The sequence below is a fragment of the Pseudomonas sp. MF6751 genome (genome assembly GCF_016613265.1).
In the GTDB taxonomy this organism is placed as follows: domain Bacteria; phylum Pseudomonadota; class Gammaproteobacteria; order Pseudomonadales; family Pseudomonadaceae; genus Aquipseudomonas; species Aquipseudomonas fluorescens_BV.
Genome location: NZ_JAENSV010000029.1, coordinates 1 through 57,671, shown reverse-complemented (window position 1 = coordinate 57,671; position 57,671 = coordinate 1). Strand labels below are relative to the sequence as shown.

Sequence of the window (57,671 nt, the reverse complement as noted above, 5' to 3'; positions counted from 1 at the left end):
CAGGAAGCGATTCTCCACCAGGTAATGGCCGTCGAGCACCTTGGCCACTTCGATTTCCAGCTCATCGGGGCGGATGTCGGTGAGGAACCCCAGGCTGCCGCGGTTGATCCCCAGCACCGGCACGTTATGCCGCGCCAGCGCCCGGGCGGCGCCGAGCAGGCTGCCATCGCCACCGACCACGATGACCATGTCGCACACCTCGCCGAGCATCTTGCGCGACGAGGTTTGCAGGCCGTGGCCAGGGAGGATTTCAGCGATGGTGTCTTCGAGGATCACATGCAGGTGGCGCTCGAGCAGAAACTTCTTCAGCCGGCGGACGGTGTCCAACACCTGGGTACTGCCCAGGCGACCGATAATGCCGATATTGCGAAATTGCTCCATGGGGCTCCTGCGGGATCTGGGGTGAGGCAAAAAGAGCGATTATGGGCGAAAGGCCGCCTCAGGCAAAATCCTTTGTCGCCGCCACGCCTTGATGACAATGGTTCTCAGGCACCTTCTGCACGCTGAAAAGGCTATGCTCGGACCATGACCCCATTCCCCGACTTGCACACCCTGCCCCGCCAACTGCGCCACCCCGAGGTGCGCGACCTGGCGTGGGTGATGCTCGCGCCGCCGATGCTGGCGCAGACGCCTTGGCCGCAGCGCCATCCGCTGGCGGGCAGTGACTGGGTGCAGGCTCCTCACCAGCTCGAAGCCTGGCTGCGTCAGCTGGACCAGCACAGCAGCGCGCTGCAGCAGTGGCTGAGCCTGTCACGTACCCGGCGCCTGGGCCTGTACTACGAGCGCTTGTGGCAATTTGCGGTGCAACATGCTCCAGGCGTGGAGTTGCTGGCCGCCAACCTGCCGATCCGCCGTGCCGGGCACACCCTGGGCGAGCTGGACATGCTGCTGCGCGACCGCGATGGGGTGCACCACCTGGAACTGGCGATCAAACTCTACCTGGGCCCGCAGGACGGCAACGGCCAGGACACCGCCCAATGGCTGGGGCCTGGCTGCCATGACCGGCTTGACCGCAAACTCGCGCATCTGGCCCAGCATCAACTGCCGATCTCCGCGCGGGCAGAAAGCCGCGAGGCCTTGGGGGCGTTGGATATCCAAGCGTTCGATGCGCATTTGTGGCTCGGCGGCTATCTGCTCTACCCCTGGCCCGGCGCGGCGCAATCCCCCCTCGGCGCTCACCCGCAGCATCTGCGTGGGCGCTGGTTGCATCAGCGCGACTGGACAGACTTTGTCAGCACCCGCCCGGCGGGCCGCTGGCAACCCCTGCCCCGCCCTGCCTGGCTGGCGCCCGCGCATTACCCGGCCGATGAAGTGTGGAGTGAGGTGCAGATGCAAGACTGGCTGGCAGAGCTGGACCCCATGGCCCCGGCGCAGTTGCTGGTGCGCATGGTGCCGAACGGTGAGGAGTGGGAGGAAGCCGAGCGGTTGTTTCTGGTGGCTGATCTTTGGCCGAATGTGCCGGGGACAGGCTGATAGCTGTGGGGTGTTTGAGGGCCTCATCGCAGGCAAGCCAGCTCCCACAGTTTGACCGCGCAGCCGATTCCATGTGGGAGCTGGCTTGCCTGCGATGGCGATAGCCCATGCGCTACAGCTTATCGATGTGCTGATACTCCAACTGCAACCCCACCGCCAATGCCTCAGCCCGCCCCAACCTGATCGGCCCACGCTCGATGTCAATCAACATGCCTGGGCACTCCAATCGCGGCAGCGCGCCAATCGCCTTGAGCCGCCCATCGGTCACCACCAGCAACTTCTGTTGCTCGGCGGGATAGCGCTTGCGCCGTGCCGCCAACCAATGCCCCGACTCGGTCAGCGCAGCCAGCAGCGGCGTGCCCCCGCCTGCCCCTAACTGCCCCAACCAGTCGACCAAGCCTTTCGCCGCCTTCAAGCCTTGTACCTGCCACTTCGGCGATTGCCCGCTGGCCGTCAACAACGCCATGCGCGCCCGTTGCCGATAAGCGTCGTCAAACAGCTGGGCCAACAACCCCTTGGCATCGGTCAACGCCCGATGGCGCCGCGTGGATGCCGAGGCATCGACTATCACCAACCACAGTTCGGGAGCCGACCGGCTACGCAGGTGGAACAGCAGGTCCTCACGGCATTGCGGTCGCCCACCCAGCAACGTGCCCGGCCAATTGATCGCCCCGCGCTGTGCGCTGCGGGCCTTGCCCTGCCGGCCGGTGTTCAATCGCCCCGCCTGGGGCCGGGCATCCGCCCCCGCGTCACGTCGGGGGCGGATGCCTAGGGCTTTTTTGGCCAGGTGGGTACATCGCGGCGTGCGCCCGAGGGCAAGCCAGGAGCGGGCATATCGCCCCACTGGCCTTGGCCGGACGAGGTGTCAGAGGGTGACGATGACGGCCCGTCATCCGGCTGGGGCGGCGCGCCTATCGGCGCTTGCTGCTGACGTCGATGGCGCAAGGCGAACTCCGCCACCGCGTCGATATCTTCCTGCTCGATAGCGACGGCGCCACGCCACGCCGCATGGGCACGGGCGCCACGCAACCAGACCAGGTCGGCACGCAGGCCGTCGACCCCAGCGGCAAAGCAGCGCTCGGTGATGCGGGCCAACGCCTGGTCATCCAGGGCGATACTGTCTAGCCGTGCCCGCGCCAGGGTGCAGCGTTCGCGCAAGGCAGCTTGCGCTGGCGCCCACTGCGCGCAGAACGCAGCCGGGTCAGTGTCGAAATCCAGGCGACGCCGGATGATCTGCCCGCGCTCAGCGGGCAGAGTCTGCCCGCTTAAGGCCACGTTGAAGCCGAAGCGGTCGAGCAACTGCGGGCGCAGCTCGCCCTCCTCCGGGTTCATGGTGCCGATCAGTACAAAGCGCGCCGCATGGCGATGGGAAATCCCGTCGCGTTCGATCAAGTTGGTGCCGCTGGCGGCTACGTCCAGCAGCAGGTCCACCAAGTGGTCGGCCAGCAGGTTGACTTCATCCACGTACAACACTCCGCCGTCGGCCTTGGCCAACACGCCGGGGGAGAATTGCGCACGGCCTTCGCCCAGTGCTGCGTCCAGGTCCAGGGTGCCGACCAGGCGCTCTTCGGTCGCGCCCAGGGGCAAGGTTACAAACTGCCCGCTGGCCAACAGGTCTGCCAGCCCACGGGCCAGAGTCGACTTGGCCATGCCACGTGGCCCTTCTATCAGCACGCCGCCGATCTTCGGGTCGATGGCGGCCAGGCACAGCGCGAGCTTCAAGTCATCAGCGCCGACCACCGCGGACAGTGGGAAATGCGGGGTATCAGTCATCAGCTGTCTTCTTCTATGTCCAGCAACAGGTTTTCCAAGGCTTCGCGGTACGCCCCCGGTGCCTGCCACAAGCCGCGTTGCTGGGCTTCGAGCATGCGCTCGGTCATGTCGCGCAGAGCATCGGGGTTGTGCTGTTGCACAAAGGCACGGGTGTCAGGGTCCAGCAGGTAGGCATCGGCGAGCAAGGCGTATTGGTGATCGTCAATCAGCGCGGTGGTAGCGTCGAAGGCGAACAGGTTGTCCACGGTCGCGGCCATTTCAAACGCGCCTTTATAGCCATGGCGCTTCACGCCCTCGATCCACTTGGGGTTGGCCGCGCGGGAACGGATCACCCGGTTGAGCTCTTCCTTCAAGGTGCGGATTTTCGGCACGTCCGGCTGGCTGTGGTCGCCATGGTAGCTGGCGGCCTTTTCGCCGCTCAGGGTTTCCACGGCGGCCAGCATGCCGCCCTGGAATTGGTAGTAGTCGTTGGAGTCGAGCAAGTCGTGCTCGCGATTGTCCTGGTTCTGCAACACCGCCTGCACCTGGCTCAAACGCTGGGCAAATTGCTCGCGGGCCGCAGTGCCTTCGTCAGCGCCACCATAGGCGTAACCACCCCAGTTCAGGTAGACCTCGGCCAAGTCCTCGCGGCTCTGCCACAAGCGACCGTCAATCGCGCCCTGCACGCCCGCGCCATAGGCACCCGGTTTGGCGCCGAAAATGCGCCAGCCGGCCTGCTTGGCCGCGGCACCTTCATCCAGGCCCGCCTCAAGCAATGCTTGGCGTTCACTGCGTACTTTGGCGGCCAGCGGGTTCATGTCGTCGGGTTCATCAAGGGCGGCCACCGCCTGCACCGCCGCATCGAACAGGCGGATCAGGTTGGCAAACGCATCGCGGAAGAACCCGGATACGCGCAGGGTCACGTCCACACGCGGACGGTCCAATAAGCTGATCGGCAGGATCTCGAAATCGTCCACCCGCTGGCTGCCAGTGGCCCATACCGGGCGCACGCCCATTAATGCCATGGCCTGGGCGATATCGTCACCGCCGGTGCGCATGGTCGCGGTGCCCCATACCGACAGGCCGAGCTGGCGTAGGTGATCGCCATGGTCTTGCAGGTGCCGTTCAAGAATCAGGTTGGCCGACTGGAAACCGAGACGCCACGCCGTGGTGGTTGGCAGGTTGCGTACGTCCACGGTAAAGAAGTTACGCCCCGTAGGCAGCACATCCAGCCGACCGCGACTCGGCGCACCGCTGGGCCCTGCCGGGACAAAGCGCCCACTCAAGGCATCGAGCAAGCCGCGCATCTCCGCCGGCCCACAGGCATCCAGGCGTGGCGCGACGACAATGCGCAGGCTTTCGATCACCGACTTCACCTCCTGCCAGCCGGGCTCTTCCAACTGTTCGATGGGGCCTTCCAACGCCTGCTCGATCAAGCGCGCCGCGTACAACTCCAGACGTTCACGGGTATCCCCGGCCGTACGCCACAGCTGATCGTCAATCTTCTGCAACACCAACGGGCGCCGCCCCGTCCAGGGCTCGGCCAGTGCACAATCGAGCGGATCAAACCCCAGGTCGAATGCCTTGGCCAACACACGCAGCAGACTCGACTGCGGGCCCCGGCCATCGCCACGGGGAATGCGCAACAGCGCCAGCAAGGTGTCGATACGCAAACGGCCCTCGGGCGACTCGCCAAAGATATGCAGGCCATCGCGGATCTGCGATTCCTTCAAGTCGCACAGGTAGGTATCCAGGCGCGGCAGCCACACCGCCGCGTCCGCCTCACTGCCCAGTTCAAGCTCCTGGTCGATACGGGTTTCGCGCACCAGTTTGAGGATGTCTTTTTGCAGCTCCAGCGCACGGCGCGGGTCGAGCAATTGCGCCTCGTAATATTCGTCGGCCAATAACTCAAGGTCACGCAGCGGGCCGTAGGTTTCGGCGCGGGTCAGCGGTGGCATCAGGTGGTCGATGATCACCGCCTGGGTGCGCCGCTTGGCCTGGGCGCCCTCACCCGGGTCGTTGACGATAAACGGGTAGACATTCGGCAGCGGCCCCAGCAATGCATCCGGCCAGCAGTGCTCCGACAGGCCCACGCCTTTGCCGGGCAGCCACTCCAGGTTGCCGTGCTTGCCCACATGGATCACGCCGTGGGCGCCGTAGGTATGGCGTAGCCAGAAATAGAACGCCAGGTAGCCATGGGGCGGCACCAGGTCCGGGTCGTGGTACACCGCGCTGGCATCTACCTGGTAACCCCGGGCCGGCTGGATGCCGACGAAGGTCAGGCCCAGGCGCAGGCCGGCGATCATCATGCGGCCATCGCGGCACATCGGATCGTTTTGCGGGGCACCCCAACGCGCCAGCACGGCCTGGCGATTGGAGGCCGGCAAACGCTCAAACATCGCCTGGTATTCCACAAGGCTCAGGCTTTGATGGCAGGGGCGCAGGTCGAGGCTGTCGAGATCGTTGGTGACGCCGCCGAGCAGTTCCTGGATCAGCGCGGTGCCGCTGTCGGGCAGCCGCTCCGCTACCGGGTAGCCCTCGGTTTGCAAGGCGCGCAGGATATTCAGCGCTGCCGCCGGGGTGTCCAGGCCTACGCCGTTACCGATGCGACCGTCGCGGGTCGGGTAGTTGGCGAGGATCAACGCAATCCTTTTCTGGGCATTGGGCACCCGCGCCAACTCGACCCAACGGCGTGCCAGCTCAGCGACAAAATCCATGCGTTCGGGCGCTGCGCGGTAGCACACCACGTCCGACTGGCTGCGCTCGCTGCGCCAGGCCAGGTCCTTGAAACTGATCGGCCGGCTGATGATGCGCCCGTCCATCTCCGGCAAGGCGATATGCATCGCCAGGTCGCGGGGCCCCAGGCCTTGTTCGCTCGCCTGCCAGCCGGGTTGGTTGTCCTGGGCGCAGATCGCCTGGATCACCGGGATATTACGGCGAAACGGGCGCAAATGCGGCGCTTCCGGGCTCGATTGGGCAAAGCCGGTGGTGTTCAGAATTACCGCGGCTTGCACGTCATCCAGCAGGTCCTCGACCACCGAGAGGCAGCCGGGTTCTTTCAAGCTGGCCACCGCGATAGGCAACGGGTTGAGACCCGCCGCCTGTAAGCGCTGGCAGAACACATCAATAAAACCGGTATTGGCCGCCTGTAAATGGGAGCGATAGAACAGCACCGCAGCCACGGGCCAATCGGCGTGCCAATCGGCCTGCCAGTCATTGAGGCGGGCATTGGCGGAGTGCGGGTGATAGATCGCCGTGCGCGGCAGCGCTTGCGGCTCGGCCCAGGCATAGTCGCAGCCCAGATGGGCACTGGCCAGGCAATGGTAAAAATCCAGGGCATTGCCCAGGCCACCTTGGCGCAGGAAGTGCCACAGGCGCTCGCGGTGTTCGGCAGCAACGGTGCTCAGGCCACTGAGTTCCGGGTCTGGGCGGTCGTCACCCGGCACCAGGATCAGGGTGACACCGCGTTCGGCCAACTCCACCAGGCGCTCGATGCCGTAGCGCCAATACCCGATACCGCCGTGCAATGACAGCAGGATGACCTTGGCGTGGCGCAATACCTCGTCCACGTACAGGTCGACCGAGGCATGGTTCTGCACCTGCATCGGGTTGGCCAGGCGCAGGCTGGGGTAATCCTCGGGCAATTGCTGGGCGGCTTCGGCGAGCAGCGCCAGGCTGGAATCGCCGCTGCACAGGATCACCAGTTCAGCGGGGGTCTGGCCAAGGTCGGCAATATTGTCGTCCGCGACGAAACCACCGGGTTGGGTCCTGAGCAGGTGCATGGTTAAACGCTGAGGGCAGCGCGCAATTGCGCTTCGAGGCCGGCGGCGTCCAGTTCCTGGCCGATCAGCACCAGGCGCGTGGTGCGTGCTTCGTCAGCGCCCCAGGCACGGTCGAAGTGTTTGTCAAAGCGCGTGCCCACGCCCTGAATCAGCAGGCGCATCGGTTTGTTGGGGATCGCGGCGAACCCTTTCACCCGCAGGATGCCGTGCTGCACCACCAATTGGGTCAGGGCGTCGAGCAGCAGCGCCTCATCGGCTTGGGGCAAGTCGATGGAGATAGAGTCGAAGGCATCGTGATCGTGGTCGTCTTCACCCTCGTGGTGATGGTCGTGATGGCTGTGACGCCCGTCGATATGCTCCTCGGAACCGGCGCCCAGGCCGATCAGCACGTCCAGGGGCAGGCGACCGCTGCTGGCTTCGATGATCTTCACCGCGGGCGGCAGTTCTTCGGCGACTTCCAGGCGCACGCGGGCCAGGTCTTCGGCGCTGATCAGGTCGGATTTGTTGAGGATCACCAGGTCAGCGCTGGCCAGTTGGTCGGCGAACAGTTCGTGCAAGGGTGATTCGTGGTCCAGGTTAGGGTCGAGTTTGCGCTGGGCGTCGACCTGATCCGGGAAGGCGGCAAAGGTACCGGCGGCCACGGCTGGGCTGTCGACTACGGTGATCACCGCGTCAACGGTGCAGGCGCTGCGGATTTCCGGCCACTGGAAGGCTTGCACCAACGGCTTGGGCAGGGCCAGGCCCGAGGTTTCGATGAGGATATGGTCCAGGTCACCGCGACGGGCGACCAGTTCGCGCATCACCGGGAAGAACTCTTCCTGCACGGTGCAGCACAGGCAACCGTTGGCCAGCTCGTAGACGCGGCCATTGGCTTCTTCTTCGGTGCAACCGATAGAACACTGCTTGAGGATTTCACCGTCGATGCCCAGCTCGCCGAACTCGTTGACGATCACCGCAATGCGACGGCCTTGGGCGTTGTCGAGCATATGGCGCAACAGCGTGGTTTTGCCCGAGCCAAGGAAGCCGGTAACGATGGTGACGGGAAGTTTGGCCAGTGTTTTCATCGGATGCCCTTTGGGGCGGGCATACGGGACGACAGGCCCTGCGGCGGCGCGCAGCAGCGGATTTCGTCACCGGATCACCCCGCCCGGTTGAATTGGAAAATCGGTTGCGAGGCAGGTCTCCTGGCTTGGGGTGTGCAGGTCTTGCGACCAACGCTGGCTGCGCCTTCCCGCCCTATCGGCAGTGGCGTGGCAGTCAACTGAACCCTTCACAGTTGCGGGGGCAGCCGCGGCTTGAACCGCGTTCCCTTCTTAGCTTCGGCCTGGGCCGAAGAACCTCGAAGGTGCAAGGCTACAGTGGCTTGCAGCATTTGACTACCGTCCCGGCCCATGCTCTCCTACACGCCTTGTTTCGGGTGCCCTTCACAGGGTGAAACGGGAAACCGGTGCGTCATAGACCTATGACCAGTCCGGTGCTGCCCCCGCAACGGTAAGCGAGCGAAGCGTCACGGCCACTGTGCTTTTGCATGGGAAGGCGATGCTTTCAGGAGGACTCTTTCAAGAGCCGCCCCTCGCAAGCCCGGAGACCGGCCCGAAAAATTCAGATAACAAACCCGCGGTGGGCGGGCGCTGTTCAGAACCCTGCGTGCCTGGCGCGTGGGGTTTTCATGCGCTCGTTTCACCCTGACACCTGAAAGGGACGCGCCATGTCGATCATCAGCAGCACTTCGCACACCGCTACTAGCACCGCCACCCTCAGCCAACGCCTGACCGCCGCCATCGGTGCGTCGATCCTCGGCGCGTGTTTGGTGTATTTCGCCGGGTTCTCGCACATCGAGGCGGTGCACAACGCCGCCCACGATACCCGCCACAGCGCCGCGTTCCCGTGCCATTGAGAGCTGCCGACATGATCAAGCGTATTGCGCAAACCGCAGGGTTCACTGGGCTTTTGGCTGCCTTGCTGCTGACCCTGCTGCAAAGTTTCTGGGTGGCACCGCTGATTCTGCAGGCGGAAAGCTTTGAAAAAGCCCCGCCAGCCGCTGAAGTGGTGCACGAGCACGCCGCTGGCGCTGCTGCCCATAGCCACGATGCCCAAGCCTGGGAGCCGGAAGATGGCTGGCAGCGTGTGTTGTCCACCACTGGAGGCAACCTGGTGGTGGCCGTAGGCTTTGCACTGATGCTCGCCGGCCTCTACACGCTACGTGCGCCGACCCGTACCGCGCAAGGCCTGCTCTGGGGCCTGGCCGGCTACGCGACCTTTGTACTGGCACCCACCCTGGGCCTGCCGCCGGAACTGCCGGGCACTGCGGCGGCTGACCTGACACTACGCCAGACCTGGTGGATCGGCACCGCAGCCTCCACCGCTGCAGGCCTGGCGCTGATCGTATTCGGCCGCAACTGGCTGTTGAAAGGCCTTGGGCTGGCGATCCTTGCCGTACCCCACGTCATCGGCGCGCCGCAACCTGAGGTACATTCGATGCTGGCCCCTGAGGCGCTCGAAGCGCAGTTCAAGATCGCCTCGCAATTGACCAACGTCGCCTTCTGGCTGGCCCTGGGCCTGATCAGCGCCTGGTTGTTCCGCCGCAACCGCGACGACCAATACTCGGCATGATCCTGGTTATCGGGCTTGGCTGCCAGCGTGGCTGTGAGGTTCACAGCCTGCTGGCGTTGCTGGACAGCGCCCTGGCCGCGGCAGGCATTGATCGCTCACGCGTGACCGCGTTGGCAAGCATTGACCGCAAACACGATGAACCTGGGCTACTGGCGCTGGCCCAGCGGTTGAACCTGCCCTTGGAGTGCTTCAGCGCCGAGCAACTGGCAGGCTATGAACATCGGCTGAGCCATCGCTCAGCGCTGGCTTTTGCCCACACCGGCTGTTACGGCGTGGCCGAAAGCGCCGCGCTGGCCCTGGCCGAGCACCTGTCCAATGGCCCTGCGCGCCTGCTGATCACCCGCCAGAAAAGCGCACAGGCCACCCTTGCATTGGCCTGCGCGGGCTAAAATCCCGATAATTGCCGCTCTTGAGCATGAGCTGTGTTCATGCTCGCCCGTTTTTGAACAGGACTTCTCCATGACCGTCTACTTTATCGGCGCCGGCCCCGGCGACCCGGAATTGATCACCGTCAAAGGCCAGCGGCTGATCCGCAGTTGCCCGGTGATCATCTACGCCGGCTCGCTGGTGCCCGCCGCCGTACTGGAAGGTCATCAGGCGCTCCAGGTGGTCAACAGTGCCGAGCTGCACCTGGAACAGATCATCGAGTTGATCAAGACGGCCCATACCAAAGGCCAGGATGTGGCGCGGGTGCACTCCGGTGATCCCAGCCTGTATGGGGCGATTGGTGAACAAATACGCCATTTGCGTGAGCTGGGCATCCCTTTCCAGATCATTCCAGGGGTCACGGCGGTCGCGGCGTGCGCGGCCTTGCTAGAGACCGAACTGACCCTACCGGACATCGCCCAGAGCGTGATACTGACCCGCTATGCGGATAAAACCAGCATGCCGACTGGTGAAGACTTCGACAGCCTGGCTCGTCACGGTACGACCATGGCGATTCACCTCGGGGTCAATCACTTGGAGAAGATCGTCACCGAACTGCTGCCGCATTATGGCGCCGACTGCCCGATTGCCGTGGTACACCGTGCGACTTGGCCGGATCAGGATTGGGTGGCTGGCACCCTGTCAGACATTGCCGCCAAAGTGGCGACCAAGGGGTTCCGGCGTACGGCGCTGATTGTGGTAGGCCGAGTGCTGGCCAGCGACAGTTTCAGCGAGTCGTCGCTGTATCGGGCCGGGCATGCCCACCTTTACAGACCCTGATTATGTGGGGTGGCTTGCCCTAATCCCCGTAGGAGCGAGCTTGCTCGCGAAAACCCCATAGGCGCCGCGTTTATTCAGCAAGCACGCATTATCATTGATGCTTTTCGCGAGCAAGCTCGCTCCTACAAAGAGCGCATAAAAAAACGGCGCTCACGGGGCGCCGTTTTTTATGTTAGCAGTGAACACCTTACTCAGTAGTAGGCGTTTTCTTTCTGCGTGTGGTCGGTCACATCACGTACACCCTTGAGCTCCGGGATGCGTTCGAGCAGGGTGCGCTCGATACCTTCGCGCAAGGTCACGTCCGCCTGGCCGCAGCCCTGGCAACCACCGCCGAACTTCAACACGGCGATACCGTCATCCACCACGTCGATCAGGCTTACCTGGCCGCCATGACTGGCCAGCCCCGGGTTGATCTCGGTTTGCAGGTAGTAGTTGATGCGCTCATTGACCGGGCTGTCGGCGTTGACGTTCGGCACCTTGGCGTTGGGGGCCTTGATGGTCAACTGGCCGCCCATACGGTCGGTGGCGTAGTCGACCACTGCGTCGTCAAGGAAGGCTTCGCTGAAGGCGTCGATATACGCGGTGAAGCTTTTGAGCCCCAGGGCGGTGTCTTCAGGCTTTTCTTCGCCGGGCTTGCAATACGCGATGCAGGTCTCTGCGTACTGGGTGCCGGGCTGGGTGATAAAGACGCGGATGCCGATACCCGGGGTGTTCTGCTTGGACAGCAGGTCAGCCAGGTAATCGTGGGCGGCGTCGGTAATGGTTATGGCAGTCATGGAAACTCCTCACAGGCTTGCCCGCAGTTTACGCCAAATTATTACGCAGGTACAAAGTCCTAGTATTTTTGTCGGGAAAGACTTGTCTCTGTTGACCTGACGCATCGTGACACCTGGCCATTTCTGCAAAAACCTGTGCCTACCTATATAGCCCCCCCGGCAAAACCCGGCTCAATAGAGTGAATCCTCTTCGACTACGGATTGTGAGGATTGAATGAATAACGCGTTGCAGAGTTTCTATTTCAAGGGTTTGCCGGAACAGCAAGCGCATCTGGACCATCTGATTGATTTCGTGACGGCACAAAGCTCGCTGACGGCATCCGCCGCCGAGGTGTACTACTCCCCGCCGCACAACAGCGAACTGCATCGCGAATGCAAGGAAGCCTTTCGTGTCTTGGCAAAGCTGGAAGCCGATGAAGACTTTCAGCAGTTCCTGCGGGAAAAGCCCGAACCAGATGCTTCCATTCTCGGCCGGGACTTTCTTTACGACCTGCTCTCCACCATGCTCAGCAGCGTGCGCGCACCGATACCCGACCCTGCCGAGACGTTCAGCATCGCCGACCATTCGGTGATCCTGCGCCATATACCCACCTATTGGTACATCGACGCCGACGTGTTGCTGGATATCAACCGGCGTGTGGGTAACGGCCTTAAAAGTGATGGCTCGGTGCGGTTCGACCTGGTGCTCAAGTATTACTCGATCATCCCGGCACAGCCCAAAACCCGCGAACAGTGGAAAGCGGTTCTCGCTGGCTTGCAGGAACACCACACTCTGAGAAAACTCGGACACGAAGGCGACCTCAGCGATTTGCAGCACTTGCTGGATGCACCTGCCGACCAGAAAATCAAAGAGGTTATCCGCCAGATCGAAACACAAACACGTCGATCGCTGTTCCGTCATGTATTGCCCGAAACATTTACCGCCTCACAGCAGGACATGCTCACCACCACCCCCACCGTGCTGCTTGAGCAATTGCTCAATAGCCCCGATAACCTGGCGCTGGGCGAACGGATCGCCAAGGCCTTGGACTGGTATGGCAGCCAAAAGGACGAAATCTGCCCAGACCCGGTACGGGTGAAATTACTGTGGCGCGCGCTGTGGCTGACGATCATCCCCAACCCCGATTCGCCGGTGGATAACGAATTGAAGTTATTCATCTCGCCTGGGGCATCTTATAAGGCGATCCGCCAAAACCTGATCAGCCGCTATCACCACGACTTGTCGATCAGCACTGACGCAGCGCTATTGGCCGTGTGCGTGATCAAGGCCAATGTCGCCAGTGAAGTGTGGGTGGCCGATATTCCCGATGACCTGCCCTACGCTGCCACCAGTACCTGGGTCAATTTCAGAAGCGGCTTTCTGCTGGCCGAAACGATTGCACCTGGCTCATCGCGCCACATGAGTTTCGAACAATTGCTCAACCTGGCGGCGGAACACTTTCGCGCCAGTGGCGATGACATCAAACAACAGGCACTGGTCGCAGCGGCCAAATTGGGCCCCACCGTGCAATGGGCGCAGGCCAACGGCCTGATCGCCAACCGATCGTCGGGCCCCTCCCGCGACGAGCTCACCCAGGCCGTCACTGCACTGGAGCAGCATGAATCCGAGATGTTCAACGCGGTTCAGAACCTCAAACTCAAACTGCCCAGCCGTTGGCGCTTTGCCTCGGACACGGAGTACGACAAAGCCTTTCACGAAGCCCTCCAGGTGCCGAGAAACGCCTATAAGACCTTAATCCAATCATTGCTTGCCCACCTGGGCAGCGCGACTCTGAATGTGGATCAGGACGAGATCACCGTGTATTCATTAAGAGAAGCCCTGAACAAGGTGCCCATCGAATATGAAACCAAAGCCAAGACCGATGCCATTCGTTACCGGACAGGTTTTATCCTACGCATCGTCAAGCCCCGCTCGCCCTTCCATGCCATTTACATCGAGGTATTCCCCTTCGCCGGTCTGCTGCGTCGACGTAAAGACCTGCAAAGCCTACCGCTGAACGGCAAAGTGGTAGAGCTACGCGACGCCATGAGCTGGTGCAAATACCGATTGGCCACCGACGTGCCATTTGATCGCGAGGCCTACCGCGAGAACAAAGCGCCCAGACCAGGCAAAAAAGCCGAGTTGATCGTTGAACAAGTCGGCGAGACACTGCCTGCCATCGACGCAGGGCCGCGTATCCAATCGTTCGCGCCCAACACGCTGTATGCGCCGCGCAGTGAAACCCTGGCGAGCATGATTGCCCGCGAGCTGTTCTTCTGCGACGAACAGGCCCTGCTGGAAAAAACCCGTAAAGACACGCGGGAAGTGGACATCCCCGCTGAGGTACTCGAAGACTTGGCGTTCTGGGGCAAGATATTTGTGCCGTTCTGGGGCGGCATCGACGACATCGCTTCCGGCGATCCCCAGCGCATCAAATCCGGTGTCGCCAGCCTGTTCATCGACATCGTGGCTTTCGCGCTGCCGGTGGGCCGGTATGTGGCTAGCTCGACTCGCTTGCTCATCCAGGCAGGTAAAACCGGGCTGCGCCTGGCATTGCCCAAACTGGCGAAACTGACCGGAAAACTGGTGATCGCTACACTCCAGGAACTCAACCCCCTGGCCGCCCTCCCAAGCCTGCTCAGGCTCGCGCGCTTTGGTTTGCTCAAGCTGAGCCACAAACTGATGCGCCAGGCAAAACGGGGTATCGCCCAGCTGCGCGATGGGACGATCGCCGCAAGGCATATGCGCTCGGTCGACCCTGACAGCTGGAAGCCGCTGCAGGCGGGCGATCAACTGTTTACCGTGGACGGCTTCGCCAATGTCCCGATGCGTAACGTCGGCAGCCTCGACGCGCCGGATTATCGCTTGATCGATACCGCCTCCAACCAAGCCTTCGGACCGCGCTTTAGAGAACCGATCACGGTCATCAGCAACGGCAGCCCGTTGATCCGTCAGTACGCCGTTGACCCGGAGTTGATCAGAGGCCTCAAGCCCGACGCGCGCGGTATCTTCTCCCGGGCGGACTACAACCAGAAGTTCATCTGTAATGTCGATGACAAGGGCAAAATCGCGGTGTACCAGATCCGCGACAACTCCTATGGGTTCATTCAGGAGGCCGCGACAGGCGCCGACAACAGCTTTTCTATCGTGCTGGTCAATCCGAGGACCAACCGGGATTTGTCGATCACGCTGTCGTCGGTGGAACCCGGTCATTGGTATTCAGGCCCGATCAAGCTCACGGGCGGCGCGCCGGATGCGCCAAGCGTTGTAACGCCCTCAGTGCTGTTGAAATGGACCGAAGCCAGTGAAGACGCCCTGAAAAAAACCATGGACAACTTCGTCAGCACTTACAACCTGGACCCCAGCGCCTTTCGGCAGTTCGTCAACAGCCGCAACACCCTGACACCTCGGGGGCTAAAGATGCTAGACCGCGCGGGAACCGCCCGCACCAGCGTCACTTACGAGCATATGGAGCACTGGAGCAAGGCGTCCCAGCGCGAGCGCAACAGCCTCACCCTTGAGGGCTTCGCCGCCGACCATAACCTGGACCCGGTGGCCCTTGCCGAGCATGTAAACCTTGATGGCACCTATAGAGCGGCAGGCAAGGTACTGGCCAAATACGCCAGGGGTGAACAATTCGACGACCTGAAGCCCGAACACCTGCAAGAGTGGAACAAGCACTACAACGCCCCCAATTCAAGGGTGTCCATGCACGCATTTGTCGAGCAGAACAACCTCAATCCGGTTATCTGGAGCAACTACGTCAATGACAATGGCAGCATGACCCGCGCCGGTAGAGAAAGGTGGCTGTTCGGACAAAGAAGCCCGCTGGACGAGCCTGTGGCCAGGAAGCGGCCTGCGCCGCCCACCGCAAGCAGCTCAAAACGTCCGCGCCTGGAGGACGACACCGCAACCACGCGGCGCCGATCCACTTCAATCACCGCGTCTTTTGATCATAAAATCAACAATAATGCGCCAATTCTGCAAGACCCCAACGACGTCAGGCGCAGCTTGACCCTTGAACTTGAAGGTCCGTTGCAAAACATAGAGATCACCGACGCCAACCAGTTTTTCGACGAGTTCACCGGCCTGCAACACGTAGAAGTCAAAGAGGCTGCAACCAAGAGTATCCGCGACTGGATCTCTAAAGAAGGCAACCATCATCGCAGACTCGATCGACTGCTGGAGGTCAGGAAACTGGCCGAGGGCCCGGAGCGTGGCCTGTCGGTGGTGGCCCGAACCGATATAAAACGTTTTGATGTCATTGGGCCGTACACCGGCAAGGTGCACTTGAATCAAGCCTCGCTCAATACCGAGATACTGGAAAAAGGTGAAGCGGCCGTCGGCACGTACTTATTCCAAACCCACACTCATGGCGCGACTATCAGCGGCCACGGTAACAGCAATACGCTGAGCCTGATCAATGCGGTCAAGGTGCCCAACCTGCCCGACGTCGGCATCGAAAATGTCGGTGCCTTGTATGTAGGCAAATACATGGTGTTTATAGTCGCTTGGCGGGACATCCCTGCCGGGACCGAGTTGCTGATGGACTATGGGAAAGCCTACTGGAAATACATGACGCCTTGAGCCGCCAAACGGCAGTCCTAATGCTTTTGCCTTGTGGGTAACGCATCATCAATGCCAAACCAATGTTTGAGCCTGCGATGCGTAGCCTTCTCCAAAACTTGGTAACTGGCCAAGGCGCCCAGCGCAATGACGGCGATGCACACCGGTATCATTGCATAGGGGTCTATTGCCCTGTGCTCGATGGCCCAGCGCCCAGCACACAGCACCAGTACGTGTAGCAGATAGACCGAGTAGGAGCAGTCCCCCAGCAGTTTTATCAAGCGCGAACCATGGAAGTAAGGCTCCAGCGCCACGCAACTGATCACTAACACGGCGCTGGGCACTCCCCATTCCAATACTCGGGGTACATCCGCGCCGTGGTAAATCGCTGCCAATGCCGCGACGACACCCAGCAACGCCAGCCAAGGCCTGGCTCGGCACAGACCGCGGCGGTAAAGTATGCCGATTGCCATGCCCATGAGAAATTCCAGAGCAATGTCATTACGGTAAAACCCATCGGCCAAGTCAAAGGCGGGGCCAATGACGTAGCACAGCAGATACAGCAGTACCGCCACCACCCACAGCCTATAGGCTTCACGCACCAGCAGCGCAACAGCAAACAGGCAGTAGAACAGCATCTCGAAATTCAGCGTCCAGCCCACATCCAGCAGTGGATACATGCCGTAGCCCGCCGGGTTTTGCGCGGGAATAAAGAGCATCGACAGGAGCGCATGACCCAGTTCTAGCTGAACGTCTGGGAACATCCAGGGCATGACCGTGACCAGCACAGCCAAAAGCACGGTATAGAACCAGTACGCCGGAGCAATCCTGGCCACGCGCATCAGCATGAAGCGCCAGGGCGTGAGCGCTTTATCGGCGCTCGCGAGGAAAATCACCAAGCCACTGATGACGAAGAATACGTCCACCCCGGCGCCGCCCTTTTCGACCAACAGGTCCTCGAAGGCGTTGTGGGCCTCGAAGTTGAAAAACAGCTGCATGACATGGTGACCCACCACCACCCATGCAGCCAACGCGCGCAACAACTGCACTGAAATCAGCATCGGCCTACCCCTTTCCAATCTGTAGGTAAATATCCGACTGCTTCAGCCCCGCATGCAGAAATGACCGGATCAATGCACTTCGTTATAGGTTCTCATAGCGGTTCATGTCCAATACGCCCTCTTCCACCGGCGTGGCTTCGTGGATGTACCGCGACAAGTCATGGAAATACTGCCAGAACAGCGGGTGACTGCGGCGAACACCCCAGCGGTCGACGATTTTCTCGAAGCTCTTGGCGTCCCTGGCCTGTTCCATCTGCGCGACAAACTCAGGCACTTGCCGGGCCGGGATATTGAACATGAAGTTCGGGTAGCTGCTGAGCACGCCAGGGTAAATAGTCACAGTGTCCAGGCCCGGCTGATAGCGATATGCCTCACCCAGCAGGAACGCCACGTTACTGTGGGCACGGTTGCGCAGCAGGCTGTAGACCTCGCGTTGGCCGCTGGCAGTTTCGATGCGCAGCATCGTGGCTTCGGGCAATTGCTCGATCACCTTGAGCCCTGCCGCCGGCCGCGAGGTCAGACGGCTCAGCGCTTGTTCGGCATCCTGCAAGGCCGGGTCAATGCCGTCGCGGGAGCAGAACGCGCCGCTGCAGCGGTTGATCGGGTCGGGGCTGGCGTTCAAATGGCCGTAGCGGGTCAACAACTGGTTGGCGAAGTCACGCTTGGGGTCTTTCTCGCTCAGGTGCAAACCACTGGCCTTGTCATCGTCAATCGCTTCGTAGTCCAGCCACAGCTTGAGCTTGCCGCTGTTCTGGTACCAGTCGTCCATGAAGTCTTCGCGGGTGTCGGCGGGCATCAGGCGCAGGAAGTTCTGCTCGGCGCCGTTGCGGATCAGGTCGAAATACAGGCGAGTCTGGGCCTGGTGCGAGACGTTACCAAACACATCGAAATTCACCGCCAACTGGTAATAGGTGCGTTCGAGCAGTGGGTAGTCGAACAGCCACATCGTCTGCGGAACCTCGCCAATCAGGCCCTTGGTCACCGAGGCGCTGTCGAAATGGCGGAAAATGCTCAACAAGGCATTGTCATTGCCCGCCCACAATGTCGACCAGCTCGGCGCCGGCAGGTCTGCATAGTTGTCACGGCGCAAGGCTTCGTACTGGTTGCGCTTGTCGCGATAGGCCAGCCACAGGCTCAGCACACTGCCCACGTCGTCATTCTGCCCAGGCATGGCCAGCAACGGCGTGGCCTGGCCGCGATAACGCGCATCGGTGACGTACAGATCGTGGTCGGGGTCCTGGAACAGCGTCCAGAAGTTATCGCGGATCACGTCCGTAGCGATCTGCCCACGGCACACCGGCCCGCGAATGAAGGTACGCACGAAGTACTCAGCGTTATCGAGCATGAATTGGTAACGCGCTTTGGCCGGGATCGCCTCGAATGTCGCGAACGGGTTGGCGCGGCTGCCGGGGCCGTAGCCTGGCAAGGCCGTGACTTGCCAGTCGCCGGCGTAGAACAATGCCTTGATCCGCGCCATCTTCGCCGCGCTGAAGGGGTAAGTGATGTGGGTTTTATGCACGATCACGCCCTGCACCGGCCATAGGCGGTAGTACACCTGGGTGCCCGGGTCGTCGTTGGGGCGACGGGTGGCGATCAGGTCAATCGGCTGGCCACTGGGCGTACGCGAACGCACCCACTGGAAGTAATGCCCCGGCTCGCCGTTCTCGAAATAGATATGCGCCAGGAACAAATGCTCGAACAGCCAGCGCGCCACCAGGCTTTCCCGGGCGCCCGGCTGGTTGAACAGGTTTTCCCACTGTTGCACTTGCAACGCTTCCCTGGCGCTCGGCGCCAGGCCCTGCTCGTCAATCGGCGCGCCGGAGGCCAGCCAGCGTTGCAAAGTCTGGTACTGCTGATCGGTCAGGCCGGTGACCGCCAGCGGCATGCCTTCCTTGGGGTGAGCGCCAGCATAGACATTGAATTCGCCGGGCGTTGCGCACATATTTTCGCGGTTGAGCCCCAGCACAATGTTGTCGGGCAGCTTGGCATTGGGCGCCAGCGGCGCGTTGTGCCCCAGCTCCAGCATGCGCGCCATCAGCGCAGCCTGGCTGCCCTGGGCGTCCAGCACCGAATAGAAGCCCTTCTGCTGCCACGCCTGCTTACCGAATGCGTCATAAAACAACCGCGTAGTTGGCGTGGCCTGGCTGCGCTCGCCGTCATACACCGGCATTTTGCTTGCCCCGCGTGCGGCGCCCTCGGCGCTGCCCAGGTTGAGCTGGCAGGCGGAGTCGTAGCAGGCGTGGCAGGCCACGCATTTCTCGGTGAAGATCGGTTGGATATCGCGGGTATAGGAAATCGCCGAAGCGGGACCCTCTGCCTGCGCAGTACTGGCTATCAAGGCCAGGACGGCGCTGACGATCAAACGAAGTGACATGTATCGGGTCCCGATTCAAGGCGTGCGGTCTGTGAAATGGCGGTGATTCTACCGGGCCATGACCGCCAGCAACATGAGCGATATTCATGCACAACCCGGACATGCTCCAAATCGGCACAGGTTTGCTATGATTCACGCCCTCCGTAATGCCTGACCAGAGTAGTCCCATGCCCGATCGTAGCGCTCGCCTGCAAGCCCTTCACCAAGCCCTCAAGGAACGTATCCTGATCCTGGACGGTGGCATGGGCACGATGATCCAGAGCTATAAGCTCGAGGAGCAGGACTACCGTGGCAAACGCTTCGCCGATTGGCCAAGCGACGTCAAGGGCAACAACGACCTGCTGGTGCTGACCCGTCCCGACGTGATTGGCGGCATCGAGAAGGCGTACCTGGACGCTGGCGCCGACATCCTTGAAACCAACACCTTCAACGCCACGCGTATCTCCATGGCCGACTACGGCATGGAAGAACTGGCCTATGAACTGAACGTGGAAGGCGCACGCCTGGCGCGCAAGGTGGCCGACGCCAAAACCCACGAGAACCCGGCCAAGCCGCGTTTTGTCGCCGGCGTACTGGGCCCGACCAGCCGTACCTGCTCGCTGTCGCCGGACGTGAACAACCCCGGCTACCGCAACGTGACCTTCGATGAGCTGGTGGAAAACTACACCGAAGCCACCAAGGGCCTGATCGAAGGCGGCGCCGACCTGATCCTGATCGAAACCATCTTCGACACCCTTAACGCCAAGGCCGCGATTTTCGCCGTGCAAGGGGTGTTCGAGGAACTGGGCGTGGAACTGCCGATCATGATCTCCGGCACCATCACCGACGCGTCCGGCCGTACCCTGTCGGGCCAGACCACCGAAGCGTTCTGGAACTCCGTGGCGCACGCCAAGCCGATCTCGGTCGGTTTGAACTGCGCCCTCGGCGCCAGCGAACTGCGCCCCTACCTGGAGGAGTTGTCGAACAAGGCCAACACCCACGTTTCGGCGCACCCCAACGCCGGCCTGCCCAACGAATTCGGCGAGTACGATGAACTGCCGTCAGAAACTGCCAAGGTCATCGAAGAATTCGCCCAAAGCGGCTTCCTGAACATCGTCGGCGGTTGCTGCGGCACCACGCCTGGGCATATCGAGGCCATCGCCAAGGCCGTGGCCGGGTATGCGCCGCGCCCGATCCCGGACATTCCCAAGGCCTGCCGCCTGTCGGGCCTGGAGCCGTTCACCATCGACCGCAGTTCGCTGTTCGTCAACGTCGGCGAACGTACCAACATCACAGGCTCGGCCAAGTTCGCCCGCCTGATCCGCGAAGACAACTACACCGAAGCCCTCGAAGTCGCCCTGCAGCAGGTGGAAGCCGGCGCCCAGGTGATCGACATCAACATGGACGAAGGCATGTTGGATTCGAAGAAGGCCATGGTGACCTTCCTCAATCTGATCGCCGGCGAGCCAGACATCTCCCGCGTACCGATCATGATCGACTCCTCCAAGTGGGAGGTGATCGAAGCAGGCCTCAAGTGCATCCAGGGCAAGGGCATCGTCAACTCCATCAGCATGAAGGAAGGCGTGGAGCAGTTCATTCATCACGCCAAGCTGTGCAAGCGCTACGGTGCGGCCGTGGTGGTGATGGCGTTCGACGAAGCCGGCCAGGCCGACACCGAAGCGCGCAAGAAAGAGATCTGCAAACGCTCCTACGACATCCTGGTCAATGAAGTCGGCTTCCCGCCGGAAGACATCATCTTCGACCCGAACATCTTCGCGGTCGCCACCGGTATCGAAGAGCACAACAACTATGCAGTCGATTTCATCAACGCCTGTGCCTATATCCGTGACGAACTGCCCTACGCGCTGACCTCCGGTGGCGTGTCCAACGTGTCGTTTTCGTTCCGCGGCAACAACCCGGTGCGCGAAGCGATCCACTCGGTGTTCCTGCTGCATGCGATCCGTGCGGGCCTGACCATGGGTATCGTCAACGCCGGCCAGTTGGAGATCTACGACCAGATCCCCGCCGAGCTGCGTGACGCCGTCGAAGACGTGGTACTCAACCGCACACCCGAAGGCACCGACGCCCTGCTCGCCATTGCCGACAAGTACAAGGGCGACGGCAGCGTCAAGGAAGCCGAGACCGAGGAATGGCGTGGCTGGGAGGTCAACAAGCGCCTGGAACATGCGCTGGTCAAGGGCATCACCACGCACATCGTCGAAGACACCGAAGAGTCGCGCCTGTCGTTCGCACGCCCGATCGAAGTGATCGAAGGCCCGCTGATGTCGGGCATGAACATCGTTGGTGACCTGTTTGGCGCCGGCAAGATGTTCCTGCCCCAGGTGGTGAAATCCGCCCGGGTGATGAAACAGGCGGTGGCCCACTTGATCCCGTTCATCGAGCTGGAAAAAGGCGACAAGCCCGAAGCCAAGGGCAAGATCCTGATGGCCACGGTCAAGGGCGACGTGCATGACATCGGCAAGAACATTGTCGGCGTGGTGCTGGGTTGCAACGGCTATGACATCGTCGACCTGGGCGTGATGGTGCCGGCGGAGAAGATCCTGCAGGTGGCCAAGGAGCAGAAGTGCGACATCATTGGCCTGTCCGGCCTGATCACGCCGTCGCTGGATGAGATGGTGCACGTGGCCCGCGAGATGCAGCGCCAGGATTTCCACCTGCCGCTGATGATCGGCGGTGCCACCACCTCCAAGGCGCACACGGCGGTGAAGATCGAGCCCAAGTACAGCAATGACGCGGTGATCTACGTCACCGACGCCTCCCGCGCCGTGGGCGTGGCCACCCAGTTGCTGTCCAAGGAATTGAAGGCCGGTTTCGTCGAGAAGACCCGCCTGGAATACATCGACGTACGTGAGCGCACCTCCAACCGCAGTGCGCGCACCGAGCGCCTGAGCTACCCGGCGGCAATCGCCAAGAAGCCGCAGTTCGACTGGAGCAGCTACACCCCGGTGGTGCCAACCTTTACCGGCGCCAGGGTACTGGACAATATCGACCTCAACGTCCTGGCCGAGTACATCGACTGGACGCCGTTCTTCATCTCCTGGGACCTGGCCGGCAAGTTCCCGCGCATCCTCACCGATGAGGTGGTAGGTGAAGCGGCTACCGCGCTGTATGCCGATGCCCGGGAAATGCTCAAGAAGTTGATCGACGAGAAACTCATCAGCGCCCGTGCGGTGTTCGGTTTCTGGCCGACCAACCAAGTGCAGGATGACGACCTGGAAGTCTACGGCGACGACGGCCAGCCTATTGCCAGGCTGCACCACCTGCGCCAGCAGATCATCAAGACCGACGGCAAGCCGAACTTCTCCCTGGCCGACTTCGTCGCGCCCAAGGACAGCGGCGTGACCGATTACATCGGTGGGTTCATCACCACCGCCGGCATCGGTGCCGAGGAAGTGGCCAAGGCTTACCAGGACGCGGGCGATGACTACAACTCGATCATGGTCAAGGCCCTGGCTGACCGCCTGGCCGAAGCCTGCGCCGAATGGCTGCACCAGCAAGTGCGCAAAGACTACTGGGGTTACGCCAAGGACGAACAGTTGGACAACGAAGCGCTGATCAAGGAGCAGTACAGCGGCATCCGCCCTGCCCCCGGCTACCCGGCGTGCCCGGATCACACCGAAAAAGCCCAGCTGTTCCAACTGCTCGACCCCCAAGCCCACGAAATGCACGCCGGTCGCAGCGGCGTGTTTCTCACCGAGCACTACGCGATGTTCCCGGCGGCAGCGGTCAGTGGCTGGTACTTTGCCCACCCCCAGGCGCAGTACTTCGCCGTGGGCAAGGTCGACAAGGATCAGGTCACCAGCTACACGGCACGCAAAGGCCAGGACCTGAGCGTGACGGAGCGTTGGCTGGCGCCGAATCTGGGCTACGACAACTGAGGTAACGCTGCTACTGGCTGCGGTAACCGTTTACCGCACCTACGATGACTCAATGCGATTTCCTGTGTCGGACCGATTCTCGGTCCGCTGAACCGGCAGCTCAGCACAACCGGTTTTATACAGGAAACGCATGTCATCATGACCGAACCCAATACTCCCTCGTCAAACTCAGCCTTTCGCCAACTGCCCGCCCAGGCAGTGCATGAGCGCTTCGCTACGCGGCCGGCGCTGTATTCCGTCGTCTTCAAAGCATTGCGCAGCCGTATGCTGGAGCACTACCCATCGCTGAACCTCGACTTGCTCGCGGTCAAACTGGCCAGCCCTCAGGCCAATGGTGAATACAACTACCCCGCACTCATGGAGGTGGCTGTCGCCCATGTACTGAACCCACAGTTACTTGACTTGAGCGCCGTACGCGAGCGTTCGTACTTCCTCACGACACAGCCCCCCGCCGTGCTCAAGACCGGGGATGGCCAGCCGCTCGACATGCAGGTGGTCGCCCAGATTCTTGACGAATTTCCCGCGTCCCTTTACTTGTACATGCAACACGATCTGGCCGACTACTGGAGCCAGGTCGACAATCATGGCAACAGCCGCTGGCAGTGGCTTGCAGAGTTCCTCAATGGTCAGATGATTGCCGCAGCGGCCAGCCAGTCACCGCTGAGCGACGTGCAGCGCGATATGCTGGCGGTAGTCGCCGCCTGGCCAGCGCAACGTGAGCGCCTGCCCCGTTCCTCACCCGCCACCTATGTATATTTCATCGAGAGCACACTCACCCGCGTCGGCAAGACGGTGCGGGTATTGACCCCGGACCTGTTATTGGTACGCGATAAACAGGTGTTGCTCTACAGCGTAGCCGGCGCAATCCAGGCGTTTGATTCGCTGGAGGCGTTCAGCCAGGCCTGGGGGAGCAGGATGCAACGCGAGTTTCAGTTCGACAGCCTCACTTGGCAACGCAACGAAACTGCCGCCAACGTGTTTGAACAACAGGCCGGGCTGATCCTCAACCAACAACTCGAAGACCTGGCAACCCTATCGTTCCAGGGGCAAGACGAAAAAGAACTTGATCAACGCCTGGACATGATCACCAACCCGGCCAGGTATTTTACCGACATCAAGTTGCCCGACACCGAGCGCCTTGGCACCGTGAGCCAGCAACTGCCGCAATGGCTCAAGCAAGCCGAGCCCGCGGATCGTTTCGCCTATCACCGCCACTTGCAGGATATGGCGCAAGTGCTGCAAAAAAACCAGGGGCGATCGTTCAACGAGGGCATTGAAAACATCCACACATTCAGCCGCAGCGCATTGCGCAAGCGGATGCAAGCCGATCACGGCGATTTCGACCCTGATGCGGTGCAGTTGGACTTTGCGGTAGCGGCGGGTTATCCGGGCGGCGCCGGAATCATCGAACATGTGCGCATGTCGCTGACGGAGCTGGCCCTGAAGAATCTGGCCGGCAAGCCCAAAGGTACGTTGAAGCTGTCTTCCACAACAGCCACGCCACTGCCTGGCTGGTTGAATGAAGACTATCTGATGGGCAGCAACGGCCTGATCCAGCGTGTCGATATCGGCACCACCTACCCCAATGCCCTCAAAGATCTGCTGCTGTCCGATACCATCGAGGCACGTCGCCGCGAGGTGCTGTTTACTCGCGAACTAAAGGCTCATCTGCCGATGCAGGCGCTGGAATTCAAGGTCCGCCAGCAGCATGGCATGACCGTGACGGGTTATCAGTATGTCAAGGCGCTCATGGAAGAAACGCCTTCGCTCAGACTCGTCAACGATCAGGAAATCGTCCTGCGCCCCCTGGCGTTGTGCCGCAAAGCCGGGGCCACGCCGGACGAAGTAAATAATATGTTTATCATTGAGCCTCGCGACTCCCAGGTCGGCCCACACTTGCTGTACCGACCGCTGTACGCCGAGTCCCTCTACGAATACCCCACGCGCCAGGCGCTGCTGGAGGCCATCGCCGAACCGGGTGCGTTGCAGGACAGCGTGCTGACCTGGCTGTCGGACAAGGCGCGCCCCATCTATGCACACGGCGGCATCAAAGAGCCGCACATCATCCGTTTCTTGCCCGGCGACGAGTTCAACCGACCCGAGAAACCAGCGCCCGCGACCCTGGCCGTCGATGACGGCGCCGGTGAATGGCTCCAGTCCCAGCTCAACGGCCAACTGCCCAACCATCTGTTTGGCAGCACCGCACGGGCACTGGTCGACCTGGCGGACCGCGAGTCGATCTCCAACACCGAAAGCCGATGGGCCATTGTGATGGAGGGTGCCTGGCTGTTGTTCAATACATTGCTGCTGCCCTTGGTACAGGGCCCAGCCATGTTGGCCGGCTGGTTCCTGGTGCTGGTTGCCAGCCTGGAACAGGACTTGGCAGGCCTGGACAGCAGCGATCCCACCACCCGCGAATTAGCGCTGATTGATCTGTTGCTCAATACGGCGATGGTCTTACTGCATGGTGCATCGCCTGCTGCCAAACCGTTGTCGCCGCCGAGTGCCACCGACAGCGCGTTGCGCCTTGAAACCTGGCGCCGTGCACCAGGCCTGCCGCCACCACAGGATGCGCCAGTGATACGTCCTGGCGCAGTGTCATTGCCGGGAGAACCCCCGGCATCAGGCCACACCGCCCTGGACTTCACTCGCTCGCTGGCAAGCCCACACGCAAGCGAACGACTGAGGGCGATGCTGGACATCAATGTGCCGTGGCCTGAACCCTTGCCGGCTGCGCAAGCCAGCGGCCCGCTCAAAGGCCTTTACCGCATAAATGGCACCTGGCACGCCAGCCTCGGCGGGTTGCTGTTCCAGGTCAATGTGGTGCCGGGATTCAACGAGGTCTATCTGGTACACCCGCGATATCCGCAACACCCCGGTTTCAAGCTGATAAGCGACCACCAGGGGCACTGGCGCCTGGACACTCACGCCAGGCTGGAGGGCGGCATGCCCCGAGAACGCTTGAGTAAATGGCAGAAGGAACGTGCCGAAAAGCTGGGTGTATTAAAGGCCGAATTGCAAGCAATAAATGCCGAAATATTCTCGCTGATACCCACTTCGCTTTCGCTCCAAAGCACTCTGAACGCCGCCCGTGCCCAACTTGTTGAACAAAGCAAAAGCCTGCGCAAGGATTGGTTATTGCTGGCCAGTTCCGCGAACATACCGAAGTTGCACGCAGAAGTTATTATCCGTCATGAGAAACGGCGCGTCGCGGCGGCCCAAGCCAGGACGCAGTGGAATATCGCCCTCGATAAATTCCAGCAGTACGGCCGCGAGGTAATGACGCTGATGAAAAAAGTCGAAGCCAAGACCAGCGAACTGATGGCTGTCGACAGGACTGACCCCACTTATGTAAGGGAGCGAAACAGGGCAAGCAAAAGCAATTTTGACTTCTGGGCAGGCATCTACGAATCGCTGTCGCAAAAAATGGCAGACGCCCTGGAAACCGATCGTGGCGAAACCGACGCTGAACTCAGCGCCCGCGCATCACGGGAGCTGCCGCAAAACATCAGCGACGCCTACGACGACTACATCATCACCAAAAAACGCCAGCTTGCCGCGCTTACAGAAATGGTCGAGCCCGCTGAAAAGATCGAGACGTTACTCAAAGAGGCAGACCCGGCCCTGCGCCAGATACTCTTGCAAGGCAAGCCCTCTGATCAAAACATCCGCTCGGTCGCGATCAAACAGCATGCCCTGCTGGTGTTCATCGACTTGGTGTTCAATCGCATGAATGACTCGCGCAACCCAACGGAATTTCCATTCGTACGCGAGCTGACCGACAAGAGAACGGCAACCAGCTTGATGGCGCATACGGAAATGCTCACCACTACCGGCTATTCGGCCCGAGAGCAGATCGACGTCCTCAAGGACGTTCTGGAGCGATATGAGCAATTGGAAAACGCTGTCACGTCGCTGGCTGAAATGAATTCCGGCTTCATTCGCGAGGAGCATCGCCAACCGTTTCTGGACTACCTGGCTTATGCCCGCACCAGCCTTGAAGCGCAGTTGGCCAATTTGATTCTGGTGGAAGAAGGCTTCGCGCCACTGCCAACGCCCGAGCGCATCACACGGCAGAAAGCACCGAACCGAAGAGTGATCAAGACCCGTGACCGCAGGACCCTGGTGGGTGAAGTGCGCCCTGCCCAGCGCGACACACCGGGTAACTTCGTCGATATCAAGGACCCGCTCACCGGAAAAACCCTCGCCACCTACCTTGAACACCCCGGCGAAGGTGTATGGAACGTAGTTGAAGAGGTCGGGCCCTCAGCGCCCGCGCCGACGGCAATCAAGCGTTCGCTGAAGACCATAGAAGCACAGGCGCAAACCGTCAGGGACGAGCGCACCGGCATTGACAGCAGCATCGCCTTCCAACAACGAAAGTTACGCGACCCGGGCCGACTGGAAAGCCTCGATCCCCTTGAGTGGGATGTGATACTGACCCAGCACGCAGCGAAGTTCACAACCCTTGCCGAAGAACTCCAGCGCGATCACGCCAACGATCCCGGTGCTCGCACGTTGATCGATCAGTACCGCAGCCTGGCGGCCGAGGCAACGCAACAGGCACGTGAGCGTTGCAGCGAAGGGTACAAGTTGCAACGCCCCAAAGCCTCCCACGTCGATTACTTGTGGAAACACGGTTTTGTCGATATCAACCTGGTGAAGAGCCGCGTGCCGTTGAAGGCCGGTGACTTTCTCACCGAGTATGCAGTACGCGATAAAAGCAAAATCAGGGCGGGTATAAAGGGTAAGGACAATGTTTTGTGGTACGCCCATTTCCATTATTCGACCGTCGATCAAGCGCCCTCCCAACCTGATTTCGGTCACCTTAAAACCCCGAGTGAACAGCGATATACGCGCCGGGAACTGATTGAACAGGCGCGTGCCGACAACCGCGCCGTGGTCAATCTGGAGAAAGCCGAGATCAAGCCACCGCTTGATCAGCGGCTATTCCTGGGGTTGGAGGTACTGGCTTCCAAATGAGCCTCGACAGACTGTCTATACTCTGCACGAGAACCTTGTTGACGAGGGGTTTATGGACGATCCAATCGATAACAAACCACCGACCTTCTGGCAGATGCTGCACAGCGTGACGGCCGCCGCGTTCGGTGTGCAAAGCGGCAAGAATCGCGCCCGCGATTTCACCCATGGCAAACCCAGCCACTTTGTGATCCTGGGCATTGCGTTCACGGTGGTGTTTGCCTTGACGCTGTTTGGCATCGTCAAGCTGGTGCTGTACCTGGCCGGTGTTTAACGCAGCCGCCGATGCAGACTGAACGCATAAACAGGACGCCGGTTTGCCAACGACCGCCAGCGCACGGAATCCACCGGCGCTGGCGGCGCTGACAACTGCAGGCGCTCATATGAACCTTGAATATAGACCGCCATCATCTTGGCTGCTCGACAACCAATCGCTGCTCAATCAACGGCTTTATTACTGGTGGCTGACCCAAAATACCGCGGTGCCGACCACGAGAATAATCAGAAACAAAATGGCCCAGGCATCAACGGTACTGTCAGGTTTACGGGCTTTGGTGGAATTACTCATCGCATCGCCTCTTGTCGGTTTTATAGGTGACTGCACTAAGACTCGTCCACAGTAAAGACCAGTCTTGCCCCCATGACAAATGTGGGTATCGCGATAACTGTTCTCATTAGTCAGTTTGGTTATGTGCATATACCCAAACATCACTTTTGCGCATATACGCAAACTGGTATCGTGCGCCGGCTCCGTTGGGAGTGCGCGGCCGTGCGCGCAGATTTGCCGAGAACAGGACCTATATGTACGTATACGACGAATACGATCAGCGCATCATCGAGGACCGCGTCAAGCAGTTCCGTGATCAGACCCGACGCTACTTAGCAGGTGAACTGAGCGAAGAAGAGTTCCGCCCTCTGCGCCTGCAAAATGGCCTTTACGTTCAGCGCTTTGCGCCGATGCTGAGGGTGGCCGTGCCGTATGGCCAACTGACGTCGCGCCAGACGCGAATGATGGCCAAGATCGCCCGCGACTTCGACAAAGGCTATGCCCACATCAGCACCCGCCAGAACGTGCAGTTCAACTGGCCGGCCCTGGAAGATGTGCCGGATATCCTGGCTGAACTGGCTACCGTGCAGATGCACGCCATTCAGACCAGCGGTAACTGCCTGCGCAACGTGACTACCGACCAATTTGCCGGCGTCGCTGCCGACGAGTTGATCGACCCACGGCCGTGGTGTGAAATCGTGCGCCAGTGGACTACCTTCCACCCTGAGTTCGCCTACCTGCCACGCAAGTTCAAGATCGCCATCAATGGCTCGACCTCGGACCGCGCCGCCATCGAAGTCCACGATATCGGCCTGGAGCCGGTGTACAACGCTGCAGGCGAGCTGGGCTTCCGTGTGCTGGTGGGTGGCGGCCTCGGTCGTACGCCGGTGGTCGGTGCGTTCATCAACGAGTTCCTGCCGTGGCAGGACCTGTTGAGCTACCTCGACGCCATCCTGCGGGTCTACAACCGCTATGGCCGTCGCGACAACAAGTACAAGGCCCGGATCAAGATCCTGGTCAAGGCGTTGACCCCTGAGGTGTTTGCCCAGAAAGTCGATGCCGAAATGGAACACCTGCGCGGCGGCCAGACCACCCTGACCGAAGCCGAAGTGCACCGCGTCGCCAAGCACTTCGTCGACCCTGAGTATAAGGCCCTGAGCAATCAGGACGCCGAGCTGGCCGCACTCGACCAGCAACACCCAGGTTTCGCCCGCTGGCGCACGCGCAATACCCTAGCGCACAAGAAGCCCGGCTACGTGGCAGTGACCCTGTCGCTCAAGCCCACCGGCGTTGCACCTGGCGATATCACCGACAAGCAACTGGATGCCGTCGCCGACCTGGCCGAGCGCTACAGCTTTGGCCAACTGCGCACCTCCCACGAGCAGAACATCATTCTCGCGGACGTTGAACAGAGCCAATTGTTCACCCTGTGGGGCGAACTGCGCGAAGGCGGCTTTGCTACGCCGAACATCGGCCTGCTGACCGATATCATCTGCTGCCCGGGCGGCGACTTCTGCTCCCTGGCCAACGCCAAGTCGATCCCGATTGCCGAGTCGATCCAGCGCCGTTTCGACGACCTGGATTACCTGTTCGACATCGGCGAGCTGGACCTGAACATCTCCGGTTGCATGAACGCCTGTGGTCACCACCACGTCGGCCACATCGGCATCCTGGGCGTGGACAAGAAAGGCGAAGAATTCTACCAAGTGTCCCTGGGTGGCAGCGCCAGCCGCGATGCGAGCCTGGGCAAGATCCTCGGCCCATCCTTCGCCCAGGAAGCCATGCCGGAGGTGATCGGCAAGCTGATCGACGTGTATATCGAACAGCGTACCGAAGATGAGCGTTTCATCGACACCTACCAGCGCATCGGCATCGACCTGTTCAAGGAGCGCGTCTATGCAGCGAATCATTAAGAATAACGAAGTCGTCGACGAAACCTGGCACCTGCTGCCCAAGGACGCGAGCTTCGACGGCATCTCCAACTGCGACGACCTGATCGTGCCGCTGGCCCTGTGGCGCGAGCACGGCCACGCCCTCAAGGCCCGCGACGGCGGTTTGGGTGTTTGGCTGGACGCCGATGAAGAAGCCGAAGAAATCGGTGACGACGTGCAGCACTTCCAGGTCATCGCCCTGAACTTCCCGGCCTTCACCGACGGGCGCAACTACTCCAACGCACGCCTGCTGCGTGACCGTTATGGTTACAAGGGTGAATTGCGCGCCATTGGCGACGTGCTGCGTGACCAGTTGTTCTACCTGCACCGCTGTGGGTTCGATGCCTTCGCCTTGCGCGCGGACAAAGACCCGTACGAAGCGCTGGAAAGTCTCAAGGACTTCTCGGTGACCTATCAAGCGGCCACCGATGAACCACTGCCGCTGTTCCGCCGCCGCTGACACCTTGTCCCTGTAGGAGCGAGCTTGCTCGCGAAAAACCTGAACGATAACGCTGACATCCTGAATGAACGCGTTGTCCTCGAGTTCTTCGCGAGCAAGAACTGGGCGTCCCCCTCGTTCCTACAGTTCCATCGCCCGTCAATCCTGTGTGATCGACTGCCGCTTGACATTAAAGTTAACTTTAAGCTTAGCCTGAGACCTCCCCTGCTCAGGAGTTAACCCATGTCACCGTTCGAATCGCTGCAACTGCCCAACGGCCAAGTCATCGCCAACCGCATCGGCAAGGCCGCGATGGAAGAGAATATGGCGGACCTGCATCAGGCACCGTCCAAAGCCTTGAAGCAGCTGTACAAGATCTGGGCCGACGGCGAGCCCGGCCTGCTGCTGACCGGTAACGTGATGATCGACCGCCGCGCCATGACCGGCCCTGGCGGTGTCGCGCTGGAAAACGAGCAACACCTGGCCAGTTTTCGTGAATGGGCCGACGTAGCCCGGGCCAAAGGTGTGCACTTCTGGGTACAGCTCAGCCATCCAGGCCGCCAGACCATGGCCAACCTCGGTCAACAAGCATTGGCACCCTCGGCTATTGCGCTGGATGTGGGCAGTTTTTCCAAGATGTTCGCCAAACCCAAGGCCATGACCGAAGATGACATCCAGGACGTCATCAAGCGCTTCGCCACCAGCGCCCGCCTGGCCGAGCAAGCCGGGTTCACCGGGGTGCAGATCCACGGCGCCCATGGCTATTTGTTGAGCCAATTTCTCTCGCCCTTGAGCAACCACCGTACCGACCGCTGGGGCGGCCCCTTGGAAAACCGCGCACGCCTGCTGCTGGAGGTCGTCCGTGCCGTACGTGCCAGCGTCAGCCCTTCATTTTGTGTGTCGGTGAAGCTCAATTCCGCAGACTTCCAGCGCGGCGGCTTCGATGAGACCGATGCACGCGCTGTAGTGGAGATGCTCAATACGCTGAAGATCGACTTGCTTGAGTTGTCCGGCGGCAGCTATGAAGCGCCGGCCATGCAAGGTGAGGCGCGGGACGGCCGAACCTTGGCCCGTGAAGCCTACTTTTTGGATTTCGCCACGCAAATGGCGAGCATCGCCACCATGCCACTGATGGTGACCGGAGGTATTCGCCGCTTACCGGTGGTCCAGCAAGTATTGGACAGCGGCATCGCCATGGCCGGCATCGCCACCGCCCTTACTCTGGAGCCGCAACTGATCAAACAGTGGCGTGAAGGTCGCGACCTCAACCCACAACTGCGGCCCATGGAATGGAAGCGCAAACCGCTGGCCGCCCTCGCCACCCTCGCCGTGGTGCGCGACCAGATGCGTCGTCTGAGCCGCGGCCGTCTGCCCAACCCCAACGTTGCGCCCTGGCTGGCATTGGCCTGTGACCAGTGGTTTATCGCGCGGCGTACGCGGCAATACCGCGCAAGCATGACGCAATCTTCACATTAAAGGCGGAGCATTCGCCGTGATTGAACTGTCCCCTACTGATCAGCAGTTTTTCAACCTCACTGACGATTGGAGTTCCTCATGGCGAAAATCAACCTGGCCCAGCAGTTGGCGACCACCCTGGAACAAGCGGGTATCAAGCGTATCTGGGGGCTGACCGGCGACAGCCTGAATGGCCTGACCGACGCCCTGCGCAGCATGGACAGCATCGAGTGGATGCATGTGCGCCACGAGGAGGTTGCCGCCTTCGCCGCCGGTGCCGAAGCGGCGGCCACCGGCGAGTTGACGGTGTGCGCCGGCAGTTGCGGGCCGGGTAACCTGCATTTGATCAATGGTTTGTTCGATTGCCATCGCAACCATGTGCCGGTGCTGGCGATTGCCGCGCAAATTCCGTCCTCGGAGGTTGGCCTGAATTACTTTCAGGAAACCCATCCCCAGGAACTGTTCAAGGAATGCAGCCACTTTATCGAGCTGGTGAGCAACCCTGAACAGATGCCTCAAGTGCTGCATCGTGCCATGCGTTCGGCGATCCTCAACCGAGGCGTGGCGGTGGTGGTGATTCCGGGGGATGTGTCGCTGCTGGAGGTGGAAGATAAGCTCAAGCCGTGGCCGGCCTTGCACGCACCGCGCACCGTGCCGGTTGAGCAGGACTTGCAGCGCCTCACCGACATGCTCCAGAGCAGCGAGAAAGTCACCCTGCTGTGTGGCAGCGGCTGTGCCGGTGCCCACGATCAAGTGGTGGCGCTGGCCGACGCCCTCGGCGCACCGGTGGTTCACGCACTGCGGGGCAAGGAGCACGTGGAGTGGGATAACCCATTCGACGTCGGCATGACCGGCCTGATCGGTTTCAGCTCCGGCTACCACGCCATGCTCGATTGCGACACCTTGGTCATGCTCGGCACCGACTTCCCTTATCGCCAGTTCTACCCGACCGACGCCAGGATCATCCAGGTGGACCGCAACCCCCAAGCCCTGGGGCGGCGTGCGACCTTGGACCTGGGCATCGCCGCCGATGTCAGTGAAACCATCGACGCGCTGTTGCCGCGCCTGACCCGCAAGACCGATCGCAGCTTCCTCGAAACCTCCCTCAAGCACTACGAAAAAGCCCGCCAAGGCCTGGATGAACTGGCGCAACCGTCCAAAGCCGGCCGGCCGATTCATCCCCAGTATGTGGCGCGCTTGCTCAGCGAACTGGCCGATGATGATGCGATCTTTACCGCCGATGTCGGCTCACCCACCGTGTGGGCGGCGCGCTATCTGAAGATGAACGGCAAGCGCCGGCTGATCGGCTCGTTCAACCATGGCTCGATGGCCAACGCCATGCCTCAGGCTATCGGCGCCCAGGCGGCGTTCCCTGGACGGCAGGTGATCTCGATGTCTGGGGACGGTGGTTTCACCATGTTGATGGGGGATTTCATTTCCCTGGCGCAGCTGCAATTGCCGGTCAAACTCGTGGTGTTCAACAATTCGTCCCTGGGCTTTGTCGCCATGGAGATGAAGGCTGCGGGTTACCTGGACACCGGCACCGAGCTGAAAAACCCGGACTTCGCGGCCATGTCCAATGCCATGGGCATTTTGGGCATACGTGTGGAGCAATCCGAAGACCTGGAACCGGCACTGCGCCGCGCCCTGGCCCACGATGGCCCGGTGTTGGTGGACGTGGTGACCGCGACTCAGGAACTGGTGATGCCGCCGAGCATCAAGCTGGAACAGGCCAAGGGGTTCAGCCTGTACATGCTCAAGGCGGTGATGAGCGGGCGTGGCGATGAGGTTATCGAACTGGCACGCACCAACTGGTTGCGATAACCCCCTACTGTAGGAGCGAGCTTGCTCGCGAAGATCGCTAACGGTAACGCTGACATCCTGAATGAACGCGTCGTCGTCGAGTTTTTCGCGAGCAAGCTCGCTCCTACAGGTGCCGGGCTAATTTCAGCCTTTCTGTTTTTCTACCCACTTGCCGTAGGCATCGATGAATGCCTGCAGGAACGGCTTAGTCTTTTCCGACACCCTCCCCGCCTCATCGAACACACTGCCTGCCCCGCCCAAGTAGGCTTCCGGCTGTTGCATGCACCACACATCCAGGAACACCAGGGACTGGCGCAAATGGTGGTTGGCGCCAAAGCCGCCAATGGCACCCGGCGACACGCTGATGATCGCCCCCGGCTTGCCACTCCAGGCGCTTTGCCCGTATGGGCGCGAACCCACGTCGATGGCATTTTTCAAGGCCGCCGGCACGGAGCGGTTGTATTCGGGGGTGACGAACAGCACCGCGTCGGATGAGCTCACTTGTTTGCGGAAAGTACTGTAGGCTGCGGGCGGTGTTGCACCGTCGATGTCCTCGTTGTAGAGCGGCAAGTCGCCGATTTCAACAATGTTCAACTTGAGATTGGCAGGGGCCAGTTCGGCCAGGGCCAGGGCGACCTTGCGGTTGATCGACTCTTTTCTCAAGCTGCCCACCAGGACGGCAATCGTGTAGACCTTGCTCATTGAGGTTTCCCGACTTCTGAATAAAGGAGCCTGTAGTTATAGAGGCTTCGCGACGCGTTCACCAGAGGGTTTTGCGGATTCCCTCGCCGTTTTCCTTGCAAGCACTTGCGTAGGAAGCGTCTGAAAATATCAGCGAATAGTATTTTTTTCTTATAGGTAAACTACCCCGCTCCCTGACGGTCTACAGAACCGCAAATCGAGTGTTTATCTCCAGAGGTTCTAAACAGATGGCTGCAGTACTTGTTGGACAGTTTCATGCCAGAGACGCGGAAGGCCGCGTGTATTCGGTGCATGAGTTCCAGGAATCCAACCCGGCGCAAGGCGACCTGGCCGGATCGACGCCCACCACGACCTACAAGCTGGCCATTGGCGACCGTGTAGAAAAGCTGGAAGGTGATGAATTCAAACTGATCCAGTCAGGCACCATTCTCGTGCGCGAGTCCGAAACCACTCTGGCATCGTAAGCGCTTGCCTTGTTCACCTGCTCAGTCCTGGGGACTGGGCTGGGGACGTTCATGGGCGGCGGATCTGCGTCACCTCTATGCCCTGCTCGTCTTGCTTGAGCGTCACGAGCACCTGGCCGTGCTCCCCTTGCACGGTAAACATCGAGCGCTTGTAACCTGCCGCATTGTACGCGGGGTAAGCCTCCACCTCCCTGACCAGGGTGATCACCACGACTGCGCCCACCTGCTCGCCCACCTGTTGCTGGGAGCGAATAAAGGCTTCCAGTGCGAGGTTGTCCGGCGTCGGTTCATCCTGATGATTGAAGAAGTAAGCCGCCAGGCCTCCCACGGTCACCAGGACCACGAGTTGCTTGGCCGTTACCCCGAAGAACGTCGAGGGTAGAGGCATATGAGACCAGACCTGTTTTTTATTTTAAGTACCGGGAAACCGGCAGGGGTCGTTGCTGATCAGACCCGCCATTCTAATGGGGTCCTGGCTGAGCGCCATAGGCCGGGACGACCCCGGCAGTCTTTTTTGCGCACGAAGGCCTGCGCCATTGAATCCCCTGCGCACTGCACATAGACTCCGGCCATGCGTTTACGTCATATCGAAGTGATTCAGGCCATCTTGCAGACCGGCCACCTCGGCACCGCCGCCGAGTGGTTGCAACTCCCCGTGGGCGAAGTAGACGCCACCCTCAAGGACGCTGAGCAGCAACTGGGCTTCATGCTGTTCGCCAGCGTGCGCGGGCGCTTGCAGGCCACCCGGGAAACCCTGGAATTGCAGGCACAAATCACTGCTCTGTACGAAGCCCTGGAGCCGCTGCAACGCCTTGCCAGCCGCTTGAAACACCATCATGCGCCGCCCCTGCGCGCGCTCTGCACACCGCCGCTGGCCAACCAACTGTTGCCGCAGAGCATTGCTGCGCTGCGTCGACGTTTCCAGGATATGCCGTGCAACCTGTCGAGCCAGCCAGTTGGCGAGATCATCAACAGCCTGCTGTTGCATGAAGCCGATGTGGGCCTGAGCCTGCATGACCCTGAGCATCCACACATCCAAAGCACGGTGCTGGCCCAAGGCAAATTGCAGTTGCTGGCCCCCCATGGCTGGCTCAAGCCCAAGCAAAAATACATTGCGCTGCAGGAGTTGGCCGGCCAGTCGTTGATCGGCCTTGAAGGCCATGACCCGCTCAGCCGCTTGCTGGATGCCAAGCTGCACGCCCTGCGGCCGTTGCCCGTGGTGCAGACGCGGGTGCAAACCTACCCGATGATGCGCGGCCTGGTGGAGGCCGGAGAAGGCCTGGCGATTGTCGACCCGTTCACCGCCTTGGGTGCACGCGAGTCCGGGCTTGATGCGTGCCCGGTGTCGCCACCGATAGTGGTCAGCCTGTATGCGCTGACCTTGAAAGACGCTGCGCCCTCCCCGGCATTGAATGCGCTGCTGGAAATCGTCATCCAGAAAGCCGAAAGCCTGCTTGGCAACGACACCAAGCCCCTGTAGGAGCGAGCAAGCTCGCGCCTACAGGGGTCAGACAGCCTCCACCTGCGCCTTGAACAACCGATACCAGAAAATCGCGACCTCGCGGGTTTGCGGGTCAATCCCGCGATAACGCAGTTGATCAATGCCGCCCATTACATAGCCACAACGCTCATACAGGCGACAGGCGCCGAGGTTGTTGTTCTGGGTCTCAAGCATCATGCCCGGCAGGTTCTTCTTGCGAGCCCAGAACTGCGCCACGTCCAACAACGACTTGGCCACGCCATGTCGGCGCGCCGGTAACGCCACGGCCAACTCGTCAACATGGGCGAAACCGTTCCAGTTGGTGCTGACCACGATATGCCCCACTGCGCGGTCATCCAGGTACGCCATGAAGATCGAGCTGTCGGCGGCATCACGGAAACTGGCGAACTCTTCCGGGTCGATGCCATAGCACTTGCGGTACGGCAGCACTTTTTCCACCGGCCATTGTTCGACGCGCTGGCCCATTTGCGGCACCCCATAGGCACTGACTTCAAAGCTGAAATCATTGCCCCACACATAGGCATCAAAACCTTCGTCGGCGACTCGCACACTGAGCCCTGGATACTTCGGGTTCATTACAGCTTGCATAGACTTCCTTAACCCTTGATGCAGTCGACGGTATAACGACGGCCACTGCCGTCATCTTCGTGTTGCAGCCCATGCACATCCGCGACAAAACCGGGGAAACTGCTATCGAACGTGCGGGCAAATGCCAGGTAATCGATGATTGAACGGGTTGACTCGGTGAAGCGTTCGCCGGGCATGATCAGTGGTATGCCCGGCGGGTAAGGCACCAGCATCACAGCGGCGATGCGTCCTGCCAAGGCATCGATGCAGACCGCCTCCACCTCGCCCCTGACCAACTGGTCGTAGGCATCGGCGGGTTTCATCGCGATTTGCGGCAATACCGTATACATACGCTTGAGGTGCCTGGCCGTGGCATTGCTACGGTAACAGCTGTGCAACTGGTCGCAAAGGTCGCGCAGGCCCAGGCCTTGATAGCGTGCCGGGCCTTGGGCATACACCGACGGCAAGCAAGTGGCCAGGCTGACATTGGCATCGTAGCTACGCTTGAACTCCAGCAGCTCGGTGAGCAAGGTGCTCCATTTACCTTTGGTAATGCCCATGGAAAACAGCACGAGAAACGAATACAGCCCAGTCTTCTCCACCACCAGCCCGCGCTCCCAGAGGAACTTGCTGACCACTGCAGCGGGAATCCCACACTCGCTCAAGGCCCCACCGGCGTTGAGGCCAGGCATCACCAGCGTGACTTTGATCGGGTCCAGCAGCACGTAGTCCTCTACCACGTCGCCAAAGCCATGCCACTCATCCCCAGGATGCAACAACCAATCCGCTGTGGCGACCCGGTCGATGCCCGCGACCGAGGGTGGCTGCCAGATGGAGAACCACCAGTCTTCGGCCGCGATATGCTGACGCAGGTTGGCCAGGGCACGACGAAAACTCAAGGCCTCGTCGAACATTTCCTGGAGCAGCGAGCGCCCGGCCGGGCCTTCCATCATTGCCGAGGCCACATCCAGCGACGCGATGATGCTGTATTGCGGCGAGGTGGAGATATGCATCATGAAGGCTTCATTGAAGCGGTCACGGTCCAGTTGCCGTGCGCCGCCGTCCTGCACGTGGATCATCGACGCCTGGCTGAATGCCGCCAGCAACTTATGCGTACTGTGGGTGGTGAACACCAAGGGGCTGTCCGGCGTGCGCGAGGTACCCATGCCATAACGCCCGGCGAAGAACTCGTGAAAGGCGGCATAGGCATACCAGGCCTCATCAAAATGCAGCACCTCGACACTGTTGCCCAGTTGCTGCTTGATCAGTTCGGCGTTGTAACACAGGCCGTCATAGGTGGAGTTGGTCACCACCGCCAATTTCACTTTCGGTGGTCGCCCACGGGTCAAGGGGCTGGCGTCGATCTTGGCGCGGATCGACTCAGGGCTGAATTCGCTCAGGGGGATCGGGCCGATGATCCCCAGCTCGTTGCGCTCCGGGCACAGGTACAGCGGGATCGCGCCGGTCATGATGATCGAATGCAACACCGACTTGTGGCAATTGCGGTCTACCAGCACCAGGTCATCGCGCCCCACCATGGAATGCCAGACGATCTTGTTGGCAGTGGACGTGCCGTTGATCACGAAGAACGTATGGTCGGCGCCAAAGTTGCGCGCGGCGCGGGCCTCGGCTTCGGCCAAAGGCCCGGTGTGATCGAGCAGCGAGCCCAGTTCGGGCACCGATACCGACAAGTCAGAGCGCAGGGTGTTTTCCCCGAAGAACTGATGAAACGCCTGCCCCACCGGGCTTTTGCGATAGGCCACGCCACCGCCATGACCGGGGGTGTGCCAGGAATAATTGGAATCGGCGGTGTGTTGCACCAGCGCCTTGAAGAACGGCGGCAACAGGCCATCCAGGTACGTGCGTGCGGCGCGGGCGACTTGGCGCGCCAGAAACGGCACGGTGTCTTCGAACAGATAAAGGATGCCGCGCAGCTGGTTGAGCTCGCTCATGGCATCGGCGGGGGCGTTTTCCAGGGTGACTTGCTCGCCCAGCGCAAAGATCGGCAGGTTGGGTGCGCGCAGGCGCGCCAAGCGAATCAACTCCACCATGTTCTGCAACAGATGGGTGTTTTCCCCGGCGCCTTCGGCGGCAATCAGCATGCAGGCCAGACCGTGATGGGTAGCGGCCACCAGCCGCCCCTCGGCGTAGTCCACCGCAGAAAAAATACTGAAGCCCTCCTGTTCCAACTCCCTGGCGATGCCTCGAACCCGGTCACCGGCAACGGTGTCGGCCTTGATGTCACGGTGCACGATCAGAACGGGGAACTTCAGGTCTTTGTACATGAGCACTCTTACTCCGGAGGCTTTGCACAAGGGTAGAAGCTGGAAGCAAAAGTGGCGAATGAAGATTTCATAGGTGTTCGAGAGGTGTCTACATAAGTCGCGAGGGAGCTTGCTCCCGTGACGGCCCGCCTGACGGGCCATACTTGCCGGACACCCCGCGATCAAACTGTGGGAGCTGGCTTGCCTGCGATAGCGGCCTGCCAGCCGACACTTATCTACCTGAGGCTCCGCAATCCAAATGTCGGTGGGCTGGGCCGGCATTCCGGCTTTTCCAAAGTGACCCGCTGTCAGAGCGGAACGCTAAATGGCTGTTACCGCAGCAATGGATATGTACCCAATCCAACCGTGTTGACTGTCAGGCCGCATTCGCGAGCAAGCCCGCTCCCACAATTTGATCGCGGGGCGTCAGGTAGATAGGTGTTGGCTGGCAGGCCGTCACGGGAGCAAGCTCCCTCGCCACAGATGCAACTGTGTAAGTACCCATGGCTGCAAGCCTGCTCCTACATGAGCGGTTATTGCTGAGTGAGTTGAGTCCACAACGCCGGCGCACCGGCTGCCTTGGCAATCGCCTCCAGCCTTGCCGCATGCTCGGCCAGGTCCTGCTCGCTGGCACGGATGATCGGCGTCGGCTTGCGATCAGCTGGCAAGCGGCGGATTTCCGAAGGGCGGTTACCAGAGCCTTCCGCTGAACCGCTGCCATCGGACGCGTTACCGGCCAGGGACAGGCTGGTCTGCCCGCCGGTCATGGTCAGGTAAACGTCGGCCAGGATCTCGGAGTCAAGCAAGGCGCCGTGGAGTTCACGGCCGGAGTTGTCGACGCCATAGCGCTTGCACAAGGCATCGAGGCTGTTGCGCTGGCCCGGGTGACGCTCGCGGGCCATCATCAGGGTATCGAGGATCGTACAGTGCTGGGAGATGTCCGCACGGTCGGTCTGCCCCATCAGGGCAAATTCGTTGTTGATGAAGCCGATGTCGAACGCCGCGTTATGGATGATCAACTGGGCGCCATTGATGAATTCGAAGAACTCATCGGCCACTTCGGCGAAGCGCGGCTTGCCCTTGAGGAATTCGTCAGTGATGCCGTGGACGCCAATCGCGCCCTCGTCACTGTCGCGGTCCGGTTGCAGGTAGACGTGGAAGTGGCGGCCGGTCAGGCGGCGCCCCATCAGTTCGACACAGCCGATTTCGATGATCCGGTGACCATCGGTCACCGGCATGCCGGTGGTTTCGGTATCGAGTACAACAGATCGGATGGCCATCAGGGTTCAGCTCTCAACGGTTCGGTACAGTTCAAGGGGCGGGATATTAGCACGCTCTGTAAACGAAGCGCCCATGGCACCCAACCACCGGTGGACACCCAACAGTTATTTACAAGGTTTCGCAAACTTGCTGCGGTTTGCTACGTCCCTCGTCGCTAACCTGCGCGCCTCCTCCAGATACGGAATTCACTGACTCATGTTCAACCTGAAATGGCTGTTCATCCCCTGCCTGATCAGCGCTGCCGGTGCGCAAGCCACCAGTTTCGTGATGACCACTGACGCCTTGGTTAGCCTGTCGATGAGTGCCACGGGCGGCACCAGCAGCAGCTTCAAGGACGACAAGATTGTGCTGGCGGCCAAGGCCGATGCCGCATCGTTTGTCGCAAGCGAAGGTGCAATACGCGGTGCCCAGTTGGAGTCAGCCTTGCGGCATATTCGCCAGACAAGAGTGGACCTGCGATGCACGGACGAGCAACTCGCCCATGCGATCCTGGCCCTGTAAACCCCAAAGATTACGGAGTCTTTTTGATCAAACCAAAGTCCCGCAAGGCCACATAGGGGTCCCAATACTCGCGCACGGACTGAATTTGCCCATCCTTGGCCATACGCAGAATAGCGATAAAGGTCTGATGGTAGGGCTTGCCACTGGCGCGAATCACCCCATCGCTGGTGTACTCAAACACGTAGGTGCCCTTTTCGGTGGTCTCAAGCAAGGTCCAGGTCTTGGGATCGCTGTACTTCAAGTTACCCAATTGCTTGCTGAAGTTGGTGAAGTAATCAGTCATTTCCTGGCGCCCTTTATTGGCACGCTTGAAGCCGGCATCCGGAAAATCATCGACCGGTGCATAGACCAGAGCGTAAACCCCACCCTGCTGGTAGTACTTGGCCATCTCGGCCGGATGTTCCGACCAACCATTCAGGCTGCGCCAATAAAAGTCCGCGACGTCGGCGACGGTGTACCCTGGCGACAAATAGTAAAAGCCGCCCTGCTCCTTAATCGTTGCTTTGGGTTGGGCGTTAACGCCGGCGGCAAAGACTGCCGTGGTGACCAGCAAGCCCAATAACCATCCACGAAGATTCATCATGTTTACTACCTCACTTTCGCTTGATTGACGGGTTGATACGGTTTTCCTGCGCGCACGGCTCTGCCGGTGCGGCCATGGCCTGACCGCACCTGTACGAGCGATGAATCAATGGGGCATGCGCAGGACAGCCTTGATGGTGTCGCCAGAGTGGATATCGGCGATGGCCTGATTGATGTGTTTCAGATCGTAGAAGCGGATCATTTTGTCTACCGGGAAACGGCCCTGCTTGAACAAGTCCACCAACCGCGGCAGGAACACTGAAGGCACCGCGTCCCCCATGATGCTGCCCCGCACCACACGGCCGCGGATCAGTTGCATGACATCCAGAGACAGTTGGGTGCCAGGCGCGACCACACCAGTCAGCACGGCCTCACCGCCCTCTTCCAAGACGCTGACGGCATTGGCCATCACACCAACATGGCCAGCGCATTCAACGGCGTATTTCACTCCCCGGCCGCCGGTCAGAGCCATGACTTGCTGCGTTGCGTCAGCCTGGTGCGCGTCAATCAGTAGCGTGGCCCCCATGTCACGAGCCACCGCCAGGCGCGAGGGTTGCGTGTCTATTGCGATGATCGGATTGCAACCCATCACGCGTGCCGCCATGACCGCACTGAGGCCGACGGCCCCCATGCCGAAGACGGCGATGGCAGTGCCAGGGGCTGGCTTGAGCGTGTTCATGACTGCGCCTGCCCCGGTCATCACGCCACAGGCAAAGGGCCCCAGAAACTCCAGTGGTGCATCATCCGCCACCTTGACCAGGCTGCTGGCGCTCACCACCGCGTAATTAGCGAATGAAGACTGGCCGAAAAAGTGGCTGTGCACCGGCCGCCCGTTGTCATGCAGTGCCACCGAGCCATCGGCACGAGAGGCTTTCCAGTTGTAGTCAAAATGTTCAGCGCAGTAAGTTGGCAACCCACTGGCACAATGACTGCACTGACCGCAGAAGCCCAAGGACAGGATAACCTTGTCACCCACCTGCACATGGCTGACACCCGGCCCGACTTGCTCGACGATACCCGCCCCTTCGTGACCGAGCACCACGGGCATTGCCACCGCAATCTGGCGGTCACGCACGGCAAGGTCGGTATGGCAGATGCCGGTGGCAATGATTCTGACGCGCACTTCATCGCTGCGCACAGTGTCCAGTTGCAAGGGGCGCACATCAAACAGCGGGCCTTTGCCTTCAGTCACAGCAGCCAGGATTTTCATTGGATCTCTCTCGCACGATCATTGGCTTGTTATTGATTACCGGGGTAACCAACCATTGAAGCCAGATTAACGAGCAGGTCCGCAGGTCGCTTTACCTTACTTGCTGACGTGTTGACGCTTATTGCGCAATGCAACGGAGCCTAGGGTCGACGCAACTCACTGGCGGACTGCCCGACAATCCGGCGGAACGCACGAGAGAACTGGCTGGCGCCGGCAAATCCGGTCGCCAGGGCAATATCCAGCAGACTGCGGTCGGTGGTGGTGATCAAGTGTTTGGCCCGGTTGACCCGACACAGCAGTAGGTACTGGTACGGTGACATGCCGAACGTGCGCCGGAATATCCGAGAAAAATGATAGGGGCTAAGATTGACGATGTTTGACAAATCGGCCAGGCGTACTTCGTTGGCCAGTGACGCCTCGATGTAATCGACCAACCGCTGGCGCTGCGCCCGCCCCAGCTCACCTGCGTTCACCAGTACGACCTCAGGCAGTTGTTGCAGTACACGCAGCTCCTGCATCAACAGCATGACCAGGGTTTCCAGATACAAGGTATCGGTCTTGCCGCCACGCACCACCTGATCCAACCGCTCGAGCAGAGCTCGCACAAACCCATCATGGCAACTGATCAGCGGCTTGAGATCCTTCTGCACCCGGTAGCTTGGACAGGCTGCCGCCAATCGCTCCTCGTCAATCGACACCAGTACATACCCCACTCGGGCACGCTCCCCCGCCCAACCTTCGAATAGGCAACCGGCGGGGATAAAGTCAATGAGCTGGTCCAAGGCCCGAGGCCCAGCCAAGCGCAAGCCATCGATGCTGACCTCGCCATCACTGACCGCCCCCTGTCGGTACAGCACGAACTGGTGCTGCTGGCGGCGCATTTCAAAACGATGAGCCCGTTGTACCACCTGCACACATTCAATAGCGCCCCATGGTGGCAGCTCACGGCGGATCATCTGCGAAATTCGTGGTGGCGTATAAATGAGCCCCTCAGGCTCACTCTCCACCGCTTCGTCAAGAAAGGCCTGGACATCGGCATGAGGTGAAAAGGACATTCCGCGCTCCCGAGTAGTATTCGAACGGCCGCTGCGATGTCGTTGATTCAGCTCTGCTTGTACCCGCGCACTTCATCCACGCCACGGTTGGCCAACTGGTCGGCGCGCTCGTTGCCAGGGTGGCCGATGTGCCCGCGTACCCATTTCCAGGTGATGTCGTGACGGTTGCACTGTTCATCGAGCAATTGCCACAGGTCGGCGTTCTTGACCGGCTCCTTTGCCGCCGTTTTCCAGCCGCGTTTTTTCCAGTTGACCATCCACTCGTTGATGCCCTTCATCACATATTGCGAGTCGGTCACCAGCAGTACGTTGCAACGCCGCTTGAGTTCTTCGAGGCCGCGAATGGCGCCCATCAATTCCATACGGTTATTGGTGGTATTGGCTTCGCCGCCCCACAGTTCCTTCTCCACGCCCTTGCACACCAGCAAGGCGCCCCAGCCGCCTGGGCCCGGGTTGCCTTTGCAGGCGCCATCGGTGAAGAGTTCTACGCTATCGGTCATCGGTTATTCGGCCTGAAATCAAAAAGAGGTTTTACGGTTCGCCTTGTTCGCGGTTGACCTTGGCCAACGGCATCGGCACGAGCTTGCCGATCGGCTCGCGGCGCACTTGCTGCAACGGTCTCAGCCCGACCACGATCTTGCGTGCAACCAACAAATAGAAGCCGCCACCCGACAGCTGCCAGGCTCCTGCCCGGCGTTCCCAACCGGCCAGACGGCCCTGCCACTTGGCAGTCGCAAGCGGCGGACGATAGCACCCGAAGCGGCGTTTCTCCAGCGCGAAACCCAGCAGGTTGAGCCAGTCGCCCACCCGTGATGGCGCGATGCAGCGCGCCTGGCGCAGTCCGTCATGGGCGAACACACGGCGCAGGCCCCAACTGCTCCAGGGGTTGATGCCGACAATCAGCAAATGGCCACCAGGGCGCACGCTGCTCGCCGCTTCGCGCAACAAACCGTGGGGTGACAAGCAGAAATCCAGGCCGTGCTGCAACACCACCACATCGGCGGCGTGTTCGCTCAAGGGCCAGGCCTGTTCCTCGCAGACGATCTCCACGCCCGGCAACGGTGCACCCAGGCGCACATTGCGTTGCACCTGCGGCGCCGATGGAGGCGTGTCGGCCGACGGTCCGTAATGCACCAGGTAGCCACCAAAGAACCGGCCCAGCTCGTCTTCGAGCATGCGCCGCTCTTCTTCCAGCAAAAACTGCCCAATCGGCCCGGACAACCATTCGCGGGCCGCGCTGATCAGGGCCAGCCACTCAGGATCGGCCTGGGCGAACGCTTTATCAGTCATTGCATTCTCCAACTCGCCTAGACGTTCTAAGATGCACCAATGTGTTCAGCTTGGCGAATCGAAGAATGATACAGATCAGTGCCCTACCCGCCTTTACCGACAACTACATCTGGTTGTTACAAGACCCTACGACCCAGCGCTGCGCCGTGGTCGACCCCGGCGATGCCACGCCAGTGCTGGCCTGGCTCAAGCAGAATGCCGAGTGGCGCCTCAGCGACATACTGGTTACCCACCATCACCATGATCATGTAGGCGGTGTCGAGCAACTGAAAAATGCCACCGGCGCCAAGGTTTATGGCCCTGCCAACGAAAAGATCCCGGCGCGGGATGTGGCCTTGCACGATAACGACCATATCCGCGTGCTGGGCTGGGACTTCGACGTGTACGCCGTGCCAGGCCACACCCTCGGCCACATCGCCTTTTATCACCAAGGCGTATTGCTGTGTGGCGATACCTTGTTCGCCGCCGGTTGCGGTCGCCTGTTCGAAGGTACACCCGAACAGATGTACAACTCTCTGGAACGCCTGGCCGCCCTGCCCGCCGATACGCAGGTGTACTGCACCCATGAATACACGCAAAGTAACTTGAAATTTGCCCAAGCCGTGGAACCGCACAATGCCGACATCGCCGAACGTGTGGAAAATGTCGCCCAACTTCGCGCCCGTGGCGAGATGACGCTGCCCTCCAATCTGGCCTTGGAAAAACGTACTAACCCTTTTCTGCGCACCGCTGAAACATCCGTTAAACAAAAAGCGGACGAACGGAACGGCCGCGACAACCGCTCTGGGGCCGAGGTGTTTGCTAGCTTGAGGGCTTGGAAAGATAAGTTCTAACCGGATGCAATCTGATACGTAATTTCTGAATGGTTGACCGGAACCAAAGCGCTTTCTAGAATCGCCCGACATTTTTGCCCGGAACTTACTTCCAGCCAATGTCGTCATCTATTCGTAAATCCATTTCTTCAGACGCATTGACCCGCCTGGCTCAAGCCGTGGCGGTGGCCGTTTCCGCAACTCTGGCGGGCTGCCAATCGACCCATTACGCTGCACAATCCACCGTGCAACCCAAACCGAATCTTGCTGCCAAGATCAAGCAAAAACCTATTTGGCTATCAGAGAAGCCCAGCCCCGAAGTACCCCAGGACGTCTGGGAACGCATGCGTCGGGGCTTTCAATTGCAGGACGGTGTCGGCGTCAACCCGCGCATCGAGCAACAGCGCCTGTGGTTCGCCAGCAACCCCTCCTTTTTGGAGAATGCCGGCGAACGCGGCAGCCTCTACATTCATTACATCGTCGAACGCCTTGAAGAACGCAACATGCCCCTGGAGCTGGCGCTGCTGCCAGTGATTGAAAGCGCCTACAACCCAATGGCCTATTCGCGCAGCGATGCGGTCGGTTTGTGGCAGTTCATTCCCTCCACCGGGCGCTACTTCAACCTGCGCCAGACCCGCGCCTACGATGGCCGCCGCGACATCACCGCCTCCACCACCGCCGCCCTGGACTATCTGACGCGTCTGCATGACATGTTCAACGGCGATTGGCTACTGGCCCTGGCGGCCTATAACGCCGGCGAAGGCACGGTCAGCCGGGCTATCGAGCGCAACGAAAAGCTCGGTCTGCCCACCGACTACTGGAACCTGCCCCTGCCCCAGGAAACCAAGGACTATGTGCCCAAGTTCCTGGCCTTGTCCCAAGTAGTACTGGCGCCCGAAGCCTACGGCGTCAACCTGAACCCGATTGCCAACACGCCGTACTTCGAGGTCGTTGAAGTCAAGCAAAGCATGGACCTGTCACGGGTTGCCGCGCTGGCCGAGATCGACGAAGACGAACTGTTCCAGCTCAACCCGGCCTTGAAACAACGCACCACCCTGGACGGCCCCCAGCATCTGCTGGTGCCGACCTCCAAGGCCCAACTGCTGACCAGCACCCTTTCGACGATGAAGCCGGAAGAGTTGCTGAGCATGCGCCCCAAGAAGCCGGTATTCGACGAAGTCGAGACCAAGGCGGTTGCCGGGCGTACCCGCAGCTACAAGGTACGCAGTGGCGACAACCTCACGCTGATCGCCAAGGCCAACAAGGTCGATGTGCATGACCTGCAGCGCTGGAACAAGCTCAACGGCCAGGCCCTCAAGGTCGGCCAGACCCTGGTAATGCAGGACACGCGTAAAGTCGCGGCGAAAAAACCGGTGCAGTACAAGGTCAAGAAAGGTGACTCGCTGTACATGGTGGCCAAGCGCTTCAATGTCGAGATGCAACATCTCAAGCGTTGGAACCCGCGCACCGGCCAGGCATTGAAACCAGGGCAGATGCTGGTGGTTTCCGGGCCGCGCTAATACCTCGGGGAGAGCTGGCTTGTGTGGGAGCTGGCTTGCCTGCGATGCAGGCACCTCGGTCTATCAGTCAGACCGCAGTGATGCTATCGCAGGCAAGCCAGCTCCCACATTTGACCTTCACACCGTCCAATAGCTTGCAGTCCGCAAAATGGCCTTCCCGACAGCCTTTTTCCAACCGGAACAAGCTGTTACTGTACCGATCATAAAGCCCAAGCCGCCTGGATCGGATCTCTGACTTGAAGCGTCCCCTCCTTCTACTAATAAGTCTGGCCTTGAGCTTTGCAGCGAACGCGACGATCACCGAAAGCCACGGTTATGCGCAGTTCGGCACACTCAAGTACCCGGCCAAATTCACCCATTACGATTGGGTAAACCCTGCAGCGCCCAAAGGCGGGACATTGCGGGTGATGGCATTTGGCACCTTCGATACGCTCAACCCCTACACCTTCAAAGGTTCAAGCCCGGTTTCCACCGCCAATTTCCTGCAGTACGGCGTCAACGAGCTCAATGAACCCTTGATGGTGGGCACCGGGCAATACGCGCCGTCCGGCGATGAACCCACCTCAAGCTATGGCCTGATTGCCCAATCGGTGGAATACAGCGAGGACCGCAGTTGGGTGGTGTTCAACCTGCGCCCCGAAGCACGCTTTCACGACGGCAAGCCGATCACCGCCGATGACGTGGCGTTTTCCTATCGCACCCTGCTGACCGAAGGCCACCCGCAGTACCGCACCAACCTGCAGGAAGTGGCCCGGGTCGATATCCTCAACCCTCACCGTATCCGCTTTGTGTTCAAGCGCGCCGGCAACCCCTTGCTGATCCTGCGCCTGGGCGAGTTGCCGGTGCTGCCCCAGCACTATTGGAAAAACCGTGACTTCAAGGCAACCACCTTCGAGCCGCCCCTGGGCAGTGGGCCTTACCGCATCACCAAGGTTGCGCCTGGGCGGCAACTGGTGTTTGAACGGGTCAAGGATTACTGGGGCAAAGACCTGCCGGTCAACCAGGGGTTCTATAACTACGACAAGGTCGAAGTGGAGTTCTATCGCGACAGCGACGTGGCCTTTGAAGCCTTCAAGGCCGGCGAATTCGATATTTATATCGAGCATCAGGCCAAGAATTGGGCCACAGGCTACAACTTCCCCGCGGTCAACCGCGGCGATGTGATCAAGGCGCAGATCGCCCATCAGATCCCCACCCAGAGCCAGGGCCTGTTCATGAATACCCGGCGACCGGCGTTCAGCCAGGCCAAAGTGCGTGAAGCCCTGGGGCTGATGTTCGATTTTGAATGGACCAACCGCACGCTATTCAGCAGCGCCTACAAGCGTTCAGTGAGCTATTACCCCAACAGTGAGTTCTCGGCCACCGGCCTGCCCGTGGGCCATGAGTGGTTGATGCTCTCGCCCTACCGCGACCAACTGCCGGCCGCGCTGTTCACCCAGCCGTTCAGCCTGCCGCACACTGACGGCCGCGGCATCCCCCGCGAAACCCTGCGCCAGGCCCTGGCCCTGCTCAGCGAGGCCGGCTGGAAACTGTCGGGGCAGCGCCTGCTGGATAAGGACGGGCAACCGCTGCGCCTGGAAATCCTGCTGGTCAACCCGAACCTCGAGCGCATCCTGCAACCCTATGTCGAAAATCTGACCCGCATCGGCATCGACGCCCGCTTGCGTACCGTGGACCGCGCACAGTACAAACAGCGCCTCGATCAATTCGATTTCGACATGATTCTGATGACTCTTAACCAGACCTTGAGCCCCGGCCTTGAGCAGTGGCAGTACTTCCACTCCAGCCAGGCCGCAATCAAAGGCAGCAAGAATTACGCCGGTATCGCCAACCCGGTGGTCGACCACCTGCTGGACCAACTGCTGGCGGCGCAGACCCGCGAAGAACAACTGGCTGCCGGCCGCGCCCTGGACCGGGTGCTGCTGTGGCAGCACTACAGCATTCCCAACTGGTACCTCAACTATCATCGCCTGGCGTACCGCAACCGGTTCGCCTTCGTCACCACGCCGCCCTACAGCCTGGGTCTGAGCGCGTGGTGGCTGAAAGCTTCGGAGAAAGCCCAATGATGTCCTTGCGTACTACCCTGCTCGCCAGCCTGTTGCTGTGCACTGCGGCGCACGCCGCGCCACAACATGCGCTGACTCTCTACAACGAGCCCCCCAAGTACCCCGCCGGCTTCAAGCATTTTGACTACGTAAACCCCGACGCCCCCAAGGGCGGCACCTTTCGCGAATCGGCCATGGGCGGCTTCGACAGCCTCAACCCCTATATCAGCAAGGGCGTACCGGCAGACAACCTGCCACTGATCTACGACACCCTGGCCATGCAGAGCCTGGACGAACCCATCACCGAATACGGACTGGTGGCCGGCAAGATCGAAAAAGCCCCGGACAACAGCTGGGTGCGCTTCTATCTGCGCCCCGAAGCGCGCTTCCATGACGGCCACCCGATACGCGCCGAAGACGTGGTGTTTACCTTCCAGACCCTGATCAAGGAAGGCAACCCGCTGTACCGCAACTACTACGCCGACGTCGATGAGGTGGTGGCCGAAGACCCGTTGCGCGTGCTGTTCAAGTTCAAGCGCACCAACAACCGCGAGTTGCCGTTGATCCTTGGGCAGCTGCCAGTACTGCCCAAACACTGGTGGGCCAGCCGGGATTTTTCCAAGGGCAACCTGGAAATCCCCCTGGGCAGCGGGCCTTACCAAGTGGCCGAGGTCAAGCCAGGCCGCATGATTCGCTACGAGCGGGTCAAGGATTATTGGGCCAAGGACCTGCCGGTCAATAAGGGCTTCTACAACTTCGATACCCGCATCACCGATTACTACCGCGACAGCACTGTCTCCCTGGAAGCCTTGAAGGCCGGGCAGTTCGACTACTGGCTGGAGTTCAGCGCCAAGAACTGGGCCAATGCCTACAACATTCCAGCGGTGAAAGAAGGCAGATTGATCAAGGAAGAAATCCCCAACGGCAACCCTACCGGCATGCAGGGTTTTGTGTTCAACATGCGCAAGCCGATGTTCCAGGACGTGCGGGTGCGCAAGGCCATCAGCCTGTTGCTGGATTTCGAATGGAGCAACAAGCAGCTGTTCAACGGTGCCTACACCCGTACCCGCAGCTATTTCGAAAACTCGGAAATGGCCGCCACCGGCCTACCCGGTCCGGACGAGCTGGCGATTCTCGAGCCGCTGCGCGACAAGATCCCTGGCGAAGTCTTCACCCAGGCGTTCGAACCGTCCCACACCGACGGCAGCGGCATGATCCGCACCCAGCAACGCGAGGCCTACCAACTGCTGCAGGAAGCGGGCTGGAAGATTGTTGACGACAAAATGGTCGACAGCACCGGCAAGCCAGTGACCATTGAGTTCCTGCTGGCCCAGACCGAGTTCGAGCGCATCCTGCTGCCGTTCAAGCGCAACCTGGCAGACCTGGGCATCGATCTGGTGATTCGTCGCGTGGACGTCTCGCAGTTCGTCAACCGCCTGCGCTCACGCGACTTCGACATGCTGGTGGGCAGCTTCCCGCAATCCACCTCGCCGGGTAACGAGCAGCGCGAGTTCTGGAAATCCTCCAGCGCCGACAAGCCCGGCAGCCGCAACTACATGGGCCTCAAGGACCCTGCGGTCGACCAGTTGGTGGAAGAGCTGATCGACGCCGGTTCGCGCCAAAGCCTGATCGCCCACGCCAGGGCGCTGGATCGTGTGCTGCAGTTTGGTTACTACGTGATTCCCAACTGGCACATCAAGACCTTCCGCGTGGCGTACTGGGACCACCTGGGCCACCCCAAGGTCTCGCCACGCTACGACGTCGGCACCGCGACCTGGTGGAGCAAACCCGACGTCACACCTGCCGTCCCCCTGGACACACGCGCCGATGCGGCGAGCGGAGGCGATTAAATGCTGGCCTATATTGTTCGCCGCCTGTTGCTGATCATTCCCACGCTGTTCGGGATCTTGTTGATCAACTTTGTCATCATCCAGGCCGCTCCCGGCGGCCCGGTGGAGCAAATGATTGCCAAGCTCGAAGGCTTCGACGGCGCCACCAGCCGCATTGCTGGCGGCGGCGCCGAAGTCGCGGTGGCCGGTTCCAGCTACCGTGGCGCCCAGGGCCTGGACCCGGCGCTGATCAAGGAAATCGAAAAGATGTACGGCTTCGACAAGTCGGCGCCGGAACGCTTGTGGATCATGGTCAAGAACTACGCCCAGCTGGACTTCGGTGACAGCTTTTTCCGAGACGCCAAGGTCATCGACCTAATCAAGGAAAAGATGCCGGTGTCCATTTCCCTCGGGTTGTGGAGCACCCTGATCATGTACCTGGTGTCCATCCCCTTGGGGATCGCCAAGGCCACGCGCCACGGTAGCCATTTCGATGTGTGGACCAGCTCGGCGATCATCGTCGGCTACGCGATACCGGCGTTCCTGTTTGCGATTCTGCTGATCGTGGTGTTTGCCGGTGGCAGTTATTTCGACTGGTTCCCCTTGCGCGGGCTCACCTCCAACAACTTCGAGGAGTTGAGTTGGGGCGGCAAGATCCTCGATTACTTCTGGCACCTGGCGCTGCCCGTTACCGCCCTGGTGATCGGCAACTTCGCGACCATGACCCTGCTGACCAAGAACAGCTTTCTCGACGAGATCAACAAGCAGTACGTGGTCACCGCCAAGGCCAAGGGCCTGACCAATCGCCGCGTGCTGTATGGCCACGTGTTCCGCAACGCCATGCTGCTGGTGATCGCCGGTTTCCCTTCGGCCTTCATTGGCATCTTCTTTACCGGCTCGTTGCTGGTGGAGGTGATCTTCTCCCTCGATGGCCTGGGCCTGATGAGCTTTGAAGCGGCGATCAACCGTGACTACCCGGTGGTGTTCGGCACGCTGTTTATCTTCACCCTGCTGGGGCTGATCGTGAAACTGATCGGCGACCTCACCTACACCCTGGTCGATCCGCGTATCGACTTTGCCAGCCGGGAGCATTGAGATGAACCTGTCCCCCCTCAATCGCCGCCGGTTCGAGCGGTTCAAGGCCAACAAGCGTGGCTGGTGGTCGCTGTGGCTGTTCCTGGTACTGTTCGTGCTGAGCCTGGGCGCCGAGTTGATCGCCAACGACAAGCCCCTGGCGGTGCACTTCGACGGCGGCTGGTACTTCCCGGCGCTCAAGCGCTACCCGGAGACTACCTTCGGCGGTGAATTCCCGCTGGAAGCCAACTACAAGAGCCCGTACATCCAGGAACTGCTAAAAGCCAAGGACGCCTGGACCTTGTGGGCGCCGATTCCGTTCAGCTACCAGAGCATCAATTACGACCTGAAAGTCCCGGCCCCGGCGCCGCCGTCCTCGGTCAACCTGCTGGGCACCGATGACCAAGGGCGTGATGTGCTCGCGCGGGTGATCTACGGCTTTCGCGTGTCGGTGCTCTTCGCCCTGACCCTGACCATACTCAGCTCGATCATCGGCGTGATTGCCGGCGCCTTGCAGGGCTTTTATGGTGGTTGGGTCGACCTGGCCGGGCAACGTTTCCTGGAGATCTGGTCCGGCTTGCCGGTGCTCTACCTGTTGATCATCCTGGCCAGCTTCGTGCAACCCAACTTCTGGTGGCTGCTGGGGATCATGCTGCTGTTTTCCTGGATGAGCCTGGTGGATGTGGTGCGCGCCGAGTTCCTGCGCGGGCGCAACCTGGAGTACGTGCGGGCTGCGCGGGCGCTGGGCATGCAGAACGGCACGATCATGTTTCGCCACATCCTGCCTAACGCGATGGTTTCGACCATGACCTTCCTGCCCTTCATTCTCACCGGCGCCATCGGCACCCTCACCGCCCTGGACTTTCTCGGCTTCGGGCTGCCGGCAGGTTCGCCGTCGCTGGGTGAGCTGGTGGCCCAGGGCAAATCCAACCTGCAAGCGCCGTGGCTGGGCATGAGTGCCTTTGCGGTGCTGGCGATCATGTTGAGCCTGCTGGTGTTTATCGGCGAGTCCGCTCGCGATGCGTTCGACCCGAGGAAATGAGATGAATCCGGACAACCTGATCGAAATCCGCGACCTCAGTGTCGAGTTCGTCACCGGCGAGCATCATCACCGGGTGGTCAACCACGTGAGCTTCGACATCAAGCGCGGCGAAACCCTGGCGCTGGTGGGCGAAAGCGGTTCGGGCAAATCGGTCACCGCCCATTCGATCCTGCGCCTGCTGCCCTACCCGTTGGCCAGGCATCCGTCGGGCACTATCGAGTATTCAGGGCAAGACCTGCTGACGCTCAAAGAGAAGACCCTGCGGCATATACGCGGCAACCGCATTGCGATGATCTTTCAGGAGCCGATGACCTCGTTGAACCCGCTGCACTCCATCGAAAAACAGATCAACGAAGTGCTCGGCCTGCACAAGGGCCTGACCGGCAAGGTCGCCACCGAGCGCACGTTGGAATTGCTGGAGCTGGTGGGTATCCCCGAGCCACACAAACGCCTCAAGGCGTTGCCCCACGAGCTGTCCGGCGGCCAGCGCCAGCGGGTGATGATCGCCATGGCCCTGGCCAACGAGCCGGAGTTGTTGATTGCCGACGAGCCGACCACGGCGCTGGATGTCACCGTGCAGTTGAAGATCCTGGAATTGCTCAAGGAGCTGCAGGCGCGGCTGGGCATGGCGCTGTTGCTGATCAGCCACGACCTCAACCTGGTACGGCGCATCGCCCACCGTGTGTGCGTGATGCAGCAAGGTTGCATCGTTGAACAGGCCGATTGCGAGACACTGTTCCAGTCGCCCCAACACCCCTACACCCAGGAACTGCTCGCGGCGGAGCCCAGTGGCGGTCCGGCCAACAACGCGGTCGGCCCACCGCTGCTGGAAGTGGATGACCTTAAAGTCTGGTTTCCGATCAAGAAAGGCTTTTTGCGAAATACCGTGGATTACGTCAAGGCCGTGGACGGCATCAACTTCAGCCTGCCCCAGGGGCAAACCCTGGGCATCGTTGGCGAAAGTGGCTCGGGCAAGTCCACCCTGGGCCTGGCAATTTTGCGCCTGATCGGCAGCCAGGGCGGGATTCGCTTCGAAGGCCAGCAACTGGACCGCCTCAGCCAACAGCAGGTGCGCCCGTTGCGCCGGGAAATGCAGGTGGTATTCCAGGACCCGTTCGGCAGCCTGAGCCCGCGCATGTGCGTCAGCGAGATCGTTGGCGAAGGCCTGCGTATCCACAAGATGGGCACGCCCGCCGAACGAGAAGCGGCGATTATCGCGGCGCTCAAGGAGGTGGGCCTGGACCCCGAATCCCGGCATCGCTACCCCCATGAATTCTCCGGCGGCCAGCGCCAACGCATCGCCATTGCCCGAGCGCTGGTGCTCAAGCCGCGCCTGATCCTGCTGGACGAACCCACCTCGGCCCTGGACCGCACGGTACAACGCCAGGTGGTAGAGTTGCTGCGCGGCTTGCAGGCCAAGTACAACCTGACCTACCTGTTTATCAGCCATGACCTGGCGGTGGTTAAGGCGCTGAGTCACCAATTGATGGTGGTCAAGCAAGGCCAGGTGGTGGAGCAAGGCGATGCCCAGGCTATTTTTGCCGACCCGCAACATGCCTATACCCGGCAGTTGCTCAAGGCCGCTTTTTTGGTACCGGCCTGACGTAACGCGGGTGAAAATGCAGGAGAAATAACGCCATGTCGCTCAGCCCAATCGCCCGTCCCGCAGACACGCCGCGCTTCTGGCGCGACGAACGCCTGCCGTTCATCGAAGCGCGTACTATCGCCGACGGGCGCAAGGTCACCTATACCCGACACGCCCATGAGCATTTTTCCATCGGTGCGATCACCACGGGCTGCAGCTATTACCACTACGGCGCGCACACCTTCGAAATCAGCGCCGGCACCGTGGTGCTGATGAACCCCGGCGATGTGCATGCGTGCAACCCCATCCATGACCAGCCCTGGTCCTACCACATGCTATACCTCGACACGCCCTGGCTGACCGACCTGCAATACCAGCTGGGGTTCAGTACCGACCAGGGCTACCGGCCATTCGACACACCCCATACTCGCGACACCGGGCTGTACCACGGCTTGCTCGACCTGTACCGCACGCTAGTGGATGAACAGGCCGAACTGCTGCAAAAACAGAGCGCGCTGGTGAGTTACTTCACCGAGGTGCAACAGCGCCTGAATCCTTCGTTGACGCCGGTACGCGAGGTCAATCACAAACTGGAACGCGCCGCCGACTACATCCGCGCCCACTGCACGCAGGCCTTGAAACTCGAAGACATCTGCCAGGCCGCCGAGCTGTCGCCGTCTTATCTGATCCGCGCATTCAAGCACTATTACGGCTTGACGCCCCACGCCTTCATGGTCAACCGCCGCATCCAGTTCGCCCGCAGCCAACTGCGCAATGGCGCACTGATTGCCGACGTCGCCCTGGCCGCGGGCTTTGCCGACCAGGCACACTTCCAGCGCACCTTCAAACAACACTTCGCGGCCACGCCGGGGCAATACCGCGAGAACCTCAAGCCATCAGCAAATAACCCACACTGGCCACCAGCAACGCGGCCATTGAGCGGTTAAACAGGCGCACACCTTTGGGGTTGTTCAAGTAGCGGCGCAAAAACGTCCCCGCATACGCCCAGCACGCCACCGACAGGTAGCAGATCACCAGGTAAAGCGCGGCAAACAACCACACCTGCGCCGCATCGCCATCGGCCACGAACAACCCCATGCCTGCCACACACGCCAGCCAGGCTTTCGGGTTGAGCCACTGCATGATCGCGCCATACAGCATCGACGGCGCGGTGTGGGCACCGTCAGCGTCCAGCCGGCCATCATCCACCGCCAGCTTCCAAGCCATATACAACAAGAACGCCACGCCGCCCCAGCGGATCAATTGAATCAGAACCGGCCAACGCACCAATACTTCATGCAACCCCAGGCCGATCAACACCAACAACAAGGTAAAACCCACGGCGGCGCCGAAGACATGTTTCTGGCTGGCGACGAAACCAAAACGTGCGCCAGAACTTAAAGCGACCACATTCACCGGTCCCGGCGTGATGGACGTGGCCAGGGCAAAGGCGGCCATGGAGAGAATCAAGCTCATTGCAGTTCCTTTTGTGATCCCAAACGAGGTTTAGATCACGGTACCGCGCAGGGACACGAGGGTATTGAAGAAAATGCCCCTGGGTACTTCAGAAACGGACGCTGATCTGATTAGTGCCCCCGCGATCATGAACTGACCCCACAAAGTTGGACGATTTTCTATCTATGCCTGAGCGGCCTGAATTCTGTATTCAACAGGACTCAGGCCGTTTAGCTTCAGTCTGATACGCGAGTGATTGTAATACTGGATGTACTC

Annotated in this window: 44 protein-coding genes and 2 riboswitches (1 of these 46 running past the window's edge); of the genes, 24 read left to right on the top strand and 20 right to left on the bottom strand. The window is 60.6% G+C overall.

The window, feature by feature from the left end; translation table 11 throughout:
• A protein-coding gene (locus tag JJD66_RS20510) for an NAD(+) kinase (protein WP_200648892.1) crosses the window boundary here: on the bottom strand, positions 1-381 show its 5' portion. 510 nt of this gene lie to the left of the window's left edge; only the first 381 of its 891 coding nucleotides appear in the window; the start codon lies at positions 379-381; the stop codon falls past the left edge of the window.
• A 144-nt stretch (positions 382-525) separates the two neighbouring features.
• Between JJD66_RS20510 and JJD66_RS20505 the strand changes: the two genes are divergently transcribed.
• Positions 526-1,473: a DUF1853 family protein gene (locus JJD66_RS20505; RefSeq protein ID WP_200648891.1), complete on the top strand. Its 948-nt coding sequence runs from the start codon at positions 526-528 to the stop codon at positions 1,471-1,473.
• Positions 1,474-1,585: 112 nt separating this feature from the next.
• Here JJD66_RS20505 and JJD66_RS20500 read toward each other — a convergent pair whose 3' ends face one another.
• The 4 genes from JJD66_RS20500 to cobW are packed head-to-tail and all read right to left on the bottom strand — an operon-like array spanning position 1,586 to position 8,071.
• Positions 1,586-2,188, bottom strand: coding sequence for a vWA domain-containing protein (locus tag JJD66_RS20500; protein ID WP_198716092.1), 603 nt, complete (start codon positions 2,186-2,188; stop codon positions 1,586-1,588).
• A 53-nt stretch (positions 2,189-2,241) separates the two neighbouring features.
• Entirely contained in the window at positions 2,242-3,246 is a 1,005-nt protein-coding gene (locus tag JJD66_RS20495) for an ATP-binding protein (RefSeq protein WP_200648890.1), read from the bottom strand.
• Entirely contained in the window at positions 3,246-7,007 is a 3,762-nt protein-coding gene (gene cobN / locus JJD66_RS20490) for a cobaltochelatase subunit CobN (RefSeq protein ID WP_200648889.1), read from the bottom strand. The genes JJD66_RS20495 and cobN overlap by 1 nt, the downstream gene beginning before the upstream one ends.
• Before the next feature lie 2 nt (positions 7,008-7,009).
• Positions 7,010-8,071 carry a cobalamin biosynthesis protein CobW gene (gene cobW / locus JJD66_RS20485; RefSeq protein ID WP_054920821.1) on the bottom strand — a complete coding sequence of 354 codons (1,062 nt, stop codon included), beginning with the start codon at positions 8,069-8,071 and terminating at the stop codon, positions 7,010-7,012.
• Positions 8,072-8,164: 93 nt separating this feature from the next.
• Positions 8,165-8,364, bottom strand: a riboswitch (cobalamin riboswitch).
• Positions 8,365-8,405: 41 nt separating this feature from the next.
• Positions 8,406-8,618, top strand: a riboswitch (cobalamin riboswitch).
• A gap of 97 nt (positions 8,619-8,715) precedes the next feature.
• Here cobW and JJD66_RS20480 point away from each other — a divergent pair.
• From JJD66_RS20480 to cobM, 4 genes are all read left to right on the top strand, one after another.
• Entirely contained in the window at positions 8,716-8,904 is a 189-nt protein-coding gene (locus JJD66_RS20480; RefSeq protein WP_003190735.1) for a CbtB domain-containing protein, read from the top strand.
• An 11-nt stretch (positions 8,905-8,915) separates the two neighbouring features.
• Positions 8,916-9,620: a CbtA family protein gene (locus JJD66_RS20475; protein WP_197901097.1), complete on the top strand. Its 705-nt coding sequence runs from the start codon at positions 8,916-8,918 to the stop codon at positions 9,618-9,620.
• Positions 9,617-10,009 (top strand): cobalamin biosynthesis protein, encoded by a 393-nt coding sequence (locus tag JJD66_RS20470; protein ID WP_200648888.1) that lies wholly within the window; start codon positions 9,617-9,619, stop codon positions 10,007-10,009. Before JJD66_RS20475 ends, JJD66_RS20470 begins: the two co-directional genes overlap by 4 nt.
• A 70-nt stretch (positions 10,010-10,079) precedes the next feature.
• Entirely contained in the window at positions 10,080-10,826 is a 747-nt protein-coding gene (gene cobM / locus JJD66_RS20465; protein ID WP_200648887.1) for a precorrin-4 C(11)-methyltransferase, read from the top strand.
• Between the two features lie 191 nt (positions 10,827-11,017).
• Here the strand turns inward: cobM and nfuA are convergent, their stop codons facing one another.
• Positions 11,018-11,602, bottom strand: a complete 585-nt coding sequence (nfuA, locus tag JJD66_RS20460) for a Fe-S biogenesis protein NfuA (protein ID WP_003190728.1) — start codon at positions 11,600-11,602, stop codon at positions 11,018-11,020.
• A gap of 214 nt (positions 11,603-11,816) precedes the next feature.
• Between nfuA and JJD66_RS20455 the strand changes: the two genes are divergently transcribed.
• Positions 11,817-16,169 (top strand): SET domain-containing protein, encoded by a 4,353-nt coding sequence (locus JJD66_RS20455; protein WP_200648886.1) that lies wholly within the window; start codon positions 11,817-11,819, stop codon positions 16,167-16,169.
• Positions 16,170-16,186: 17 nt separating this feature from the next.
• Here the strand turns inward: JJD66_RS20455 and JJD66_RS20450 are convergent, their stop codons facing one another.
• Positions 16,187-17,209 (bottom strand): acyltransferase family protein, encoded by a 1,023-nt coding sequence (locus tag JJD66_RS20450; RefSeq protein WP_200648885.1) that lies wholly within the window; start codon positions 17,207-17,209, stop codon positions 16,187-16,189.
• 82 nt (positions 17,210-17,291) lie between these two features.
• Complete coding sequence (locus tag JJD66_RS20445) at positions 17,292-19,583, bottom strand: fatty acid cis/trans isomerase (RefSeq protein WP_200648884.1); 2,292 nt, start codon at positions 19,581-19,583, stop codon at positions 17,292-17,294.
• Positions 19,584-19,750: 167 nt separating this feature from the next.
• Between JJD66_RS20445 and metH the strand changes: the two genes are divergently transcribed.
• The 7 genes from metH to poxB all read left to right on the top strand — a co-directional run bounded on the left by metH (position 19,751) and on the right by poxB (position 34,637).
• Positions 19,751-23,461 (top strand): methionine synthase, encoded by a 3,711-nt coding sequence (gene metH, locus JJD66_RS20440; protein WP_200648883.1) that lies wholly within the window; start codon positions 19,751-19,753, stop codon positions 23,459-23,461.
• 138 nt (positions 23,462-23,599) lie between these two features.
• Positions 23,600-28,444, top strand: a complete 4,845-nt coding sequence (locus JJD66_RS20435; RefSeq protein WP_200648882.1) for a dermonecrotic toxin domain-containing protein — start codon at positions 23,600-23,602, stop codon at positions 28,442-28,444.
• Positions 28,445-28,496: 52 nt separating this feature from the next.
• Positions 28,497-28,715, top strand: a complete 219-nt coding sequence (locus JJD66_RS20430; RefSeq protein WP_057702850.1) for a DUF2970 domain-containing protein — start codon at positions 28,497-28,499, stop codon at positions 28,713-28,715.
• A gap of 527 nt (positions 28,716-29,242) precedes the next feature.
• Positions 29,243-30,901: a nitrite/sulfite reductase gene (locus JJD66_RS20425; protein ID WP_003190712.1), complete on the top strand. Its 1,659-nt coding sequence runs from the start codon at positions 29,243-29,245 to the stop codon at positions 30,899-30,901.
• Positions 30,885-31,379: a DUF934 domain-containing protein gene (locus tag JJD66_RS20420; protein WP_198716103.1), complete on the top strand. Its 495-nt coding sequence runs from the start codon at positions 30,885-30,887 to the stop codon at positions 31,377-31,379. Before JJD66_RS20425 ends, JJD66_RS20420 begins: the two co-directional genes overlap by 17 nt.
• 222 nt (positions 31,380-31,601) lie before the next feature.
• Positions 31,602-32,834, top strand: a complete 1,233-nt coding sequence (locus JJD66_RS20415) for an NADH:flavin oxidoreductase/NADH oxidase family protein (RefSeq protein WP_200648881.1) — start codon at positions 31,602-31,604, stop codon at positions 32,832-32,834.
• 78 nt (positions 32,835-32,912) lie between these two features.
• Positions 32,913-34,637: a ubiquinone-dependent pyruvate dehydrogenase gene (gene poxB / locus JJD66_RS20410; protein ID WP_200648880.1), complete on the top strand. Its 1,725-nt coding sequence runs from the start codon at positions 32,913-32,915 to the stop codon at positions 34,635-34,637.
• A 123-nt stretch (positions 34,638-34,760) separates the two neighbouring features.
• Here poxB and JJD66_RS20405 read toward each other — a convergent pair whose 3' ends face one another.
• Positions 34,761-35,318, bottom strand: a complete 558-nt coding sequence (locus JJD66_RS20405; protein WP_105227049.1) for an NADPH-dependent FMN reductase — start codon at positions 35,316-35,318, stop codon at positions 34,761-34,763.
• A gap of 227 nt (positions 35,319-35,545) precedes the next feature.
• Here JJD66_RS20405 and JJD66_RS20400 point away from each other — a divergent pair, with 227 nt between their 5' ends.
• Positions 35,546-35,782, top strand: coding sequence for a hypothetical protein (locus JJD66_RS20400; RefSeq protein WP_032874044.1), 237 nt, complete (start codon positions 35,546-35,548; stop codon positions 35,780-35,782).
• 49 nt (positions 35,783-35,831) lie between these two features.
• Here the strand turns inward: JJD66_RS20400 and JJD66_RS20395 are convergent, their stop codons facing one another.
• Complete coding sequence (locus JJD66_RS20395) at positions 35,832-36,170, bottom strand: hypothetical protein (RefSeq protein ID WP_105227051.1); 339 nt, start codon at positions 36,168-36,170, stop codon at positions 35,832-35,834.
• Between the two features lie 183 nt (positions 36,171-36,353).
• Here JJD66_RS20395 and JJD66_RS20390 point away from each other — a divergent pair, with 183 nt between their 5' ends.
• A complete protein-coding gene (locus JJD66_RS20390; protein WP_105227052.1) occupies positions 36,354-37,262 on the top strand; it encodes a LysR substrate-binding domain-containing protein in 909 nt (302 codons plus the stop codon).
• A gap of 27 nt (positions 37,263-37,289) precedes the next feature.
• Here the strand turns inward: JJD66_RS20390 and JJD66_RS20385 are convergent, their stop codons facing one another.
• The 3 genes from JJD66_RS20385 to dnaQ all read right to left on the bottom strand — a co-directional run bounded on the left by JJD66_RS20385 (position 37,290) and on the right by dnaQ (position 41,388).
• Positions 37,290-37,859, bottom strand: a complete 570-nt coding sequence (locus JJD66_RS20385) for a GNAT family N-acetyltransferase (protein ID WP_019820276.1) — start codon at positions 37,857-37,859, stop codon at positions 37,290-37,292.
• Between the two features lie 20 nt (positions 37,860-37,879).
• The gene (locus tag JJD66_RS20380) at positions 37,880-40,135 is read right to left on the bottom strand and encodes an Orn/Lys/Arg decarboxylase N-terminal domain-containing protein (RefSeq protein ID WP_054897499.1); all 2,256 of its coding nucleotides are present in this window, start codon (positions 40,133-40,135) and stop codon (positions 37,880-37,882) included.
• A 512-nt stretch (positions 40,136-40,647) separates the two neighbouring features.
• The gene (gene dnaQ / locus JJD66_RS20375; protein ID WP_164692278.1) at positions 40,648-41,388 is read right to left on the bottom strand and encodes a DNA polymerase III subunit epsilon; all 741 of its coding nucleotides are present in this window, start codon (positions 41,386-41,388) and stop codon (positions 40,648-40,650) included.
• A 202-nt stretch (positions 41,389-41,590) separates the two neighbouring features.
• On the opposite strand from dnaQ, the gene JJD66_RS20370 reads away from it, so the two are divergent.
• Positions 41,591-41,896 (top strand): DUF2388 domain-containing protein, encoded by a 306-nt coding sequence (locus JJD66_RS20370; protein ID WP_200648879.1) that lies wholly within the window; start codon positions 41,591-41,593, stop codon positions 41,894-41,896.
• A gap of 10 nt (positions 41,897-41,906) precedes the next feature.
• Here the strand turns inward: JJD66_RS20370 and JJD66_RS20365 are convergent, their stop codons facing one another.
• The 5 genes from JJD66_RS20365 to JJD66_RS20345 all read right to left on the bottom strand — a co-directional run bounded on the left by JJD66_RS20365 (position 41,907) and on the right by JJD66_RS20345 (position 46,033).
• Positions 41,907-42,479, bottom strand: a complete 573-nt coding sequence (locus JJD66_RS20365; RefSeq protein WP_198716109.1) for a nuclear transport factor 2 family protein — start codon at positions 42,477-42,479, stop codon at positions 41,907-41,909.
• Positions 42,480-42,584: 105 nt separating this feature from the next.
• On the bottom strand, positions 42,585-43,688 hold the full coding sequence (locus tag JJD66_RS20360; protein WP_200648878.1) for an NAD(P)-dependent alcohol dehydrogenase: 1,104 nt from the start codon (positions 43,686-43,688) through the stop codon (positions 42,585-42,587).
• A gap of 140 nt (positions 43,689-43,828) precedes the next feature.
• On the bottom strand, positions 43,829-44,743 hold the full coding sequence (locus JJD66_RS20355) for an AraC family transcriptional regulator (protein WP_198716111.1): 915 nt from the start codon (positions 44,741-44,743) through the stop codon (positions 43,829-43,831).
• 47 nt (positions 44,744-44,790) lie between these two features.
• On the bottom strand, positions 44,791-45,243 hold the full coding sequence (gene rnhA / locus JJD66_RS20350; protein ID WP_003173571.1) for a ribonuclease HI: 453 nt from the start codon (positions 45,241-45,243) through the stop codon (positions 44,791-44,793).
• A 31-nt stretch (positions 45,244-45,274) separates the two neighbouring features.
• Positions 45,275-46,033, bottom strand: coding sequence for a class I SAM-dependent methyltransferase (locus tag JJD66_RS20345; RefSeq protein WP_034126074.1), 759 nt, complete (start codon positions 46,031-46,033; stop codon positions 45,275-45,277).
• A 65-nt stretch (positions 46,034-46,098) separates the two neighbouring features.
• Here JJD66_RS20345 and gloB point away from each other — a divergent pair, with 65 nt between their 5' ends.
• The 8 genes from gloB (at position 46,099) to JJD66_RS20305 (ending at position 56,887) form a co-directional block, all read left to right on the top strand.
• Positions 46,099-46,866, top strand: coding sequence for a hydroxyacylglutathione hydrolase (gene gloB / locus JJD66_RS20340; protein ID WP_034126075.1), 768 nt, complete (start codon positions 46,099-46,101; stop codon positions 46,864-46,866).
• Positions 46,867-46,964: 98 nt separating this feature from the next.
• Positions 46,965-48,365: a transglycosylase SLT domain-containing protein gene (locus JJD66_RS20335; RefSeq protein WP_003190692.1), complete on the top strand. Its 1,401-nt coding sequence runs from the start codon at positions 46,965-46,967 to the stop codon at positions 48,363-48,365.
• Between the two features lie 236 nt (positions 48,366-48,601).
• On the top strand, positions 48,602-50,431 hold the full coding sequence (locus tag JJD66_RS20330) for an extracellular solute-binding protein (RefSeq protein WP_054920844.1): 1,830 nt from the start codon (positions 48,602-48,604) through the stop codon (positions 50,429-50,431).
• Positions 50,428-52,260, top strand: coding sequence for an extracellular solute-binding protein (locus JJD66_RS20325; RefSeq protein ID WP_198716112.1), 1,833 nt, complete (start codon positions 50,428-50,430; stop codon positions 52,258-52,260). Before JJD66_RS20330 ends, JJD66_RS20325 begins: the two co-directional genes overlap by 4 nt.
• Entirely contained in the window at positions 52,261-53,334 is a 1,074-nt protein-coding gene (locus JJD66_RS20320; protein WP_034126078.1) for a microcin C ABC transporter permease YejB, read from the top strand.
• 1 nt (position 53,335) lies between these two features.
• Positions 53,336-54,355: an ABC transporter permease gene (locus JJD66_RS20315; protein ID WP_200648877.1), complete on the top strand. Its 1,020-nt coding sequence runs from the start codon at positions 53,336-53,338 to the stop codon at positions 54,353-54,355.
• A 1-nt stretch (position 54,356) separates the two neighbouring features.
• The gene (locus JJD66_RS20310; RefSeq protein ID WP_200648876.1) at positions 54,357-55,958 is read left to right on the top strand and encodes an ABC transporter ATP-binding protein; all 1,602 of its coding nucleotides are present in this window, start codon (positions 54,357-54,359) and stop codon (positions 55,956-55,958) included.
• A gap of 35 nt (positions 55,959-55,993) precedes the next feature.
• Complete coding sequence (locus tag JJD66_RS20305; RefSeq protein ID WP_198716114.1) at positions 55,994-56,887, top strand: AraC family transcriptional regulator; 894 nt, start codon at positions 55,994-55,996, stop codon at positions 56,885-56,887.
• Here JJD66_RS20305 and JJD66_RS20300 read toward each other — a convergent pair.
• Together JJD66_RS20300 and JJD66_RS20295 are read right to left on the bottom strand one after the other, a co-directional pair.
• Positions 56,829-57,416: a LysE family translocator gene (locus JJD66_RS20300; protein ID WP_200648875.1), complete on the bottom strand. Its 588-nt coding sequence runs from the start codon at positions 57,414-57,416 to the stop codon at positions 56,829-56,831. The genes JJD66_RS20305 and JJD66_RS20300 overlap by 59 nt on opposite strands.
• A 162-nt stretch (positions 57,417-57,578) precedes the next feature.
• On the bottom strand, positions 57,579-57,671 hold a 93-nt coding region (locus JJD66_RS20295; RefSeq protein ID WP_181076956.1), incomplete at its 5' end, for an IS3 family transposase.

Bases quoted from the DNA above. Each gene is read 5' to 3' on its own strand.
- JJD66_RS20405 (WP_105227049.1), bottom strand. From the start codon at position 35,318: ATGAGCAAGGTCTACACGATTGCCGTCCTGGTGGGCAGCTTGAGAAAA.
- rnhA (WP_003173571.1), bottom strand. From the start codon at position 45,243: ATGACCGATAGCGTAGAACTCTTCACCGATGGCGCCTGCAAAGGCAAC.
- JJD66_RS20505 (WP_200648891.1), top strand. From the start codon at position 526: ATGACCCCATTCCCCGACTTGCACACCCTGCCCCGCCAACTGCGCCAC.
- JJD66_RS20320 (WP_034126078.1), top strand. From the start codon at position 52,261: ATGCTGGCCTATATTGTTCGCCGCCTGTTGCTGATCATTCCCACGCTG.
- JJD66_RS20315 (WP_200648877.1), top strand. From the start codon at position 53,336: ATGAACCTGTCCCCCCTCAATCGCCGCCGGTTCGAGCGGTTCAAGGCC.
- JJD66_RS20495 (WP_200648890.1), bottom strand. From the start codon at position 3,246: ATGACTGATACCCCGCATTTCCCACTGTCCGCGGTGGTCGGCGCTGAT.
- JJD66_RS20335 (WP_003190692.1), top strand. From the start codon at position 46,965: ATGTCGTCATCTATTCGTAAATCCATTTCTTCAGACGCATTGACCCGC.
- JJD66_RS20360 (WP_200648878.1), bottom strand. From the start codon at position 43,688: ATGAAAATCCTGGCTGCTGTGACTGAAGGCAAAGGCCCGCTGTTTGAT.
- JJD66_RS20430 (WP_057702850.1), top strand. From the start codon at position 28,497: ATGGACGATCCAATCGATAACAAACCACCGACCTTCTGGCAGATGCTG.
- JJD66_RS20300 (WP_200648875.1), bottom strand. From the start codon at position 57,416: ATGAGCTTGATTCTCTCCATGGCCGCCTTTGCCCTGGCCACGTCCATC.
- JJD66_RS20475 (WP_197901097.1), top strand. From the start codon at position 8,916: ATGATCAAGCGTATTGCGCAAACCGCAGGGTTCACTGGGCTTTTGGCT.
- JJD66_RS20325 (WP_198716112.1), top strand. From the start codon at position 50,428: ATGATGTCCTTGCGTACTACCCTGCTCGCCAGCCTGTTGCTGTGCACT.
- JJD66_RS20370 (WP_200648879.1), top strand. From the start codon at position 41,591: ATGTTCAACCTGAAATGGCTGTTCATCCCCTGCCTGATCAGCGCTGCC.
- metH (WP_200648883.1), top strand. From the start codon at position 19,751: ATGCCCGATCGTAGCGCTCGCCTGCAAGCCCTTCACCAAGCCCTCAAG.
- cobN (WP_200648889.1), bottom strand. From the start codon at position 7,007: ATGCACCTGCTCAGGACCCAACCCGGTGGTTTCGTCGCGGACGACAAT.
- JJD66_RS20305 (WP_198716114.1), top strand. From the start codon at position 55,994: ATGTCGCTCAGCCCAATCGCCCGTCCCGCAGACACGCCGCGCTTCTGG.
- JJD66_RS20390 (WP_105227052.1), top strand. From the start codon at position 36,354: ATGCGTTTACGTCATATCGAAGTGATTCAGGCCATCTTGCAGACCGGC.
- JJD66_RS20480 (WP_003190735.1), top strand. From the start codon at position 8,716: ATGTCGATCATCAGCAGCACTTCGCACACCGCTACTAGCACCGCCACC.
- JJD66_RS20435 (WP_200648882.1), top strand. From the start codon at position 23,600: ATGACCGAACCCAATACTCCCTCGTCAAACTCAGCCTTTCGCCAACTG.
- poxB (WP_200648880.1), top strand. From the start codon at position 32,913: ATGGCGAAAATCAACCTGGCCCAGCAGTTGGCGACCACCCTGGAACAA.
- JJD66_RS20470 (WP_200648888.1), top strand. From the start codon at position 9,617: ATGATCCTGGTTATCGGGCTTGGCTGCCAGCGTGGCTGTGAGGTTCAC.
- JJD66_RS20310 (WP_200648876.1), top strand. From the start codon at position 54,357: ATGAATCCGGACAACCTGATCGAAATCCGCGACCTCAGTGTCGAGTTC.
- JJD66_RS20395 (WP_105227051.1), bottom strand. From the start codon at position 36,170: ATGCCTCTACCCTCGACGTTCTTCGGGGTAACGGCCAAGCAACTCGTG.
- gloB (WP_034126075.1), top strand. From the start codon at position 46,099: ATGATACAGATCAGTGCCCTACCCGCCTTTACCGACAACTACATCTGG.
- JJD66_RS20345 (WP_034126074.1), bottom strand. From the start codon at position 46,033: ATGACTGATAAAGCGTTCGCCCAGGCCGATCCTGAGTGGCTGGCCCTG.
- cobW (WP_054920821.1), bottom strand. From the start codon at position 8,071: ATGAAAACACTGGCCAAACTTCCCGTCACCATCGTTACCGGCTTCCTT.
- JJD66_RS20425 (WP_003190712.1), top strand. From the start codon at position 29,243: ATGTACGTATACGACGAATACGATCAGCGCATCATCGAGGACCGCGTC.
- JJD66_RS20445 (WP_200648884.1), bottom strand. From the start codon at position 19,583: ATGTCACTTCGTTTGATCGTCAGCGCCGTCCTGGCCTTGATAGCCAGT.
- JJD66_RS20455 (WP_200648886.1), top strand. From the start codon at position 11,817: ATGAATAACGCGTTGCAGAGTTTCTATTTCAAGGGTTTGCCGGAACAG.
- cobM (WP_200648887.1), top strand. From the start codon at position 10,080: ATGACCGTCTACTTTATCGGCGCCGGCCCCGGCGACCCGGAATTGATC.
- JJD66_RS20420 (WP_198716103.1), top strand. From the start codon at position 30,885: ATGCAGCGAATCATTAAGAATAACGAAGTCGTCGACGAAACCTGGCAC.
- JJD66_RS20380 (WP_054897499.1), bottom strand. From the start codon at position 40,135: ATGTACAAAGACCTGAAGTTCCCCGTTCTGATCGTGCACCGTGACATC.
- JJD66_RS20400 (WP_032874044.1), top strand. From the start codon at position 35,546: ATGGCTGCAGTACTTGTTGGACAGTTTCATGCCAGAGACGCGGAAGGC.
- JJD66_RS20450 (WP_200648885.1), bottom strand. From the start codon at position 17,209: ATGCTGATTTCAGTGCAGTTGTTGCGCGCGTTGGCTGCATGGGTGGTG.
- JJD66_RS20355 (WP_198716111.1), bottom strand. From the start codon at position 44,743: ATGTCCTTTTCACCTCATGCCGATGTCCAGGCCTTTCTTGACGAAGCG.
- JJD66_RS20415 (WP_200648881.1), top strand. From the start codon at position 31,602: ATGTCACCGTTCGAATCGCTGCAACTGCCCAACGGCCAAGTCATCGCC.
- JJD66_RS20385 (WP_019820276.1), bottom strand. From the start codon at position 37,859: ATGAACCCGAAGTATCCAGGGCTCAGTGTGCGAGTCGCCGACGAAGGT.
- JJD66_RS20365 (WP_198716109.1), bottom strand. From the start codon at position 42,479: ATGATGAATCTTCGTGGATGGTTATTGGGCTTGCTGGTCACCACGGCA.
- nfuA (WP_003190728.1), bottom strand. From the start codon at position 11,602: ATGACTGCCATAACCATTACCGACGCCGCCCACGATTACCTGGCTGAC.